This is a genomic window from Mucilaginibacter metallidurans (assembly GCF_003286435.2).
In the GTDB taxonomy this organism is placed as follows: domain Bacteria; phylum Bacteroidota; class Bacteroidia; order Sphingobacteriales; family Sphingobacteriaceae; genus Mucilaginibacter; species Mucilaginibacter gossypii.
In genome coordinates this window covers 7,256,353-7,311,970 of sequence record NZ_CP043449.1, presented here as the reverse complement: position 1 = coordinate 7,311,970, position 55,618 = coordinate 7,256,353, and the positions used below count along the sequence as shown (strand labels likewise).

Below are 55,618 nucleotides of genomic sequence, written 5' to 3'. Positions count from 1 at the left end.
GCTTACTTGTGCCTTCCCTTCAAAAATCAGTCACTCCCCGTAACATAATCCCGTCCCGTGCGTCATAGGTGATTTACGCACAAAACATTTTGGCTGGCGGGGTGTATATTTGAAAATTAACTATCCTTAACAGCTTGTAAAAAGCAAACTTTTTGTACCATATATGACTGATCGCAAATTAATTACAAAACTCATGCTGTCGTGTGTGCTTACCACAGCTATGGCAACTGCTTACGGGCAGCAAACCCCTCCACCGGAAAACCCGGCACTAAAAATTTACCGCGCCGTACCAACTAAAATCAACGATCTCATCCACACCAAACTTGATGTTCGTTTCGATTACAAAAAACGTTACCTGTATGGCAAAGAATGGGTTACTTTGAAACCCCACTTTTATCCAACCGACAGCTTAAGGCTCGACGCTAAAGGCATGGACCTTAAAAACATCTCGGTGGTAAAAAATGGCAAAAACGTCCCGCTTAAATTTACTTACCAGGATAGCCTTTCGGTAGCCATTAAACTGGACAAGGTTTACCGCAACAACGAAAGCTATACCATTTACATTGATTATACTGCCAAGCCCAATGAGCTGAAAGCTAAAGGCAGCGCAGCTATTAACGATGCCAAAGGCTTATATTTCATCAATCCCGACGGCACGGAAAAAGATAAGCCAACCCAGATCTGGACCCAGGGTGAAACCGAAAGTTCATCAGCCTGGTTCCCTACCATTGATAAGCCAAGCCAAAAAACTACCGAAGAGATCACGATGACCGTGCCTGCAAAGTACGTAACCCTGTCAAACGGTAAACTGACTGCTCAAAAAACAAATGCCGACGGTACCCGTACCGATACCTGGAAACAGGAGTTGCCGCACTCGCCATATCTGTTTATGATGGCCGTTGGCGATTTCAAGATCTATAAAGACAAGTGGAAAGATAAAGAGGTAAGCTACTACCTGGAGCCTAAATACGCTCCTTACGCCAAAGAGATCTTTGGCTTTACACCTGAAGCTATCGACTTTTATTCAAAAACTTTAGGGGTCGATTTTCCATGGGCTAAGTACTCGCAGATTGTAGTGCGCGATTATGTGAGCGGCGCTATGGAAAATACCTCGGCTACCCTTCATGGCGATTACGTACAGACTACCCACCGTGAGCTGATAGACGCCAACTATAATAACGGTCGCAGCACTATCGTTCACGAATTGTTTCACCAATGGTTTGGCGATTATGTTACTGCCGAAAGCTGGAGCAACCTTACCGTAAACGAATCGTTTGCCAACTTCAGCGAAACCATTTGGGCCGAGCATAAATACGGCAAGGATGAAGCCGATGCCCATAACTATGCAGATATGCAAAGCTATCTCCGTTCGCAAGGGGCCAGCACCAAAAACCTGGTGCGTTTTTACTATGCTGATAAAGAGGACGTTTTTGATGCTGTAACTTATCAAAAAGGCGGCCGCATCCTTAACATGCTCCGCAATTATTTAGGCGACGCTGCATTTTATAAAGGACTTAACATTTATCTGAAAACAAACGCGTTCAAAAATGGCGAAGCCCAGCAATTACGTTTGGCATTTGAAGAGGCCAGCGGCCAGGACCTTAACTGGTATTTTAACCAATGGTATTATGGCGCAGGTCACCCTGTACTGAATATCAGCTACAAATGGGACGAGGCAACTAAAACCGAAACCGTTTACCTGAAACAAACACAGGATGGCCAAACCTTTAAACTGCCAATGGCTATTGATATTTACCAGGGCGGTAAAAAAGTGCGTCATAAAGAGTGGATGAATGATAAGGTAGATTCTATCAGCTACCAACTGACCGGCAAACCTGATTTGGTGAATGTTGATGCCGATAAAATCCTGTTAACCAAGAAAACTGACAATAAAACAATTGACGAGTTTTCATTCCAGTATTTTAACGCTCCTAATTACCTCGACCGTTACGAAGCTATAGAAGCTGCTGCATCAGATCAAACCCGTCCGCAAGCGCAAAAAATCCTAATCGCGGCTTTAAAGGATAAGTATTATGGCCTCCGCATTAAAACCATCAGGGCATTAAATCTCACTAAAGATGACGTGCGTAATGCAGCCCAGCCAATATTAATCTCATTAGCTCAAACCGATAATAACACGCTTGTAAAAGCTGCTGCTATTACTGCATTAGGCAAATTGAAAGCAAGCGGTAATATGACTTTGTTTACCCAATCCATATCGAGCGAATCATACGCTGTACAGGGCGCTGCCTTAAACGCCATAGCACAACTTGACCCGGCCAAGGCATTAAGCTTAGCCAAAGGCCTTGAAAAAGACAACAAAGGCGCGTTAACTGCCGCTATCATGACTTTATATACAACTAATGGTAATGATGCTGAATGGCCATTTGTTTACCATGCGTTTACCGAGGCTGGGATTCAGGAAAAGTTCAATTCCCTTAAAAACTTTGCTGACATGACGGCCAAAGTGAATAAGCCTGAGTACGCTCAACAAGGTATTGAAGAGCTTAAAAACGCCGGCATTAAATTTAAGGTTTACGGAGCAGCACCATTTATAGTAACCCAACTGGAAGGTATCAAAACCTCGCGTACTACTATGAAAGACGATGCCTCGGCAAAAGCTGCTGACGATGCTATCAAGGCTGTTAATGATGCTAAATAATATATAAGCATCTAAAAATAAAAGGACGCCTTTTATCGGGCGTCCTTTTATTTTTAGTTTAAAGCGATGTGATTGAGCTGACAGCTTAAGGCCTAAAGCTTTTTGACTGTTAGCATTATTTAGCTTTCAGCTTTTGCGTTCGGCCTTAAGCTTTGAGCCTTCGGCTTTTCGCTCTTTATTTTACCAGTGTACCAATATCTTCGCCTTTGGCAATTTTCATAAAGTTACCTTCCTTGTTCATATCAAATACGATGATAGGCAGCTTATTTTCCTGGCAAAGGGTTATGGCGGTCATATCCATTACATTCAGGCCTTTATCATATACTTCCTGGAAAGTGATCTCGTCGTAACGGGTTGCACTTGGGTCTTTTTCCGGGTCGGCAGTGTAGATGCCGTCAACGCGGGTACCTTTCAATACCACATCAGCTTTAATTTCAATAGCGCGTAATGAAGCGGCAGTATCAGTAGTAAAGTAAGGATTACCTGTACCGGCTCCGAAGATCACGATCTTGCCCATTTCCAGGTGGTGCATAGCACGACGACGGATGTACGGCTCACAGATCTGTTCCATTTTAATGGCCGATTGCAGGCGGGTTTCCACACCAATGCTTTCTAAAGCATTTTGCAGCGCCATACAGTTAATCACCGTTGCAAGCATACCCATATAATCGGCCTGCGCACGTTCCATACCCGATTTTTCAGCACTTAATCCCCTGAAAATATTACCGCCTCCAACAACTACCGCAATCTCGATACCGGCATCATAAACGTTTTTAATGTCATGAGCATACTGCAAAACCTGGTTGTTATCAATACCATATTGCCTTGCGCCCATCAGCGATTCGCCCGAAAGTTTCAGTAATATTCTTTTGTATTTCATTTGGTGTGATTTGCTAATAATAGAAAAAGATGAAACCTGCTTTTGTTTATATCAAGAATTGATAAAGCTCTGTTCATACGGGAGTAGTTCGCCAAAAATAGCGAATAAATTTCAGTGTTAAAATTTTATGTTGTCTTTGTTAAAAAATCACCCTTTAGTATAGTCCCAAGCACTTCAAAATCAGCATTAAAAATAACGAGATCAGCATCAAAGCCCTTCTCTATTTTACCCTTTTTTGTTTGCGATGCTAACTCGGCGGGATATAGTGAAGCCATATTTACGGCCTCAGCAAGGTCAATACCGGCCAATTTAACGCAATTTTCAACTGCTTTAAGCATCGTAAGGTTTGAACCTGATAAAGTACCGTCGGGCATGGTATACCTGTCGCCCCTTAGTTCATGTTGATAAGCTCCTTCTTTGGTTGAGGTAACGGCATCGGTGATCAGAAAAAGCTTGTCACCTAACTCACGTTTGGCGAGGCGGATCATAGCAAAATCAACGTGGATACCATCTGCTACAATACTGGTATATGGCCTTTCTTCAAAAATTGCAGGGATATAACCGGGCTCACGATGGTGCATGGATGGCATAGCATTAAACAGGTGGGTTACTGCCTGCACCGGTTTCTTTAAAAATGATTTGCCTTCGGCATAGGTAGCATTACTATGGCCGGATGATATGATAACACCCTGCTCATATAAATAATCTATCACCTCCTGATCCTGCAGTTCGGGCGCTATGGTGATCATCTTGATAACACCATCGGCCTTTTCAAGCCAGCTTTTAACTTCGACAAGGGTAGCTTTCTTAATAAATTTTTCGGGGTGTGCGCCCTTTTTGGCAGGGTTTAAATAAGGCCCTTCCAGGTGCAATCCCCAGAAAGCACCCCTGCTTTTTTGGCGATAGATCTTAGCCGCTTCAATACCGGTTTCCACAATATCATTGGTGTTGGTGCCGATAGTGGCAAACACGCCTATAGTTCCCTGGTTCAGCAGGTCATTCTCCAATTGTACAAGCGCCTCAACGGTAGGTGTACCGGCAAAAAGCTTACCGCCGCTCCCGTAGATCTGCAGATCGATAAATCCCGGGCCAAGGTATGCGCCGTTCAGGTTTTTCTTTACCGCATCCGCTGGGATAGCGCTTTCATCAATTACATCGGTAATGGTACCGTTTGAAATTAAAACGGCTTTGCCCTCGGCAATAGTGCCGGTGGAGATGAGTTTGAGGTTGTGGAGGGCGAGGATAGACATGATTTAATAATTACGTATTCAACCATTATGTCATTGCGAGCGTAGCGTGGCAATCGCGAACTGTGCATGACCGCCCTGTATAGCGTGCGATTGCTTCGTCGTCCCTCCTCGCAATGACATGATTTTGAGGGCGAATCAACAGGGCAAAAAAAATCCCCCGATTTTCATCGGGGGATAATATGATTAAGCTCCTAAAGCTACTCGCTTGAAGGCGGTTACTGTAAGGCCTTTTTCAACTGAGTCAAGGAATTGTGAAATGCTCTTAGACGAATCTTTCACAAACTCCTGGTTTAACAGGGTTGAGTCTTTGTAGAATTTATTCAGTTTACCTGCAGCAATTTTTTCAACCATTGCTTCTGGTTTACCTTCTGCACGGATCTGCTCTTTAGCAATTTCAAGCTCACGCTCAATTACTGAAGCGTCAACACCATCTTTATCCAAAGCGATAGGGTTCATAGCAGCAATTTGCATAGCTACGTCTTTACCTGCATCTTCTGCACCTGCACCGTCAGCGCTTAAAGCTACCAATACACCTAAACGGAAGTTACCGTGGATGTAAGCAACAACTTTTTCGCCGTTAACAACTTCATATTTAGATACGCCGATTTTCTCGCCGATTTTACCTGTTTTTTCGATGATTGCATCACCTATTTTAACGCGGGCAGTTTCAACGTCGATTTCAAGTGCGTAAAGCTCTTCAATTGAAGCTGGTTTTGCTTCAACAGCTTTGTTAGCAATTTCATTTGCAAAAGCGATGAACTCAGCGTTTTTAGCTACGAAGTCAGTTTCGCAGTTAAGCTCGATGATAACACCGGTTTTAAAATCTTCAGAAGTACGTGCAATAACAACACCTTCGTTTGATTCCCTGTCCTGACGGCTTGCTGCAACTTTAGCACCTTTTTTCCTTAAAAAATCGATAGCTGCTTCAAAATCACCGTTAGTTTCGGTTAATGCTTTTTTGCAATCCATCATACCGGCACCGGTTTGCTGGCGCAGTTTGTTTACGTCGGCTGCAGAAATTTGTACTGTAGACATGTTTTTTTGAGTTTTAAGATTTTTTATATCGGGTTACAAGTTACCGTAATGGTATTATGCTATTGTAACCTGCAACTATTTTTAATATTAAAAATCTCCCACCCCTTGCTGAGGTGAGAGAATTAATATATTTTTTGTTGTTCCCTTAAAGGGTTAACAAGGAAGATTATTCTTCTGTTTCAGCAGCCGGAGCTTCAGCTTCGCCTTCAGCAGCTACTTCAGCAACTTTACGGGTTCTTTTACCGCCTTCGTTAACTTCAGGAGCATCAGCTTTAGCTTTTGCAGCTACTGCTTCTTTTTCAGCTTCGTCTTCTTTCTCGCGTTTGCGCTCATCTAAACCTTCTTCGATAGCTTTGATGATGATGCTGGTGATCAAAGAGATTGATTTTGTAGCGTCGTCATTCGCAGGGATCGGGAAGTCGATGTTTGAAGGGTCAGAGTTGGTATCAACCATAGCAAATGTAGGGATGTTCAACTTTAATGCTTCTGAAACCGCGATATGCTCTTTTTTAACGTCGATCAGGAATAAAGCAGCCGGTAAACGGTTCAAGTCAGAAATACCACCTAAAAGGGTTTCTAATTTGATACGCTCACGCTGAATCATCAGACGCTCTTTTTTAGAAAGGTTGCTGTAAGTACCGTCTTTAGTCAATTTATCGATGTTTGACATCTTTTTGATTGACTTACGTACAGTAGCAAAGTTGGTTAACATACCACCTAACCAACGCTCGGTGATGTATGGCATGTTTACGCTTTTTGCATAATCAGCAACGATATCTTTCGCTTGTTTCTTTGTAGCTACGAATAATACCTTACGGCCTGATTTTACAATTTGTTTTATAGCTGCAGCAGCTTCTTCAACCTTAGTTAAGGTTTTATTTAAATCGATAATGTGGATACCGTTACGCTCCATGAAAATGTACTGTGACATTTTCGGATCCCATTTGCGGGTAAGGTGACCAAAGTGTACACCAGCGTCCAGTAAATCCTGATAAGTTGTTCTTGCCATTTTGTTGTCCTCCTTTGATTAACGTTTACTGAATTGGAATCTCTTACGTGCTTTCCTGCGACCTGGTTTTTTACGCTCAACCATACGGTCATCGCGGGTCATTAAGCCTTTAGCACGTAATGCCGGTTTCTTTTCAGCATCAAGTTCAACAATAGCTTTAGCGATAGCTAAACGAACGGCTTCTGCCTGTCCTTTTACACCACCACCTGCAACGTTTGCTTTAACATCATATTTTCCGGTGCTACCAGAAACCTCAGTGCTCTGAGTTACGATATATTGCAATGGCAAAGTAGGGAAATACTCTTTGTAATCTTTACCGTTAACGATGATCGCACCATTTCCTTCTGTAAGGTAGATGCGGGCAACGGCTGTTTTTCTTCTGCCTGAAGTGTTAGTTGTTGGCATTTTTTTTCTCCTTAAAAATTAAAAATTAAATGGCTGTTGGGTTTTGCGCTGCATGAGGATGCTCAGCACCTGCGTATACATGCAAATTGCCGAACAATGCTTTACCCAAACGATTTTTAGGTAACATACCACGTACCGCTTTCTCGATGATGCGGGTTGGATGTTTCGCCAATAACTCCTTAGGAGAAATAAAACGCTGACCACCTGGATATCCAGTGTAACGAACATAAACTTTGTCGCTTAGTTTGTTGCCGGTCAGTTTTACCTTGTCTGCGTTGATAACGATCACATTATCACCACAGTCTACGTTTGGGGTGAAATCAGGCTTGGTTTTACCGCGAATGATCATTGCGATCTTCGTAGACAAGCGCCCCAAAATCTCGCCTTCGGCGTCAACAACAACCCATTGTTTGTTAACGGTTTTTTTGTTGGCTGAGACAGTTTTGTAACTTAACGTATTCACTTGCTTTAAATTAAATTGTTTAAACGTTTATTATACCCCGTATTTTCGGGACTGCAAAGATAGGGTTAATTACTTTATTAGCAAATAGTTTTTAAGGAAATATCTGAACCATGGTTTTTAGGATTTGTGAATTTCCCTGATTCCTGTCTGAACCGGGATTTGAGTTGATTTTCGGGATGAGCAGGGTTACGGCTTTTCTGGACTCGAATGCAGCTTTTGGTCGGTGTTTTCACCGTACCACTTTTACAGTTGCTTCAATTATCGTATCATGCCCCAAATTATCTGGTGCGGTGAAAACACCGACCAGATGCTGAGTTAAAGGCGTTCAATCATCTGTTACAAGCGTAACTTTTGCATATTTATATTTGTACTTTTTAATTGTGCTTAACTCATTAGCAGATACAGCAACCTCGCAATTTCTCCAGTTTTTTGTGTAGTGCAAATTAGTCCAGTAGTTGGTTATACTTGCCGGGATTTCCCCTCGTAGTTGTGTATCAAAAATAACAATGGTATCGCCCAAAGCAGTGTCTCGTTTATGTGATTTGCAAATAAATACATCTACAGCAGGTATAGTATCATTTTGGGAGCGTTTCGTAGTATCGTGCAAATATGCTGCTAATATTCCTGGACCATTAAAAGAAGTATCTATCACACTGCTATCAGCCTCGATCATTTGCGCGGTGTTCAAGCTTATTGCGGCATACTCCTTTTTATCCGACGAACTACATCCAGTTATAAGCATCACATTCGTCAAAATAGCCAACAGCAGTAAACGTGTATTGAAATTTAAAGAGCGTCCCATACCTGTTTTTCTATTTAATACCGGTTATTTAAAAAAGTAACCTGATCATTATGATGGATTGGGCGTTGCCTGCGGCCCGGGCTATACGCAGCAAGTCCTCGCTTTTCCTACGCTCAGAAACCTCCACGCGCTCCGGGCTTTACGCTTCTATCTCTAACGCAAATCCGTGTTCCATTAAACTCGGTTTATTTTGTAATAAGTTTTTTACATTCAGATGATATAAATATATTAGCAGGAACACTAATTAATCCCTGAATAATTGGCTCCCGCTGTTTACCGGCTCACCTTAACCTTGATTGTACTTTTAAGTACCTGCAAGTTGTTTGCCCAAACCATGGCCGATCCGGTTGATTCGTTACAAACACAGGTAGACGCCAATGGTATTTTGGCAGCCTTTTTCAGTGGCAAGAGCAGTAAACCATCAGTAGCGACCACACAAACACAAAATCGTACTTATTGGTCGGTATTACCATCGGCAGCTTACAACCCAAGCGTGGGTTTTGCCGTTGGGGTTATCTCATCAGGAGGAAAATACTTTGGCGATCCTTCAACTACAACCCTTTCGGTAATTAATGCGGGCTTTTACCTGTCAACAAGCGGGCTCTCTACTTTTGAGTTTAAACAAAACGCTTTCTCGGCCGAAAACAAGTGGAACCTGCAGGGCACTGTACAAATTGGGAAAACCGTTGCCATGGACAACGGCCTCGGCACCGGCAGGCGCAGTTTTGGCGAAGGCAGCTTTTTCATGAACAACACCCATTTTGAAAATAATCCTGATGCATTCCCTATCCGTTATGTTTATATCAAAGCCAATGAGCGCATCTACCGTAAACTGGCACATCATATATATGTGGGTGCCGGGCTAAGCTTTAATTATTACAGCCATATAGATGATGACCGCAAAGACATTCCCCTATCAAAAACTCATAATTATCGCTATAGTATCCGTAACGGTTTTCCTGTTAACTCGTACCAAGCTAATGGACTGCTGTTCAATTTCCAGTTTAATAACCGCGACCAGCCCAACCGACCGTTCAGGGGTATTTATGCCGATATTGTTTTGCGGAGCAACCAAACCTGGCTGGGCAGCAACCGCAATGCCATGCAGGTAAAGTTTGAATTCAGGAAATACTGGAGCCTGTCATCAACCCACCCCGAACATGTTTTTGCGTTGTGGCACTGGTCAAACTATTTGTTGAGCGGGACGCTGCCCTACCTTGAATTGCCCGGCACCGGCAGCGATGCTTATGGCCGCATTGGCAGAGCATTTATTATAGGTAGGTTTAAAGGCATGTCATTTGTATATAACGAGGCCGAATACCGTTTTCCGCTAACAAGCAACAAATTACTTAGTGGCGTTGCCTTTATCAATGCAGAAACAGCAAACAATCAGCAACGCATAAAACTATTCAGGTATTGGGAACCCGGCGGCGGCGCAGGGCTGCGACTGTTGTTTAATAAATACACCCGTTCCAATCTATGTATTGATTATGCCAGGGGAACTTATGGTTCAAGTGGGTTCTTTTTGGGACTTAACGAGGTATTTTAGCTGTAAACAGGCTGCGATGATAAGTACACTGTTATAACTGGTGTCATTTTTGTGCTGGAATCGTCTGAACAAGCAATCTACCTTAAAAATGCGCACTCCGTTAACCTCACAACTACTTGGCGACCTGATTGAAAAAGGCTACGAATATGTATTGGTAAAGATCAACCTGAACCCACAACAAGATGAGGCTGTCGACATAACACTTGTACCAATAAAAGAAAAACCGGAATTAAATAAATTACCAGCGGGTTTTGAAACTTTTTACCGCATCACCCGCGAGCCCATGCAACTGGTTTGCGGTGTCGACAATACCAGTATTTTCATCGAATATCAAACCTTTGATGACACTATAACCAGCCAGGACCTTTTCGATGACACTTATTTTAGGATGAGCGAGGACTTTTTCAGGCAGGTGCTGGACAGCCTGGAAGATTACGCGGTGATCACTACAGATAAAAATGGTGACATTAACAGCTGGAATACCGGCGCCCAAAAAGTGCTTGGCTACACCGAACAGGAAGTATTAGGCCTAAGCGCCCGGATTTTTTTTACTCCCGAAGATATTGCTGAAGGTAAACCCGAAGCCGAATTAAAAAAAGCGCTTAGCCGGGGCAGGGCTATTGATGAGCGTTATCATGTACGCAAGGACGGCACACGTTTCTGGGGCAGCGGGTTGGTTTTTCCGCTGTTTGATGAACAGCACAATCATCGTGGTTTCACTAAAATCATGCGTAATCAACGGGAAGAGCAGCGATCAAAAGAGCTTGGCATATAAAACAAAAGAGGTGCTCAAATGAGCACCTCTTTTGTTTTATATCTTTTCGGGAAAAAGGATTAAGCATTATAGCTTACGCCGTGATCTTCTTCTACCTGTGGGTTAATGAATGGTGAACCTTTGGTAAAGCAACCAACAATTAAAAGGTAAGCACCAAAAACTAATTGAGGTAAAACCATTTTATCAGAAAAAGCATAAACCCAAGGCGAGCAAAACAGGAACGAGCCCATAATTACGTCACCTACATTGTGCATAACCATCGGGAATTGTTTGATAAAACCCATTTCGTTTTTAGCGAAGATAGCCATGATCAACTGCAGCCAGCCAATTATCAGAGGCAGGAATAAAGCCGCGCCACCAACATGCAGGGTACCACCAAAAGTCCACAAAGTTGAGATCATTAACAGGGCTACAACGTAGTTTAAAAATCCGTAAGTTTTGGTTGAGATGAAGCCTTTCATTTTTATAGCTTATTTATAAAGTATCAGTATAAATGATTTATATCTAAATTTTGTGCCAAAGGTAAACATTTGCATGGCTTAAGCACAGTAAATTTAAAAAATTTGGATAGCCGGTTAATTAACTGGCTACCAGGTCGCGAAATAACTGAATATGCCAGCTATCTTTAAACGGCACCTCCCATTTAGTTTCCAGCTCGGTTAAATTTTGAACCAGGTTATTGTAAACAACCGTTTCCTTATTGATGCTACCCTCTTTTAGTTTAGCCTCAAAATCATGCCTTGGCAAAGAAAGCACTTCCTCACCCTCGCGATAAGCCAAATTAAACCTATCGAAAAGATTAATCCCTAAGTGCTGCTGCACCTGTTGCATAAAGTGAACCGATTTATCAATAGAACAGCCGCTGGCGCCTGCCTGGCTTTCATCAACTATCAAAATAAAAAAACGGTTGTACCTAACCTCGCCTTTGGCTTTCAGCTGGTTATTGTGAGCTGTCCACCCGGTAGCAAACTTGTCCAGCTCAGGCTGAATCTGTTGTACTTCCTGGTCGGTTAATTTCCTGTCCGACTGATAGATCCAAACTCTTGACTGTGGAGAAAATTTCATTTCCAAAATTATCAATTTATTAACTTCGGGTTACATTTTGTTGTCATGAAAATATCAATTCTGCCATCAATTGGAAAAACTGCGCTCATTACATCAATTTTAGCCCTTATTGCGCTAAATTACGGTTTTAAAGCCGAAATGAGCGAACAGGAATGGTTAAACTGGAGCAATAGATGCCTAAATAGCTCATTTAACCCAACACCTGATATCAACCTCAAAAAGTGGGAGATAACCCTCACCAGCGACTATTTTTTACGTTTGCGAAAAACTTATCAACATGGCAAACAGGAATATTTTTCTTTCAACCTGCACCGTTTAACCAATGTTGATTATGTGGGCAGCGACACCACAGGTGCAGTAAAATTCAATACCCAAACCGATGATATCATTGTACAAACCTACGAAGACCCTAATGGCAATATCGACTCAATGGCCACTACATTTGATTTACCGGTTCATAACATGAGCGCCACCAAATTTGACAGCCTGAAGAATGCGTTGCATTATTTCAGGACAAAAGGTTTATAACCCGTTAGCCCTAACCGTGATCTCGGCAATATCCAAAACTTTTATCTCCTGTTCCTTATCCTGGTTTTTTACGCCATCAGTTAGCATGGTCATACAAAACGGACAGGCAGCGGCTACCAACTGTGCTTTAGCTTCTATAACATCAGCAATACGCTCTATATTGATATCCTTCTTACCTGGTTCAGGTTCCTTAAACATTTGCGCGCCGCCCGCACCACAACACAAGCCGTTTGACTTGCAGCGTTTCATTTCTACCAATTCGGCATCCAATATCTCTAACGCTGCACGCGGAGCCTCGTAAACATCATTTCCCCGGCCCAAATAACAGGGGTCATGATAAGTGATCCTTTTCCCCTTAAAACTTTCACCGCCCTCTGCCTTAAGCTTACCGGCATCAATTAACTGTTGAATAAGTTGTGTATGATGAATCACCTCATAATTACCCCCCAAACCAGGATATTCGTTTTTTATAGTATTGAAACAATGCGGGCAACCGGTAACTATTTTTTTAATGTTATACCCATCCAGCACCTGGATATTCATCATGGCCTGCATCTGAAACAGAAACTCGTTACCGGCCCGTTTGGCGGGGTCGCCGGTGCAGTTTTCTTCCGTACCCAACACAGCATAACTAATGCCTACATGATGCAGGATCTTACAAATATCGCGGGTAATTTTACGGGCACGCTCATCAAAGCTGCCGGCACACCCTACCCAAAACAATATTTCAGGTTCCCTTCCCTGTGCAGCCATTTCGGCCATGGTTGGGATGGCCAATGGTTCATTGTTCATAGCTCATGGTTTTATTTATGGTCGATAGTCCATGGACCATTGTTAATTATTTTTATTTCCCTTCACAGCCATGATCTATAAACCATTAACTATGATCTGTAAAACTATTCCTCCGCCCAGTTAAACCTGTCGGCCTGGCTGTATTTCCATGGAGCGCCATTGTTTTCTACGTTGCCAAACATATTATTGAGGCTTGCCGGGGCTTGCGATTCTTCCATTACAATATAACGGCGCATTTCTGTTATGATCTCCAGCGGATTGATGTTCACCGGGCAAGCTTCCACACAGGCATTGCAACTGGTACAGGCCCAGAGCTCTTCGCGGGTAATGTAATTGTCAAGCAATGATTTATTATCCTGGTGGTCTTTACCGTGCTTATCGATGTTATTGCCGACTTCCGTAATCCGGTCGCGGGTATCCATCATGATCTTACGCGGCGATAGCAATTTGCCGGTAATGTTAGCCGGGCAAACCGAGGTGCACCTGCCGCATTCGGTGCAGGTATATGCCTCCATCAGGTTTTTCCAGGTAAGGTCAGTTACATCCTTTGCACCAAAACGGGCGGGCTCGCCATTATTTTCAGGGACGAATGAAGGATCAAGCATGGCCTTAACCTCATTAGTAACCGATGCCATATTGGTAAATTTCCCTTTAGGGTTCAAGTTTGAATAGTACGTATTGGGGAAAGCCAGCAGGATATGAAAATGCTTTGAATATGGCAGGTAATTTAAGAAACACAAGATTCCTACAATATGAAACCACCAGCAAACCCGTTCGGTAATTACCAATGCCGAAGCGCTACCAGGCAGTAACGGCGCCAGCAATGAACTCACCGGAAAGCTTCCGGCTGTAATATAGTGGCCAAAATGCAGCAGTTGTAATTTATAATCGGCCGCATTCATGGTCAGGAAAGCGGTCATGAGCAATATTTCGGTAATGAGGATGTAATTCGCATCGGATTTTGGCCATTGAGTCATTTCTGTACCCGTAAAGCGTTTCAGATGCACAACATTGCGCCTGCACAGGAAAACGATACATGCCGTAAGTACCAACACTGCAAGCATCTCGAAACCGCCTATTAAAAAACCATACAAGCCACCAAGCGGGTGCGCAAAAATGCGGTGCGAGCCAAAGATCCCATCAATCATGATCTCCAGCACTTCAAGATTGATGATAATAAAACCAATATAAATAAAAAAGTGCATTACCGCCGCTACGGGGCGTTTAACCATTTTGGTTTGGCCAAGGGCAATTTTGGCCATCACTTTCCAGCGCAGGGCCAGCTGGTCGTTACGATCCGTGTCTTTACCCAGCAAAATATTGCGCCTGATTTTAGACACGTTCTTGCCGAAGAAGTAAACGGCAACCGCCAGGATGATAATAAATATAAGCTGAGCAATCATTATGCGTGCATAGTATTTTTCTCAAAGTTAAATGAATTGTTTAAAGCGCAAAATGTTTTGAGATCGAAAAAATATTTGAAAATTAATTAGCTGATTACCTGCACAATTATTTAAAACCAGCAGGCGAACAGAAACTTTTTTCAAAAAAAAGTTTTCAAACATAAAAAAAAGGCTACATTTGCACTCCCCAAACACGGGAACGGTTTGGTACCATAGCTCAGATGGTAGAGCAAAGGACTGAAAATCCTTGTGTCCCTGGTTCGAATCCAGGTGGTACCACTAAATCAAAAAGGTCATTTTCAAGCGGAAAATGGCCTTTTTTCGTTAATTAGGCTATATTTGTCTAATTATTCCATGGTAACCCGGTCGGGTGTCTTTGCAATTCAGCAAAAAAAATTGTCGAATTCGGTCCAAAAAAATTGTCCCAAAATTGTCCAACGAATTGGGATCATTTTTAAAGGCCGGTAAAAGTCAAAATCATGGCTACAGTAAACGCCGTTATCCTTCCTATCAAAAAAAGAAAAGATGGGACCTGGAATGTAAAGATCAGGGTGAACAAAGACGGCAGTTCATCTTACATTGAAACAACCCATTTTGTAAATTCAAAACAGGTCTGGAAAAAGAACCAGATAAAAGACCCAGGCATACTCGCGATGGTCGAACCGGTATTGACCCAATACAGAAAGAAGATCGGAGAACTTGGTGCAAAACTCGATAGTTATTCATCCGCAAAGCTCGTCGATTACCTGGTTGGTAAAAAAGAGATCAAAGCCGAAGAAATCAATGTTATTGATTTCGGCCGCAAACGTATCGAGGAACTAATGCAAGCAAACCGTTTAGGCAGCGCAAAGAATATGCAAACGGTGGTGAATAGTTTAGTCGATTTTTTTCGCACGGAGAATGTATTCATAACTGATATTCGCTCCAAAATGCTTTATAAATATGAAGCATTCCTGCTAAAGCCGCGTATCCAGATACGGCCTGACCAGTTTCAGCGTCCCCAAACGCGGGCAATAGACGGGCTAAGCAATAATGGCTTGCATAATCACATACGCGATCTGCGAATATTATTTAACTGTATCAAGGAATTTTATAATGATGAGGATGATGAAGTGATTGTTGTGAAACACTATCCTTTCAAGAAATATAAATTACCCCAGGTATTACCGAAAGACAAGCCAAAGCTTACGATAGCCCAAGTTGTGGCCATAAGAGATTTTGAGGCTGAGCCTGGCTCCCGTATCGAACTTGCCCGTGATCTTTTTATGTTGAGTTTTTACCTGTGTGGTATGAATGCGGTCGATATGTATAAACTGCCGCCGGCAGATGACTCTAACTTACGAATCAGCTACAACCGGTCAAAAACAGCAAGCAGAAGGCGTGATCAGGCGTATATTAGTATTTTCATTCCTGAAGAAGCAAGATCGCTTTACACGAAATATGCAGGTACTTTGCAGAAACGTTATGCCAGCCATAGTGGGCTGGATCATGCGCTGGCCTTTGGTATTAAAAAGATTGGGGCTGCACTGGGCCATAATGACCCCGAGTTTTATGATGCACGTCATGCTTTTGGCGACTTCGCCAGAAACCGATGCCGTTTTAGTATGGATGACGTGGGTTTGGCTATGAATCATAAAGACCAATCAAATCGCGTCACAGACATTTATGTTTCTAAAAACTGGGACATCATCGATGAAGTTCAATCAAAAGTGATTAGCCTATTACCCAGCCTTGATTCGGAAAAACTACTTACTTTAAACGGTGATGATATGGAGAGTCCTTTTGATTTAAGTAATAAAGATAAGGAGTTTGCAAAGGCATCATAGCCTATCACGGCGATAATGAATTATAAATCTTAATTTTAAGTATTATGACTAACGATCAAATTATTATATATCAAGACCCAAATGGAGAAACAACCATTGATGTTAAACTTGTAAATGAAAGTATTTGGCTTAACCAATATCAATTAGCAGAGCTATTTAATACTGACCGAACCTCATTACTGAAACATATCAAGAATATTTATTCAACGGGTGAACTGGTGGAAGATTCAACTTGTGCAAGATTTGCACAAGTTCAACAGGAAGGAAAAAGGAATATCAAACGTGATATTTTGCATTACAATCTTGACCTGGTTATATCAGTTGGATACAGAGTAAATTCTAAACGTGGCACACAATTCAGGATATGGGCGAATAAGGTGCTGAAGGAATATTTAGTCAAAGGGTTCGCCGTTAACGAACTCAAATTAAAAGAACGGTCCGAGCAATATCAATCTTTAAAACAAACCGTTGCCCTGTTAGGTAACGTGCTACAGAATAAGGAACATCTCAATTCAGATGAGGCAACCGGCCTTTTAAAGGTCATTACGGATTATAGCTACGCTTTGGATATTCTTGATCAATATGATCATCAGCAATTAAAGATTGAGGGGACCGCCGATCAGCAACTATTTATCGTTACTTATGAGGAAGCCATACAGGCTATAAAGGATTTGAAGGATAAATTTGGTGGTAGTTCTTTATTTGGAAATGAAAAAGATCAGTCATTTAAAGGATCTATCGGTACTATTTATCAGTCCTTCGGCGGTGTAGAATTTTATCCGACGATTGAAGAAAAAGCGGCAAACTTGCTTTACTTTATTGTTAAAAATCATTCTTTTTCAGATGGTAACAAGCGTATCGCAGCTTACTTATTTGTATGGTTTCTGGAAAAAAATAATATTTTATATCATACAAATGGAACGAAGCGCATAGCGGATAATGCTTTAGTAGCATTAACCTTGATGATCGCCGAAAGCAGGCCTGATGAAAAAGATATGATGGTAAAAGTTGTTGTAAATCTAATAAACCCTAATAATTAAAGTCAAATTTTAAAATTGCAGGTATGACTGATAAAGCAAACATCTGGGTCGTATGTTAGCTTCTGTCGTAAATTGAAGCTTTTTTAAGTCTGCAATACGTAAATATTCTAGCGCCTATCAGAGGCTTTTGCCAAATAACTTTGAATAGATAAATTATGTTTGAAATGTTGAACTGTTCGGAAATCCCGAACAGTTCAACATAAGGCAGCAATTAGAAAGTCATATGAAGTTAAGTCTAAAAATGCCGCTTAATCCATATTTATGGCTTTGCCTTCCTTTTTCTCCATTTAAAGTAGAATACAAGGCCGATAACTACCATGCAAATCTGCAAAGCCGCCCCAAGCATTGTACTGATGTCCCGTGTAGTTTTTCCGCCAAAATCCATGTAATGGTGTTTATGAAACAAAGCAAAACTATAGCCTTCCACTAAATCAATATCATTCGTATTTTTCGCCAAGACGCCGGTTGAGGTTTCAATATAAAAGCGTTCTTTATGATTGAATGGGAAATTAACTTTCCATACTGGCAGGCGTTTGTCGGTAAAATTATATTCATCTGTAAACTTGGTGATCAGTTCGGTAGATACGATCTCGCTTGGCGAATGCCCGCTTAACTGTGTAGCCAGGCTTTTCGCATAGCTTTCGTCACCTTTGGCTAATACCGAATAATCATCAGCATTAATATATTTTACCGCTATGGCCTCGGCGCTCATATCTTTCATCAGGTCTTTGCTTTTGTGGTTTTTGCTGCCGCTTTGTAAATAGACCTGCCAGTAGGTTTTTTCATCCAGCCAGATCAGGCCGATATTTGCGATAGGCCTTTTAACGATACTTTGCAGTTTACTAAGATTAAGATCGATCGCGGAACCGGCAAAGCCATGCTGAATGGAAAATACTTCCTTATCCGGCTCTTTAAATTCTGTGAATGCCCGGTAACAGCCGCTAAAGGTGAACATCAGCGTAAAGATGGAAGCCACTACCGCAGTATAGCGATGATTACGCCTGGCTTTGACTAATTGATTCCCTGGTACTTTTTTGCTTTTCGTACTGAAAAAGATATATAGGCCCATGACCGCCGTAAAGAAACCTAAAGCAGCAACCACCATTACTACCAGTAAACGCCCTTTGCCTAAAAAGTCGATCCAACCCCAGGTGTGTACGATATCAAAGAACTGGGTAAAACTCGCCCGGTTCTTGTCTACTGCTACCGAAAAACGGTCCTGCCCGGTTTCCACATACAAGCGGATACCATCAGCCCTTTTGAACTGTACTTTATAAACCGGCAAAAGGCAATAGATCGGCTTATATTCCTCATCGAATTGTGTGATCAGAGAAGCGCCCTCGATGGGTGCTCCTGTTTTATTATTTAAGACCGTACTGGCCGCCTCACCGCAACAATCCATGCCCTCGCTCATGGGCATCGCCATCGGCATTTCCATCGCGGGCATTTTACCTTTATGTTTTGGCGTGCCTTCTAAAAAAATACGAGCAAGGTATTGTGCGTAGAGCCAGTCGCCTTTAGTCAGCAAATTGCCGTTTTTGGCGCTGAAGTATTGCAGTTCATATTTCCGGCTGGTTTTTACCTGGTAAAACCAGTTGGTATCGATATGTACCAACCGGACACTGTAAATACTGTCAATCTTGTTTTGTTTGAGTACCTGCTGCAGGGTCAGTCTGATCTTGCTGCTTTCTATAGGTTCCGCGGGTATGCTCTGCGTCTTCATCGCCGGGCGCAGATTTGTCATGATCGGGTGCATAAACCCGCTTAATGCCCAAAGCAAAACCGGTATCGCGATAATGAGCGAACAGATGCGGTGCCATTTATAAATGTTTTTACGAATCATAATCTTATTCTTTAATGTTTGCCGAAATGCCAGGCCAAGCCAAGCGTGAAAGCGCGTGGATCGCCGAGGTTATAGCTGTAGGAGGCTTTGCCACCGGTCACCGTTGCCGTAGCCAGTGTTGCATAATAGGTGTTAAAGACGTTTAGTGCGTTCACCCATATCTCAGCCGGGCCGATCTCATAACCCGCGCGGATATTGCTCACTTTAAAACCGTTATAGGTGCGCAGTTGCTGATTGTCCTCAAAATATTTGCCCATGATCTGTTCCTCGGCCCCGATACGAAAACCTTTGAGATAATGCGGCTTATACATTATTTCGGCATTGCCGATAAAGTGCGGTGCATCCGGCATTTCGTAACCGTTGTAGGTTACGCCGCTGGCCACATAGTTCACAAATTTGTGCAGGGCATTGGTTCCGCTCAGGCGAAGATAGAGTTCGTCGGTCGGTCTGTAGCTGATACCATATTCTACGCCTTGATGGCGGGTAGCCCCGGCATTCTGCGGCGCAGTGGTATTATCAGGTAACCTGACATTAATGATCTCGTTGGTACCATTCATGAGGTAAAAGCTGTAGTCGACATACAGCTTGTTTTGCACCAGTGACAGCCAGCCGCCGAGTTCGTAATTCTTGAAAGTCTGTGGCAGCAGGTAAGCGTTATTGGTTGTCTTACCGAACACATCGGTGATCTGCGGAGGTACATAACCCTCACTATAGGTTCCGTAGAAACCTATGCCGTGATAGTTATAGGTAAAGCCGATCTTAGGCGCTAACTTGCCATAATTGGTGATGGCTGACGGGCCGCCGGTCACCTTCGAGCCGGGCAGGGAATTCACAAAAGCATATTGAAAAGCATCATAACGCAAGGCTGCCGAGATGCGGAGGCCCGGCGCTATGGTGAAATCATAATTGACATAAGAGCCGAAATTGCTGATCACAGTATGGTAATTGGCCATCACCGAATCCGGGTTAAGCTTGGTATAGCTCACATAATTGGTAACACCGTTCTGGGTTTGTTTTTTGATCCATATAAAATCCTGGAAAAACGACTGCGGGTCCAGTTCGGCACTGGTACCGATGATCAGCTTACTGTTCAAAAACTTAAAACGTTGTACGTGTTGCAGGAACAAGCCATAAGATTTAAAGGCATTGGTATTGATATTACCGCTGGCGGTATCAGGTGAAACCGGGTTACTGGCTTTGCCACCGGTGCGGTAAGTGGCTATCGAATACGATGGATTTTGCGCTACTGAGTTATTTCTAAATAAAAATGTGGCGTTGGTGGTACCGTTCTCGCTCCACCTATGGGTGATGGTTGAACGGGCGCGTAAAGCGGTCACTTTACGATAGGTAAAGAAAGACTGCGCCGAATAAATTTTGCCGGCAAAATGTGCGCTGTCCAGACTGCCGTACATATCGCTATAATAGTTGATATACGACACGCTGTTGGTCCAGGTGGTGGCGCTATCGATATGATAATCTAACCTGCTTGTTATAGCCGTTTTATGAAAATCACTGTATTGGATCGGGCCGTTGGTCTGGTTGGCATAATAGCCGCTCACGATAAAACCCAGCTTTCCGGCAGTCGTACCGATCTGACCGTCCACGCGTTTATAACCCCGGTTGCTGGTCTGACCGCTCAGGTAGCCTGAAGTGTACGCCGGTGGTGCCTGGGTGATCAGGTTGATCACCCCGCCGATAGCTTCCGCGCCGTAAAGCGCCGATGAAGGGCCTTTAATGACCTCGATATTCTTAGCCGCGGTCATATTCATCTCCACAAGCGCATTGTGGTTAAATACTGCCGAGGTTCGTAAGGGCAGGCCGTCTTCTAAATATAAAAACAGGTTATTGGTATTCATCGGCTGACGGATGCTCATAGCATGTTGCTCGTTACCAAGGCTCACCATATTGACGCCGCTCACTTTATTGACCAGTTGGTCGAGCCCTTGAGCTTTTGTGTCCTGGATTACCTTACTGGAAACGGTCGCAATGGCTATTGGGGCTTCGGTTCGTTTTTCAGCCGTACGGTTCGCGCTCACCACGACCTGGTTAAGCTGGCTTGTTGGGGGTTGCAATGCAATAGCTAACGAACTGCCGTCAACAGTAACCATCCGGGTTTGATAACCTATTGAAGTAATTTTGAGGACTTTAAAATTGGTTTTTATGTTAAAGCTGCCATTGGATTTAGAAGTTACGGCGTACCCGCTGGTGTCAGCAATAGTAGCGGCTGGTATAGGTTCTTGGGTGACAGCATCAAATACTTTACCGTGAATAATTTGGGCAAAAAGATCGCCACAGATCAATAAAAAAAAGATCAGTAATAAAATTTTTTTCATAATAAATATAAAGACAAACCAGGCGATATCGCCCGTTTTGTTGTAAACAAATAAATAAATTAAGAGAGCCCGGAACGGGCGATAGGAATTAAGCTATTGATTTGGGCGGTCGAAAAATGGTTTCAATATAGCGACTGCTGTATTGGTATGCGTAGCGGGGTACAGCAATTTCATTCGCTGTTGAAATTACCGGGGCTATAAATAATATTTGATCGGGTCTGTGAAAGAAAGAAATTTCTAAATGGCTTAGATTATCTTTGGCTTGCTGTTTTTTTTCATTTTCTTCAGCCTGCTTGATCTTACGCATAAAATAGCATTTACCGTTACAATGAAGCCAGGGTTTGTTGCGATTAATACAAAGATTCTCCGCTATGTATTTATGATTGACCTTAAAACCCGCATATACGAAAAAACGTGAGCAGTTGGAACTGATCATACCAATAAGCAGAAATATGGCGGTCAACCGTTTAAACATCCGGCGCAAAGATAGCCTAAATCGTTATAAACATCTTAAAATGTTATAAGTAATTAACGCAGGAACCTATAAATGTAAATTATAAGTATTGGTTTAATTGGATTTTAAACTCATTTATAACTCAACTCACCAGAAACTTGTTGGGATTTCTGATGGTCTATTGTAGGTTGGAAAAAAACCTCTGTTTATCAGCTTTTTTTTCGCGTTGGTCGTTTTATATTGATAAGACCGCTTAAAAAAAGCAATTTTAGGTATGTCATTGTTTCAATCCAATTTTTTTCTTCACCCGGGCAAGGGCTTGCGCTGGTTGCAGCATGTTCTGTTCTGGCTCGTGCTGCTCGGATTGCGCTTTTATCTTACAAATATCTCGTATAACGTGTACGGCGGTTTTCCTGTAAGCAGTATGCTTTTACTCAACACCTGTAGCACCGGCGTAATTGCCCTGGTCTATTATACCCTCGTTTACTACCTATGGCCAAAATATCTCGCCAAAAATCAGCACGTTAAGGGTGTATTGCTGATCTTGTTACTTTTGGTGGTTTATACTATCGCTGATGCTATCGCCGAGAAATTTCTGATCAGCAGTTGCGCACCTTGTATGGCAAGGTTAGCTAAGACGGAATCCGGCTACTTCCAGCTTATAAAATCCGATTTGAGCAATATCGTTCTCGTTCGCCTGGTCACTTTTGGTACGCCATTTTTTCTGCTGCTCACCTTAACCATTCCGATCAGTATCAAGACCGCCCTGAATGCCTACCGCAGCAATATGAGGAGTGTAACCCTGGGGAAAGAAAAGCTTGAACTGGAACTTAACTTTCTCAGAGCGCAGCTGAACCCGCATTTTTTATTTAATTCCATGAATAATATTTACGGGCTGATCATCGCCGGCGATACGGAACGATCGGCCGGCCTGGTCTCCCGTCTGTCAGAATTGTTGCGCTATATGCTTTATGAGTCCGAAGGCGACACGATGCCACTAAGCAAAGAGGTGAAGCTCTTGGCCGATTATATTGAACTGGAAAAAGTAAGGTTGAATTTTACAAGGGTGACGTTTAACCCGCCAATAATTCCGGCCGACATCGGGATTGCCCCTTTACTGCTTATACCGCTGATTGAAAACGCGTTTAAATTCACGCCGGACGAACGGGGCGCTTTTATCGATATTGTATTAGCCATCGCGCCTGATGCGATTAATTTTAAAATAGAGAATAGCGTTAACACCGCCAAGCCGAATGGTCCGTCCGGCGGTATCGGCCTGGTCAATATGCGGAAGCGGCTCGGATTATATTATCCCGGTCGCTATCGTTACGAAGTCAGCAACAACGGAAATAATTATTTGGTGAATTTATGTCTGAGCCTATGAAAAAGATCAATTGCATGATCGTTGATGATGAGCCGATCGCACGGGATATCCTGCAAACTTATATCCAGCGCGTTCCCGAATTGGAACTCGTCAAAAGCTGCCGCAACGCCACCGAAGCTTATGAAGGGCTTTACGGACAGCAGGTCGATCTTATTTTCCTGGACATCCAGATGCCGGTCATTACCGGTACAGAATTTATGCGCTCGCTGCGTAAGCCACCGCTGGTGACTTTTACTACAGCTTATTCCAGCTATGCGGTGGAAGGATTTGAGCTCAATTCTGTGGATTACCTCTTAAAACCGATCACTTTTGAACGTTTTTATCAAGCCGTGCAAAAAGTAAGCGAACGAATGGCTATCAAACAGATCCCGCCACCAGAAGCAGAACATCAGCCGGATTACCTGTTCATCCGTCAGGATAACAGGCTGGTGCGTGTGGAGCATGACCAAATTTTATATATACAGGCCGAAAGAGATTTCAGTTCGGTTTATTTAAAGGAAACAAGATTGCTCGCAGGCATGCACCTGAAGCTATTCGAAGATCTGCTTCCGCTTAAGCAGTTTCTCCGCGTGCACCGGTCATATATCGTCAATCTTAAAGCGATCCGCGCGATCAAAGGCAATATGATTGAACTGGAAAATACCGAGGTACCCATTGGGGCAAGTAACCGGGAAGAACTGTTTCAAAGATTGCAGCTCTGAATCAGGTAAACCGACTTATAAAGTCCCAAAGCTGACTCATTTGGTCATTTAAAACGTTATCTTAATTGGCGGCAGTGGATGACCAGCCCGCATTTCCTTTTAGCTCGGTTAAGATCTTTCGTACCTTGAGCGGGCCGTTTGGTTGCCAATTCCCATGGGTTCGTCGATTTTATTTTCCGGCCTCGCCTGAATGATGTCTTTTTGTGAATAGACAGGATGAAAAATGGAAAGGAAAAAATTAATTGACCAGTTGCCCGCTTGGCTAAGGGTAAGCGTTTATTTTACTGTTATTATTGTAGCCGCCTATATCGCCGGAGCCGTCCCCGCGCTTGACAGTATCTTCTTTTATTTCGGGATCGCCTTGTTATTGAGTTTTTTGTTCCTCAAAGCTGAAGGTAGACCGTTAACCAGCCTGGGCTTTGTGCCTGCCTGTGCTACCGATTGGAAAAACTTCTTCCTCGGACTGCTCATCGGCCTGTCGGCCTTATTGACAAGCGCCGGGCTTACGATCTGGCTGAACGGCGGCCGGCTGGTATTTACCGGCCATGCTGATCCTGTATTTTTGCTGATACTGATCTTTATTCATCTCTGGTCGTCCTTCGCGCAGGAGTTCACCTACCGGGGCTATCCCTTTCAACGTTTGCTGACCTCATACGGGCCATGGGTGGCCCAACTGGCGGTGACCTTGCCATTTGCAATCATGCACCTGAAACTGAATACCGGCATCACCTGGCAGCAGTTTTTCATGACGTGGCTTACTACAGGCATGGGTTCTTTGCTTTACGGGCTTTGTTACCTCAAGACTGGCAAATTGATATTGTCCATCGGTTTACATTTCGGATGGAATTTGGCCCAAGCGCTTGTTCCCCGCTCGCCGGCGGAATGCAATACGATGCTTTTTACTCTTATACAGGATGGACAGCTTTATCACCCTTTATATGTGCTGCTGCCGTATCTTGGCATTACCGCCATCATGATGTTTTTTATCTGGAGATCGGGCCTATTACAAAGGGCTAAAGAAACCAAAAACTTTACTTCATGAAACGAACAAGCTTTAACAAAGGCCCAGCCGGTTATTCAAATATTTTCAAGTAAAAAAGTGCAAAAATTAACCCGATATATCCCTTAAAAGTCATCTAATGTCTATAGCTTATTTCAGACCCATTGCAAAAAAAATAGTGTACAACTATTGCTTCGCGATACTATTCATTTTTTCAGTCTGTTCCGCAGAGGCACAATCCCTTTATGTAGATCCGCTGAAAGGAAACGATCAGGCAACGGGCACATTAACGGAGCCGCTGGCGAGCCTCGATAAAGCGGTAAGCCTCGCAAAAGATTTTACCGGGAATAACAACATCGATATTAAGCTTGCCCCCGGTTTGTACGTAGTCACGCAGTCATTGAAAATTGAATCCAATACGCAGGCTGTTTCAGGTAAATTCACCATCGGGGCATTGGTGATGCCGGATGATCCGGAATGGACACCTGCTAAAATGCCGGTTATCCAGGTAACAGCAGATGCCAACCGGATAGGTAAACTATCGCATGCAAGTGTCGCCTTTCAGGTGGAACGAAATCATGTGGCACTGAAAGGATTAAAGTTCTTAGGCAACCCTAACCCGGCGTCGGTGTATTTTTACGCTATAGAACGAAGGAATAATGCTTTAAAGGGCCTGGAAATCTCACAATGCTATTTTATCGGAGAAAAGAATTCGGCACCCATCCAGGGAGGCATCTTTGCCCAGGGCGAAGGCATCCATATCGATCACTGTATATTTTACAACTGCAAGAATGCCGTGTTATCATTCCTCAATGTAAAGGACTTTTCTATTACGCACTCCATTATTTACGGCGCTTACGAAGCTGCCATATGGCTGGGTTACGGGCCCGATACAGACTTGCCGTTTACTTTTCACGACAACATCGTTGCCAATGGCAATTATTTCTGGGTCGGGGATAAAGGCATCCATAAAAATTACCTGTTCAGCAATTCGGTTATTTCCGGTAATGCGAACTATTTAGGCATCAACGGCGACACCATAAAACCCGATCAGGTCAATAAACCTACCGAAAAAAATATAGACAAATCGGGGAAGGTCTTCTTAAGTGAGATTACCGCTGAGGGCGTACCACGGGATTATCTAAATCTTTCGGGCAGCTCCGCAGGTAGAGAAATAGATGCGGGAATATTTATTAATAAAAAAGCCAAGTAGCTATGACAATACCAACACTGCGTATAAGTAAACATTTTAGTTTCGTATTCCTGATTCCGGCCTTTTGCCTGAACAGTCTTATCTGTGCCGGGCAGATCCGGCCGGTAGCATCAGATAACCCGCTTCGTTCCCGGCTGGACTCGCTGGTCGACAAGTGCGTTCAGCGATATTTTCAGGATAAAAGAGCGGTGGGACTTTCTATAGCCCTGGTGCAACACGGCAAGCCGCATTTTTACAATTATGGGGAGACGAAGGCCGGCAACGGGCAGCGTCCCGATAACAAGACCATCTATGAGATCGGGTCCATGACCAAATCCTTTACCGGGATCATCCTGGCCCAGGCCATATTGGATAAGAAGATCGGCTTAGAAGATGATATCCGGAAATATCTTCAAGGTTCCTACCCCAATTTAAACTATAAAGGTACGCCCATACGTATTAAGGACCTGGCCAATCATACCTCAAGGATCACGAGGATATTTCCCAATATGTGGGAACGTCCCACCTATGATTCCCTTAATCCCTTGTCCAATTACTCCAGGAAGCTCTTGTATGAAGGACTACATCAAATAAAGTTGGATTCGTATCCCGGCAAGATTTATGCTTACTCTAACATGGCTGTTGCTTTATTGGGTACAATATTGGAAGACACCTACGGGCAGGCTTACTTTTCGCTGGTGTCCAAAAACATCCTGAAACCTTACCAGATGACCGATACCCGAATAGATATCAGATCAGTTCCGCCTGACCGGGTTGCCTGGCCGCACAGCGCACAAAGACAATCGGTGCCGCTTTGGGATTTAGGAGAAGTACCTGCTATGGGGGCTTTACGATCTACTACTGCTGATCTGGTCAATTATATCAATGCCAACAACGCCGAGGCGAACCCGGCTATCAAACTTTCCCATCAACGCACCTTTGGCACCGATCAGGAAGGTATGGGGCTGAACTGGTTTATTCATAGCAGCCCGAATGGCTATCGTATATTGGAGCACGGCGGCGGTACTGGTGGTTCTCGAAGTTCACTTGATTGTTTACCCCAGTTAAACTCAGGTTTGGTCATCCTGACCAATAGTTTAGCCAACCGGAATGATCTTGAACAGGAATTGGTCACGATGCTATTGGAGTAAGTAAATGGTCAGAATGGTAGCTCAGGTGTCCTGAATTTACTGGTTATTCGTGATAATCTGAGTATTAGCAGACAAATTGTTGATCGTTTATTAATTAAGGCAGTAGTATTGTGGAAGCTTGCTTTTTAAATGTGTAATTTGACATGGGTAATTATCAATTCCGGCAGGCGGCTCCATCCTTAGGCCGCCAGCCTCACAAAAAAGCAAACCGCGACTAATGTTAGCGTAAATAAATCCCTTATCCACCGCTTTCGCGAATATATGTTCCGGTCATTGTACAGATCGTTATTCTTATTGTAATCGGCGTTGGGCCACCCTCTGCTCATAGCTAATGCACATTGTAACCCTGGGCCCTGCTGTGATGAGAATGGACTGGTTTAAGTCATCAGCTTTCTGCTGCAAAGGAAATATGCCGCCGCAGGCGCGTCATCAGGTAGTCGTTCATCAGGTCGAAATAGAGGTCCTGTGCCAGCGTATAGGTACTCGGCAGAATGTTAGTCCCTTCTGTCAGCGCATTCATCAAAACATTGCACTCCAGGTTGTTCTTCAGGTTTTGCAGCCCTTCCATCATCATCTCCGGCGAACTGCATAACCGTACAGCTTCAAAGCTCTGGTAAGGGGAAAGATCAACATCCATTTCCTGCATAAAGATGCCAGCGATCATATCTTCCTTTTTGCCGCCCTCTGTTTCGCCGCTGACCATAAAGAGCGCGAGAAATTCGATGAATCCGGCAAAATGCTCTGGTGAGCCTTCCCATTTGAGCTTCCAAAACGCAGGATCTTCAAACTGCGCCCGTATATCTTCGGGCATTTGTAAGCGACTGCAAATGGACTTGATGGCATCGGTAAAATATTCTTTATCTTCCGGCCGTTCGAAATCCAGGCTGACGGCCATGAGCACCGGCATTGATAAGATGCTGCCGTTGACCGCAAGGGTATCACAATAGATTTTCATTAGCCCGATGTCATGCCGCAATTCCTCACGGAGCAGCGGCAATATTTTTTCTTCGGCTTCCGGGTGAAAGGTCTTTCGTAGCGCGAAGATGGCGGTAGTGGAAAAATAGTCGTCGCCAATCAGCGCTAATACCGGGCTGATATCCACTTCAGCGGGAATCCGGTAATTGGACAGCATCTTAAGAATGCTGGTCCCCCGGTGGTGGTTACCGGGCAGCTGTTCAAGCAGTTTAGTCAGGATTGCCGCGTCCGGATCGGGGGGCATGATCTGCATCAGGATCATAGCGGGATCAAATAGCTCAAACTTGCGGGGATCAGCCCTTAACAGGTCGCAGAGTGCCGGGATATACGGTCGATAGGATGTCATGTCCTCTTTTTCGCCAAACCAAATCGGTTCAATTACATTTTTTCCGGCCAGCATACATTTGATGGCATCGTGCATAGTATAATCCATAACAACAAAATTTACATTGAATAGTTGATAGTCTGTGCAATCAATAGCCTGGAGGGGATGTGGGGAGTCGCAAATCTAATAACTAAAAGTTAAAAACAAAAGATGCTACCCGATTAGGATATGGTATGCCCCGGTGCCGCGCATCGTTATCGTCCTTGTTTTTAACGCCGAATACGGATGCAATCAGATTTCGTTCATGTCAGTCATAATTCTGGCGCACGAAATGATCGATCAGGAAATAGTAGGGTCGTTACCGCTTCCGGCTATGGCATGCCTATTTGAGTTTAAAAGTGGCCGAATAGGTACTTAACCTATACGCACTTCCCGGAACAGGCACCAATCCTTTGTCTCTTATTTTGTAGCTAACCGCATATAGCCCATTATTTTCGGCAATTGAGTAGGTTTTTCTGCCGACTTTGCCAATGGTTAGACCTGCTGCCAAAAGTGCTTTGATGGCCGCTTTATCTTTGGCGGTCAGATGGCCATTTATGACCGTAATGGTATTTGCTTGTACGTTCATGATGTTGATGGTCTTACCCGGCTTTGTCGCCTGTTAGTAGTTCATGCGCTATTTGTAGCGCTTTTTCCCTTTCAGCGATGTCCGCTTCCATGTAGGAAATAAAATCCCGTATATCGTCTGAATGATGGGCAATTTCACGGGTTTCTTTCAGCCCCTCCTCCGAAAGGCGCATAATGAGTTCATTGAGTTGATTTTCCATTTTCCAGTATTTGATGGTTTATAAATTCTTTAAGCCTTTCCAGACGCCTGCGCTGTTTTGCTGCCAGATTGGTGTTGTTCAGTTCGTTTGTTATTTCAGACAGGCAGCGGGGTTCCTGTGCGCCGTTTAACACGCCACCGGAAGCGAAAGCATATAAGGCGCTCCATTGCCCGCCATGCCAGTCAGCAGCTATGGCTTTTGCGGTTTTTAGTGTAATTGTTCTCATGTCAGTAATATATCGGTTAAGGATTGACCAAACGGAAATAAGCGCAGTCCAAATCAAACAGCAATTGCCTGAGGCGGGACAGCATGTCTGCGAAATCTTTGGGATAAGGTGCGCCCTCCGGTTCTTCTTCAAAAAGCGTATCGGGGCAGTATAAATGTTCTTCCAATACCTGGTCACGGTAGGCCGGATTCAGGCCGGATAAAAAGCTGATAAAATCTTCGGGCAGTTCACTGGCGGGAATGTCAGCGACTCTCATTATGTTTTCGTATGCAATATTCATGACTGATTGATTTTTGATTTAATAACTGTAATTAGAACTGACCATTTCTTTATGGCGCTCCTGTAACGCCTGATGGGTCATCCCGGCTTTATTGGCTAAGGCAACGAAGTCTTTTACCACCCCCTCGCGTATGCGCCACGGAAAGCTGTAAACCAACGTTTCCTTTTCGAGATTGACCACCAGCGGTACGGGCAGGCGCAGGCTGTGCGCCTGTTGGAGTATGGCGATACGGTTGCAGGTATTATGATACTCCTTTTCATCCAGTGGAACATATTTCAGCCTGTGTGCCAGTTTCTGCAACTGGCAGCCCCGCAGGTCGGTTACGGGTTTATGCTTCTTCCTTTTCTCCTTTTTCTTTTTGATATGCAAGTCTGCCAAAAGCATTTCCTCGGTATAATCAGGATATTTCACCCTGATCTCCTGCAAGGCGAACAGCTTGTTTTTTTGCCAGACACGCCGCGCAAGGTTGCGGCGCTTGCGCTGCTGCTGTAATGCTACCTTCCGTTTTATTCGTTCTTCGGTAAGCGCATTTCTCTTTTCTTCAGGCTTTTCAAAATTTTGGTAAAGCTGCCGTAAGGCAATTAATACCGCAGGCCGCTTTTGCGCTTGCAGTTCATCGCCAAACATTTTAGCGACCTCGGCGGCGTTCAGGGCATCCCCGGTCGCGATCAGTTCCCTCAGATACAAGGTTTCCTCGTCCGCCGGTAATTCGGGCGGGTCGGGCGGGCATCCGCCCAAATCCGCTTTCAGCGGAAATTTTGAACCAAAGGCGCTCAACTGATTTAAGAAATCCGTTCCTGTTCCGTCCTCGTCTGTGTCCAGTTCTTCCGCTTCCTGCGCTGAGGCACGCATGAGCTTGTCCCAATCCTCGTATTGGTGATAGCAAAGCCGCCAGTCAAAATGATGATATTCTATTTCGGCGGTACTCATAGGCCGTGTGAGGAATGGGATTGCAGTATGCAATCCCATCGGCCTGCGGTTGCGGTCGCACCATGTTTCGGCATGGATAAACGCATAAATGCGTGGCGGGTACTTGGTCTGCGGTTTGAAATAATAGGCAACCAATCCCAATTTTTTTCGGGGCAGGGCGTCCTGCCTTTCAAATTCCGCACGTTCGCGTGGGGACATGACGTAGCCCTCTTTAATCTTTACCATAGCTTAGCGATTAATGTTTTAAGATCGTTTCCGTATTTACCTGCGGTATCTGCTCCGTTTTTCTTCGGCCTTCCTCATTCGGCGGTCATAGCACCATAAAAACCATGCCCACAACCCTATGGCTATGGCAATACCATATTCGGGATGCCTGCTGTTCAGTGCGGCGAAATAGATACCTGTGGAGATAAAGCAGGTGACGATGAAATAGATGAATGTTCTCATGGCTGTTCGGTTTTGAGTTTTAATAGCTTTTGGTACACATCTTCCCAATAGGTTTGCAGTTTTTCATCCTGTTGGGCGAATGCGCTATCGGTATGCCTGTAATGGCGGCAGGCATCCGCTTGCTGAAAAGCAAGGTCGAGGTTTTCCACCTCGATGACCTTGCCGTTTAAATCGACTATTTTCATATCAGGCTGCTTTAGGGGTTTGGGCTTTCAGGCGTTTCGGCTTCAGTACTTTCACGTTGTTAACCTCGTTTGGCGTTACCTTGATCGGTTGCGTCCTGAAGTCTTTGAGGTTCAGGAAAAATCCCCTGTTGAATAACATGCCCTCGCTGAATAGCTGCCATAAGAGGGATGCGCCTAAATTTGCCAGTGCGGAGTTGATGAACAAATCCTGTTGGGTGATGGCTTCGGCTAAGGAACAGCTTGGCGTGCGGTCGCCCTTTTCGGAACTTTTCAGCAGTTCCTTAAATTCATCGGTCACCAAAGGCAAACGGCTGACCACCTCAAACTTTCGGGACGCAGGTTGCTCAATTTCGGCAACGGTTGAAATGATACACTGCCCGATGTCCCTGCTGTTGCCAAAGTCCATCCAGTATAGCGGATGGTGATAGCTATGTCGTCTGCTTGCATAGACTTTGGATAGCAGGTCGGCAATCTCAAACCTTGCCTTTACGGTATCTACACAGGTGATGGTAATCTCTGCCATCGCCAGTTCGGGTTCATCCTGCATGGTTTTCAGGTCGTACTTTTCAGGTATGGCTTTCCAGTTCGTGCCGAAAAAGAGGTTGATACGATTAACGAGTGCTACGGCCTTGTGTAAGCCAAGTTCAGCCGTTGAAAATAGCTGCCTGCCCAAGTTGGCTTCCTCTACTTTATCATCATCGAATACCCGTACCGAAAGGCCGGGATGGTTCAGGGCGATAAGCGCATGATTTATCCTGCCCAAAGCCGTTAAGAACTGGCTTCCCGTACCTCCTGCACCAATGAGGTTGACCACGATGGGGTTATAAGGGTTCAGTAGGGTTTTTTCTACGATATGTACGGCGGTCTTTACCGCTTTCAGTTTTGGCGTTTTCATATAAACAGGGTTTTAAGGGTACGCTGATTGGCTTTAAGGCTTTCGCAGGGGAATACACGGTCGGTGGCGACCTGTTTCTGCCATAATTGGACGATGTTTTCGGTAACAGGGTTGAACTCGCCCATCAGGTGGCTGAAATAGCTGTTCCAAAAGTATTTCTCCCATTGTTCCATAAAATCTTCCAGTCGGACGGTCTTACCGATATTAATGCGCACGTTGCCCATGCACACCTTCCCATCGGTTGACACATTAAAGAAAGGGGCATGGTAGAGGGCGGTGTTGCCTACGGGTTTGCGGTGACCTTTCAGGGCGTACACCGAAAGACTGTCCCTGCCTGCTTTCCACACCATTGCAGGTACTTTGCCTTTGCCCGACTGGATGCCTAAAGCATTGGAAAAATAAAGGGGGACTTCCTGTGGCGGGCTGAACCAAATGGCGTAGCCCTCCTGCTCGGCATTGACGTACAATACCTTGTTCGGCATGACGCCTTTACAGCGCAGGAAACCCGTTTTAAATTCCTGTGCCGACTGGAAGATACTGCTCAGGGCAAGCATTTCCTTTACGCTTAGCGGATGGGCGTTTATGGGGTTGCCCAACCTACCGATGTCGTAACTTTCCACGTAAACACTGCTCGTGTCCTTATCTTCTTCGGTCTGCTTGGTATAGATCAGCAGGGATTTTACGGGCTGATAAAGGTTGCTGAAATTATGCGTTAGGTTCTTCATCGTCGAAATAGTTTAGTACGCCTGTCAGTTCATCCAACAGGAAAAATAGTCTCGTTTCAAAATCAAAATCGTGCTGTGGTTTGTCCTGTGGCGTGTCAAACCACTGGATGGCAACGGGTTCTTCCTGATAGCCCATTTCCTGAAATTCGTTGTTCACCATCTCGAACAGCATATGCTGTAAGGTGTCGCTTCCGCTCCAGTAAAAGGAGATGTAGTTCTCCCAATAGATGCTGTAATCGTCCTCACTGGCTTCGTGCAATTCGTAGTGCATGGTGTCTTTAATGGCACGTTCGGGATAGTCCTTGGCCAGTTTCAGCAGTTCGCCTGCGACCTCTCTCAATTCCCTGCCTTGCTTGTCCGTTACGGAAATTTGCTGTAATTGCTGTTCCCACGTTTCCAAATCATAAGGCGATTTGATTTCGGGTAACAGCGTATCACCCGCCATCTTCATCAAGTCCATTTCTGCGAACTGGCGTTTGCGGTATTCCGCTTCTTCCTTATCGTCTGCGTAGTTTTCGTCGTCAATCTCCCGTATCCAGTTCTCCAAGCTGTCATAAGAATTATCTATATAACCCGGCTCACGAAAAAAGGGAATGCCGATAGTTTGGTACAGGTAGGCGAACAATGTTCGGGTCAGTTCATAGTAGGGCTGTTTGCATGGCCTGTTTTTCATCAGCCACAAAGGGCGGACAGGCACGTAATACAGACAGAAGTTCGTATCAAATGTCTTGACGGTGGCCAGTCTTGCGGGGTTTCCCTTGTCCTGCAACAGCATCACCGAAGCACCGTCAAACCGTTGTGACGATAATTTTTCAAGTACCGCCGAAATGTTCTGCGGAAAGGGCAAGCCCGAAGTTTCGGGGGCTTGCCATCCGTATAACTGGCAGAGGTTATCCAATGACCGGAAAAACTCCCTTTCGCCCTGCCCGAAGCCTGAAAAGGGCAGGCTTTGGAATGGCTTAAAGGAATGGGTCAGAAAACCATTACGGTGCGTTCCTTTGGTGCGCTTCTTAGGGGGTTTTGCTGTACTTCTCTTGCATCGGGCAAGCGGTCTAATTTGCTGACGAACTCCCCGAATAATTGATGTAGTTTCCATTGTGTGCTATCTTCTATGACGGTTACTTTCCTGTTAATTCTCTTGGTTTCCATGATGCTGCGGTTTAACCTTTAGTGCCCATCGTGCTTTCAAAACGATACTGTATCATATCGTCTTTTATCTCAGGCCCGACAATACGGGCATTGGTCAGGATGGGATAGGTAGCCGTGTAAAAGTTCAGCACCGTATCGGGGTTCATGGCTTCGTTGGGGTCGGTCAAACGGACTTCCTGCCCGTTTTCCTTATGGATAAAAATCCTTTCTAATTGTGTTGTCTGTAACATGGTGCGTGGTTTTAGGCTTCGTTAAATAATGTGAGAGCTTGGGCGTACTGCGTTTTCTTGCGCTCCAAATCTGCACGCCTTTTTTCCAGTTCTTCCTTTTTTTCGGGATAATCTTCCACCGATGGCAGGATGTTTAGTGCATCCTCATATTTGCACAGGTCGTTCAGTTCTACCACTTTGCGGATGGTATCGGTGTAGGTTTTCCGCTTTTCTTCGGCGGACACTTTTGGCTCACCTACTTCGATTTGGTCTGCACTGCCTTCGGCTTTGGGTTTGGCAGGTTGGGGCTTATTGCCTTGTCCTATTTTCTTTTTGGCTGCATCCACGCTTGCGTTAACGGCTTTGATATTGCTGTACAGTCCTTTCAGGCTGTCCACCTGTGTTAGCGTAGCTTCAAAAAATCCCTCGTCCATATCGGATGCCGTACCCCTGTGAATAAGGGGCGTAATCATCTTGGTGGCAGGTTCATTGGATTTGAAAGGGGCGTATAATGCGGATACGGTAAAATTGCCATTCTCGTCGTTTTGGATGCCGATTGTCCACATGCCGGGGGCGTTCAGCCCTGCTATATTTTCAAAAAAGTTCGTTTTCATGGTTATTGGGTTTTATGCGGTTAATGCTAATTTTTCTAAGTGGGTCGCCATCTTGCCGTCTGCGGTAAACCAATATTCATTGGCTGTCAGCGCATCGGCTATCGCCTCGTCACTGGTCAGGTGGTCGTGTTCATTATCCAGTATGCGCAGGTAGGCATGGGCAAGGGATTTCAAAAACCTGTTCTCGCAGTTATCAAGGGCTTCGTCCAGTTCGTCTGCCTGCTCAAATTCGCCTGTTTCCTCTTTTGGCCATGTGCTTACAATCAGGTCACGGCTCTGCTGAAAGTCAGTAGCGATGCGGTAGGTATCGCATTGCTCACCGTGGTCGATGGTTATCTGCCTTGCAGTATATATGGCATCATTGATAAATTCCGCATTACAGTAGTGCGCCCTGTCAAGGTCGAAGCCTGTAATTTTCAGCCCGATATTTCGGGCATCCTCGTAGGTCATATCCCACCAATTGTAACTCACATTGAAGTCGGCATTGTCGGTAATCGCCTTTTCCCTGCCCTGTTCGGATAATTCTTCGAATTGGTAGAGTTTTAACTGTATCGTTTTCATGGCTCAGGTTTTAAAGGGGGTTTTCATTGATGTCGTTTAGCAATTCGCCTAATGCGTTATGGCTTGCGATGTAGGCATAATAGCGATGGGTAATGTTGTCGCCTAAATAGAACCTGTCCTCGCTGTAGCTGTAATTTTCCTCGAAAAAATGAACGGTTTTGCTTGGCAGGCTGATGATATAGCGGTACACCGCATTTACCCGTTGTTCGTTCAGGGTACACCATTCGGTGATAAGGGCAAGTTCCTTTTCCGCATCATTCATTGCAAGCAAGGGGATTAGGAGTGTTTCTACTATCCATCCCTGTTCCGGTGCGCTACTGCTGTCGGCAACACATTGAACGATATGGCCGTTGGTTAATTTAATGTGCATATTTGAACGTGTCATGGCTTTAGGTTTTTGGTTAAGCTGCTTTGATGTTGATTTGGGTGGGGTCGTCAAATACGGACTGGAAGATGTCCTTAACCTGCTGTCGGCTCAGCTTGCACACGTAATGTTGCTGACGGTACAGGTCGGTAAAGTCAATACTACCGTCCGAACGGTAGGCCATTGCGATGGCGACTGCACCAACGCCCGAATCTACCCACAGGCTCAGCCAAATATCATTGGTGTAGACGGTGCCGATAATCAGCGTGTCATGTCCTGTTAGTCCCCCATCCTCATGGCGCTGATTAATGCGTTCGTCTGCAAACCATAGCCTCGCCAAACGGTTGAATTTAAAGCCGACCTGTTGGGCGACTTCTTTTGCGAACTCCATCGGGGACATTGGCCCTGAAATGCTCCCTTCTTTTTTTTCTAAGAGCGATTGAATGCTGTACGTGAATTGTTGCTTTTCCATTTTGTTGCTTTTTTTTGTTTTGCTTTTTTTCCTTTTATTTTTTTTCAAAGGCGTCTTTGGCAGTCCTTAGCTTTTGGCCTCTGATAGAGGCAAATCACTTGCGCGGGGGGAGAGCGCGTCAAGGCTGCCGCCATACAAAAATTTTTGCGGGCTCAACGCAAAAAAATTTGACGGCATTCACTTGGCCTTGCGCGCTGAAGAGGGGTAAATTTGCCTCAAGCAGAGGTCAAAAGCGGAAAACCCTTGGAGGTTCCTAAACCTCAAAGCATTCAGCAACAGGAAAAAGAAAGGCACCTGGGCAGGAAGCGGCGGCGGGGCATGCCCTGCGGTGGTTGCTCCGGCCGAAGGCTGCCCCGCCGCCGCCTGCCTAAGCGAAGTTATCAGCGGAGTAATCCGTTAGCGATCGGAAGCATTATCCTGCCTGTACCCGGCAGATAGAGCGGAGAGCGCGTCCGCTTTCCGGCGGAACGGCCCTGACGGTGTGTTGAGAAATTGGTGCGAATCGAACCAGTTATGACATATCTCAGACTTTAATAATAATTAATCAACCTAATTATAATATGAGTGCTGGATCATCATTGTTAGGACGTATTAAAATGTTTAATTTAGCTTGTCAGGGCATCTTAACCTTATCGAATATGTTTTATCAAAAAGTTTTAAAAGGCATCAACGGATTAGACCACGCCTCTGCCCAGGAAAATGTTGATAATGGTATTACCTGTAATTGGTGGCGCGCGGTTGGCACGATTTCTCCCGCCGGCAGAAAATTACATCTGACGCTGAGCAATGCCGATCTTCATTTAAATCACTATCACGAACCCGTTCCTGCGGGAAATCCGCTGGCCGGGCTGGCGCCTACCTTTGGAGCAGTGACGCCATTCATCTCGACTACCGCTGGCGCCATTCAAAGGGATCATATTTTAAAAGACAATATATTATTTGACCCTTTTATTACTGCGTTGAAGTTTGCTACCCGAAACTTTCGGTCGAGGGGTTTTATATTTTATGCTTATTTGATGACCATTGGCAAAGTAGCTGTCGAGATGGAACAATTTTCCGAGGAAGTCCGGGAGCTGCACATCTATAAAGATTTCCTGCCCTATCACTCTCAGGGTGAGATCATGGCAAAGATCATCATTCCATCGGTCCAGATTGAAAAAGCCTGGGAATTCGATGGTCCGCAGGCGAAGCGTGACCTCAAAAGAAAGGTGCTGCCAACGCCCGTATACCAGATTTCCAACCCTGCCTACCTTGACCCGCAAAAATTTTCAAACATCAGAGAGCTATTGAGATGAGTAACTTTACTGAAATATTAGGTATTGATGCCGGCGATGCAGATAGCCTTGCTGATGTGTACGAGGGATATGCGGGTGCACTTGAATTGCTGGAAGATAAAAACGAACAGCTTCCCTGGGTTGCCAGTTCATGGCTGATCAGTGCGTTATTTCGTTTAACGACAGAACCGGCGAAAGCCACCGAAGCTTTTGCCTATGCTGCTTCGGCCTATCAGCGGCTTAATTTACCGATATGGCGGCTGTGTGCAATCTGCGCGTTAGGTAATCAACGTCAAAATTTAAACCCTAATGTATTGGAGTCCTCGATTAGCGACGAAGAGCAATTTTACAAGTTATTGCAGGATCATTTTACCGTTGACAAGGAACGGCGCCGTGCTAAAGTATATCCTGACAGCGTACCGTGGATGGAATGGGTTAATGTCAAATTTGCCGGAAAAGTACCGAAGCTCAATGTACCCTACAGCCTTGTTACACAGACATTATATGACAGCCAACATTGGAGCAGTAGTGAGAAATATGATTATCTGGTCAACTTCACAGAGCTTGTAAAGCGGATTTCCGAGTTCACGGAACTTTCTCAGGCAGCGGACTATCACTGGAAGCATTTGCAAGGTTCCATCATTCCTTTTGAACCTGCTGGGGTGGCATTGATCATTGTATTTTTAAATAAATGGTTAGTCACTAATTCTTTTAAGAGCTTGATTACAGAAGTTAAGTTGAACAACAGCCAGCAAGTGCTCCTATTAATTGTGAACGAGATGCTTAGCGGTCAACAGGAAGAGAGATTATCATGAATTATCAAAAATTAACTGGCATCATTCAGCGTTATAAACAACATTTTGCGCAGATCAATGAAGAGGAGATCTATAAATGGCGGGCAGTTAAGATATTCCAGGACAACTGGAATATGGATGCAGAAGATTTTGCCGGGATGCTTGAACAATCCCTGCGGGGAGCAGCAAACCTGTTGGCATCCGGTTATTATTATCCCAAAAGGATGATCGTCAATAATGCATATCGGTCCCCTGAAGCCATAAGGGGTCTATTCAAAAGGCTGTTTGATGAGGATCTTAGGTTTATTGACAGGGTGGCGCAGTTCCAAAGAGAGATAAAAGAGATCAACAGTATCAACTTTCCCGGAAAAAATCATTACCAGGATGACCGGGCTGTTATGGTGTATCTGTGTCTTAGATACCCTGAGCAATATTTCTTTTATAAGTACGAAATGTACCGGGGATTTGTAACACTGGTCGATCATGACGTTGCGGTGATCAGAGGCAATGGCGGAAACCTACAGAGTTATCACGATATGTGCCTGAACATAAAAGGCTTTGTGGAGCATGATCAGGAATTATTGGCGTTACACTCTCAGCGGATAAATGACCGGGAGTTTGCTGAGCAAGCGTTTCACTTATTGACACAAGATATTATCTATGCTGCGGTAAGGCATATTGACCGGTTCGAACAAAGTACTAATGTGCTTAAAGCATCGGACAGGCTTCGGATGGAGACTATTCGAATCACGCCGGTGAAGGCACAACCCAAGCTTTCCGGTACAATAACAGACTATGAAATAACTGCAAAAGAAAGGCATTGGTTGGGTACGGTGGGAGAAGAATTAGTGCTTGAATACGAACGGGAAATTACGAGTAACTATCCGGTACGGGGTGAAGTGATCCATGCCTCCAAAGTATGGGGGGACGGACTTGGCTACGATATCAGATCGTTTGATGAGGAGGGAAATTACAAGTATATCGAAGTCAAGACCACCCGAAGTGACTCGAATGCTTCCTTTTATATCACTGCTAATGAATTACTTTGCAGTAATGAATATAGTGAGTATTACCATTTATACCGGCTTTACCAGTATGATGCAGCAACGCATTCTGCAAAGTTTTATGAGCGTAAAGGTCCACTCAAGGAGTTTTGTACTAACCCGGTGTTATTTAAAGCGGTAATCCATGAAGAAGCAGATGAACTATAAAATTGGTGATCCCCGTGAATTCTCGGCAGCTGAAATCAGTGCTTTCCTGCGTTTACTGATTAAACAGGATAAGGTGCATGATCCATCGGCAGAGAAGTTATCACGTTGCAAGTTGCTGGCAATAGCCATAAATGGAACCGAGGTGGTTGCAATAGGTGCTGTCAAACCCAAAACCCATAGTGATTTTCAAACCCATAAGGCGGATTTAGCCGCATTGAGCAAACAATATCATTGGGAAATCGGATACTTTTTTACGGAGCCGGCTTTTGAAGGCCGAAAAATATCATCAAGTATTATTGATGGTCTGCTCAAAATATGTGGGTCGAGAAATTTGATGGCGAGTACTGAGGTTCGTGAAGGTAACAGAATGATCAATCTTCTTGAAAACAGGGGGTTCAAAAAATCAGGAAAATCCTGGACCAGTACGAAGAGTGGTGAGCAATTGGCGCTATATTTAAGAGAGGGCAGCTTTTAGCAGGGTAAGAAAATGCAAATTGTCACCTAAGCCACGCTTTCGCTGTTTTGAAAGCCCTGTTGCGCAGCGGCCTGGGTTTTGTGTAAATTTCTTTAAAAAAATAAGCGTTACGCAATTCATTAGGGATTGCCCCTTAGCCGCTCAGATAGGTAATACAGGAATTCTCAAAAAAGAGACCTCGACGACTGGGTGGATAAATGTTATTAAGTATAGGTACCCAATGACCATAGTAATGGTCAAGGATAGCAAGATATACGATAGATTGAGCCTGCCTTTTTGTTTTATATAGCATTTAATTATCGAGGTTCATATATTTATGCAATGTTGACTTATTGCGGTCCGGCGTGTATTCGGCGGCGATGGCCTGGAGGTTTTTAGCATCAAGCAACGAACCGCAACCTGCATCGTGAAAAAGCGTACTTAATTCTTCATCTTCGTGGATCTTATATGCGGTAAAGGTGGAAAGTTTGTCGATGCCTAAATACTTTTTATCATGTTTAATCAATCCGGTAAGCTGACGAAGCTTTCGGCCTTCCGGTGTGCCGTCGTTAGTCAGGAAAAGAAAGGAGCGAATAATGAGTTTATCCTCGTGAAGTGTAGTTAGCAGATAACCGACCTTGTACTCATACATATTAAACTCGATCAGGGTACAGCCATTGCCAGGCACATAATTTACAGGCTGTTCATAGAGGCTGAAAAATAAGTGGGAATGGACATTATTGGCTTGCAAACCCAGACGCTCATCCAAGCGGTTAAGGGCATGGCGCTGTATATAAACAGGTAAAGGGTCGTCAACCACGGCTTGCAAACCGATAGCCGAAGGATGGAACTTAACTTGCAAACTAATTCCACGCGGAACGAACCTGTTTACTGCTATAATTTCGCGCTTTCGGTCATTGATGACGATACTGCCGGTAATCGGCTTAAATAGGTGAATAAAGATCGTATTCGCAGTTGCCCGAACTATCCCGATATTGGTCTGTGTACGGTCGGCATGCAGAAAGCCATCACGGAAATTTCCATTGCGCACATCCATCAAAAACAGCAGGAAAGCCACCTGGTCGGCTATATAGCCGTAATATCCATCGGTGGTGATCAAGAAGGGTTTGAATATCGCACGAAGTTCTTCTGATCGTGGGAATCTGTTTTCCGCCATCATCGATACAAAATGGATCAGCGCCAGGCCCTCGCTGAGTATAGTTTTGAGCGGAATGTTGTGCTCGGTAACCTCGAATGCGGGAGCGTCCAGTAAAGCCGAGAGTGTCTGGCGGTAGGTTTGCCAGCGGACTTCATCGATGACCGTACCCGGCGCCATTTTAATGGTTAGCGAGGGGTAACGTTTTTCGTATATGATATCCATATCAACCGCAGGAATCAATTCAAACCAGCCGGGGCCAACCAGCTTGTCACAAACCATTTTCAGGCGCGAAAGATAATCGCGTTTGTGCCTCGCCTGCAACTTGCGCGGGTCTTCCTGAATTTTGTGTTTGTTTTTCTTTTTGGCCATTGATTGAAACCGGATTACTACAAAAATAAGATGTATTTATAGATTTGCCCATCAGCAAAACTTTTGGTTACCTAACTAAACACCTGATACCTGGAAATCCGGCGAAAAAGTTTTCCTTAATTATGAAATTTTCTATTCATCTAAATCCTTCAAAGCAGGTGAAAAGACACCTTTAAGACCTGCATTCGTCCTGTTCTGCTCCGTATCATTTAGTTCAAGGAATGGCTGAAAAAAATAACCCGGCTGGCCCTCAGTTACGAAGCCGTGTATGAGTTCGGTATAAATATCGTTTAGCGTTGGATTTTCGACATTATGAACAACTTTAGAGAATGATAAAGGCGAGGGATTTAGTACCGGCGAGGAAAAGTAATTATTCACATGCAGGTAAGAGTTTTGCATCATAAAGCAAAGCTTGCCGTTGCTGGCAATATCAACATCTAATTCCACCTGCATGGTTTGGGCACCGTAAAGTTCCTTTGCCATGATCAGCAAGGTAAAAATTGCCAGAAACTCTGTTGTAAGATTTGTCAGTATGGTTTGTTCAGTAGTATAACTGGCTTTTTCAAAAATGATACTGTTGGCTTGGATGCGTAAGGCTCCCTCACCAAAATAGTTCACTACCTGACCATGATTTAATTTTTCGTAATAGTCCATCTGCTGCGCAGTTTGGCTACGCAGATAAATGTTGTTAAACAAATAGAGATTGTTCTTTTTTACGCCTTCATAGAACTTATTCATCTTTTGATAAAGCGTCGGTGTAGAAAAAGACTTACTGAGGAAACGCACCCGGATCACGGAATGCTGAAAATAGGTCATACCGGAATTTTGCAGGCTGGCTTCCGCGTCGATGAGCGTGTTTAATTTTTGTTCTGCTGCCGCTTCCTCGCTTTTAAGCTTCTGAATGGTATAGGGCAGTTCCATATCGAGATAGGATTTAATGGCCTGTAGCTTATCAGCCGGTAAGTGCTGTACATATTTCAACCAGTCGTCAAAATCCACAATGTCGTTACTTGGGTCGAATATGAATAAGCTCTTGAGGTTTGTATTTAGAGTATAGCTTCCCTGCTTTGCGCTCAGCATAAAAACCTTTATCGAAGGAAATTTTACGTAATGCTTGAATCGGATAACCTTTTCCAGGGTATCGTCCACCTTCAAACTGATTTTCTCGGAGGTAACCTGGTAGGCGATGCCGTTGCTTTCATCGCCAATATCGATGCCCGGATAATTGGTTACGGGCTCGTTCAGATTAACCAGGGCATAATCATAACTGAGGTTAAGCAGTTTCTTGACGAGGTTTTCACATTGTTTGTGAATGTTCAGGATACCCACCTTGCCGGCCTGATTGATCTCATTTCTAAGAATGGCTATTTTTTCATTGATGCTGTCAAAAAATTGTCCGCTGGTAATCATTGTATAAAGATAAGATTCATTTTTTTTGAGGGCTAACCAACTCGGTGCCAAACTCCATGAACAGCTTTGGCGTCGTAAGTTTTTTAAAGTCGTGCAGGAAGCCATTGTAAGGTTGGTAGGACCTCATCATCAAGTCTTCGATATAGCCAGTTGTCGGTGGAACGCCCTTTTTGGGTTTGATCTTACCCCTGTCGATGGCTGCAAAATAGCCCCCCAAACTCGCTTCAAACATGCCTCGATTCAGTTCAAATGCTTCACTATATAGGATCAGCGTATCCAGATCGATGATAACCAGCGGAAATATCCGGTAGCGATTGTGATGAAGTCGGTCACGCTTGCTGATCTCATTCTGAAACCAATCGTTCAAAACCACATTGATACCTGGAGCGGTCAGCGCAAGTTCAGAAACGATCAGTACCGGATAAATTCGTAATTTATCGGGATGACGGTTTTTGTCATAACCTTCGTTTTCGCTGAACAGATAGTCGATCCTTTCGGCCAGCTGTTGGACAGCCTTATTGCCTTCGTCCTTATCGTCATGGACATATTTTTGCCATAGTTCGTTAGCGATGGTTGGAAAATGAAATGATTGTTTGGCTTCCCCGGTCAGCATGCTCCCTTTGACTTCGAACAGGAACACCTTGTGCCCGTTCCGGACATAATAGTCCGGTTCGGTGTCTAAACCGAATTTGTCTTTAATCTGCTTGCCTGAAAGCCGGTAGTAACTTGTTTTTCCGAATATTTTGTCGAGTAATGTATAGCTGAGATATTTCTCGATAAAGTCGTAGGTATACAAACCGAAAAAATCCTTATAGGATGCATGTAGTTTTTTGTTGCGTTCGGCCAGGCGTAGCAATTCAAAAAATATTGAATTGTATATCCTGTTTACCAGCAATACTGAATCCAGGATAAGGTAGTTATCTTCACCTGTCCGGAACAATGGCTTCGCCCTGGCATTCAGGAAATCCGTCTTGACCTGGTACTCGGTTTCGTCGACAAGTGCCAGATGGTCGAGGAAAGCTTTACTCTGGTCCTTATTTTCTGAATGTTCAATGTTCATGTAGTTCAGTCCGGAGCCGTCGCCCTCGCTTGTCGCATGCGCGGCAATGGGCAAGATCCCTTTAAGGTAATCGCGCCAGTTGTCGATGCCGTAAGGTTTCAGGAATAGTGCCAGCAACTCACCATGCTCAGGTTCGAGAAACGAGAACAGGTAATAGGCCTTTATCGTCCCTGCTACCAATAATTCTAACGGCTTAAAATGATTCAGGTCATGATAAGGCAACAGGTTAGTAAGGGTGACCCTTGCAAGCCGGTCTACAACTTCCGGGTATTCATTTGCCGGTACAGAATCAAAAATACCATCTGTTTTAGAGCCAAATAAACCGTTGACTGCAAGGTAGATGTCAAAAAGCTCTTTTTCCGATTCATTATTGTCCAAATGTTTTTCAGGATCATTCTGTGTACTTAAAATTTCATCGAGGAGGTGGAGGTTTGACCACAGGTTGATGGTCAACAGTTCACGTGGATGGACATTGGTATCTTTATACCCGTTAACGATAAGGTTTAAAAGCTGGTTTGCATGATCACGGTTATCCTTGCTGAACCAATCATTGATTACATCAATTATACCGTCATGCTTATGATGCCGTGCCAAATAATTCAGACGCGCAAGCACTTTCGACCAGGTTACCTTATTCAGAGCCGACAGGCTTTCTGCATTGATGGCTTTGTTTTCGCCGTAGACCCGGCTATAGTTAATAACAAGTTTGCGGTTGAAGTTCATGTGAACTGGCTTGGCTTCACAACGAATGTAAGATTAGTTTTGGCGGGAAAGAAATTTAAAAAAGGGAATAGATATTATAAAGCCTTGAGACAGTTATTTTAATTTTGAAGTTAAAGGGTGCTGCCAGCCCTGTATATTTGATTGGCAAAGAAAATTTACATCGGGGGAATACCAGGTGAAATGGATGAAAGGAGCCTGGCACAAATGGTAGCAATGCATGGAGATATCACTACGATAACGATAGTAAGAGACTAACAGACCAGGAAAGGCAAAGGTTATGCCTTTGTAGAGATGGTTAATGAAGTGGGAGCGGCTGCAGTGATTGAGGCGCTGAACCAAACCGGATTGGGTGAGAAAGTATTGGACGTGAGGCCTGCCGATATGAAGCAGGCCGTTGTGCGTCCGGTAAAATATGAGCGGGTGAAAAGCGCGGATGAAGCGCCCAAAAAATTAAGGCCGAGGCGGCCCCGTTTTTAAATTAAACACCCCGTTGCCGGGATGCTTGCTGATTGAGAATTTCAGAGATTTCCACTATACCGGCAACCTGATGCTTATGGTAAGGATAGACCAATAGAAAATCGGTATCATACATATCTGTCTCCCTGGCCAGCGCTACCGGATCGAGATAGCCCTGATAAGGAAGGTCGAGCATACAGGCTTCTTGTGGTAATGAGTGGATGGCAGGGTTGCCATTGATCAGCTTGTGCGTATTACGGTCATAGAGAAAGAATAACTCATTACCATTTTTTTTCAGAGCGTCCTCACCGATCTCCAAAATATTATCCGGTGAATCAGTTTTAATCAATCTTTTGTTTTGCCAGTCAATGGTAAAATCAATTCCTGCAATATCTAAATGAGGTAATTTACCGGAAAGCCTTTCTTTCACAGGCTCACTTTCAGCGAGGGCCTTTTTATCGGCTAATAATACAGGCATCAAATCGTAGATCGTATCATAAAATTGGCCGTTATAAGTAATGTGATCGCAGGCAGGGTCATAAATACCAAGATTGATATCCTGTCCAATTAACCGGGTTATGCTATAATCGCCGTTGACGCGGTTCGCCTCGCCCATCACACCCATATTAAATTCATTAAAACTGTGCGTGTAATCCAGGCCAAAGTGTTCGGCCGTTTGTGCCACCGCATTTAAGTTCGGATTGTAACGGCTGTGATAGGTAATGGTATCGTTCTTTTGGCTCAGATCAAAGAAAACACCGCATTCTTTGCCAACGAACTCGGGCAGGCCATAGCCTTTTTGGGCCAATTCTGAAAAACAGGTGCGCATCTGCGAAAGGTTTGCTTCCGCACCCCGGAAGGTTACCATGTTCCAGCAAAGATTTGCCATGATCAGTAAATTTTAAAATGTTAAACGGAAAATAAATTTTAGCGGCTTTTACCGTAACTCCTTTGCCATCCGATCAGCTCGTTCAACTCATTTACCTCGGCCGTCCGGTGTTCCTTGTAGGGATAAGCAAGGAGCAGATCCGTGTCGTCAAGCCCGTTTTCACGGGCAAGGGCTACGGGGTCAAGTACAAACTCATTTGGCAGGTCGAGCAGGCAGACCTCCGGTGGTAAAGTGGAAAAGTCGCGGGGGTTCTACCACTTTCCCGGTTTTCCGGTCATACAGGCAGATATATCCGTCCCCTTCATTGTTCAGCATCAGGCTATCTGCCGGGATGTGGTTCCTTTCATCATCGGCCTGCCGAAACTCTTTGTGCGGCCAGTCCATGATAAAATTCGTACCGCCCAGGTCGATGAGAGGTAATTGTCCTTGTATGCGGCGTTCCACAGCGTCGCCTGATGCCAGTATTTTCTTTTCATTTAACAATACCGGCCATAGCTCATATTCATGATCCGCAAAGGTATCCCTGAAATAGAACTGATCACTGAGCGGATCGTACAGGGTCAGGCCGAAATCATCCTCCACCAGTTTAATATGCATCGTTTTGCCATTTTGGTTACTCACTTCTCCGCAAAGCCCCGTGACAGGCTCGATATAATAATGGTGATGATCGGCGCCGAAATGCGCGGCAAAGGCGCTGATGCGATCGGTATTCGCTTTCCCGACACTTCGGTAGCAGTAAACCCGGTTGTTTTCCAGGCTCACATCCCAAACTACCGGGCGGTCAATGCCTTGGAATCCTGGCAGATCGGTCTTCCCGACGACAACTATATCATAAAAAGACTGATAGGCTTTCATTGCGGCGGCATGGTTTCCGCCGAAACTTACTTCATTAAAGCAGGTGTTTGCCATAGGTAATTCTTTTGATTTAATTGATCGGCTAACGGTTTCGGCCCGTTTGGTGCTGCGGTCCCGGCTGCCATTTGTTCAGACAATCCCGGAGAAACAGTAACGCCACGACTTCCCCCCGGTCTGTTTTGGGGTTCACCAGTTCCATTTCCCCGTCCAGGTAAGTTTCCATTGCCCAGACGGTTTCTTCGTCCCAGCTGTCAGACAGGGTTTTCGCTGCCGTAAAGTTCTGGTGTTCGGCGAGTTTCATAAAGAGATCGCCCGTGAGTAAAGGGCCGTAGGTTTCTTCCAAATCAGCGGCGGTAACGGAACTGGTGTCCCGGAACATGGCGGGTGTTTCCGCCAGTACGCGCTTCTTGTCTTCCAGCAACCCTTCCCAGGAACCATAGTCGTGACCGGCGACCTCCGGTGTATCCAGCCATACATGCTCAAATTCGCCATCCTTGTACCAGGCCTCGCCGTAGACCATGTTAGCGGGCTCCTCGTACCAATGTACATAATCGAGCCCCAAATGTTCCGCCAGCCGGAGTACGCCTTCCAGGTTCGGCACCCAGCGTGTCTCATAAAAAAGCTTGTTACCTTCCAGGCTGGCCCCCAAAAAATAGCTGCTGTCAGGCTCTTCCGGCAGGACATCGGGCCGGAAGGCCTTGCCATACTCCGCCGCTGCAAACATGGCGCGCAGGCGCAGCAGTCCGGGAAGCTGGCCTGTGAATTCTACGGTGTTGGCACAATAATTTGCCATGACCCTTAATTTAACGGTGGTTCCGGCGCCCGGTCCCCTGATCTAAACGCTGCCTGTTTTCTTCGACAAATTCTTCAAGACCGATACCGGTAATAGGTTTTAAATTCGCTGAATGCTTTAGCAGCACCGGATTATGAGCTAATAGCCCTGCCTCACCTAAACCGCATTCCCGCGCCAAGGCTACGGGGTCAAGGCCATATTCATTGGGTATTTCGGCTATACAGACATTTTCAGGCATTTCGGTGACGGTTTCATTAAAATCGAAAACGTTATGTTCCCCGGTGTTGTAAAAGAATACATAATTTAAACCGTCATCAGACATGTCGAGATCATTAAAGCTGATGTGTTTCCACGGTTCGGCCGTTTCGCGCATTTCGCGCAGCCGCCAGTCAACGGTAAAATCGGTCCCGGCGATATCAATGTGCGGAAGTTCTCCCGAAAGACGGCGGGCTGTTGCCTCGTCTCCAAAGTAGATCCCCCAGTTTTCATCATGGCTGCGCAGGTTAATACTTGTGCGCGAAAGCGCGGAGATCCCTCCGGGGTTTAAAATTAGTTCAACGGGCATTTTATAGCTGTTGCCATTGATATCTGCCCAGAAGTAATCTTTCGCTAAAGAATAACCTAATGCCTCGAAGTCGATGGTATTATCCGGCTTGTTGTACTGTCTGAGCTCCTGTTTTTCCGGATCGATGATAAAGGGACGATTGTCCATTACTAATATATGCATCTCAATTAAGTTCTACGATCTTACTGTTCCCGCGGGCACGCTGAACGCGTTCACGAATGACCTCAGGGAGATCAGACTGGGGAATGCCACGTAAAATAATGACCGGCCCGGTCAGATCGGTTGTCAGCAATGTGAGGTTCATCAAACCAAACAGTTGCATCAATAAATTGCGGGTAACAACGTAGTCCTTAACCCTGTACAGCTCTAAGCTGTCCGTCCGGCGCAGAAATATGCCGGTGGAGATGTGCAGCACTTCAGCGTCGAGGTTGTAGATGGTCCGGCGAACCTTCCAGTAACGGTAAAAACCGATGGCGCTGCAAAGGACGCTGATCAAGATCAGGGCCGGCACCAATCGGGCTGCGAGGGCGAAAAAAAGTAAGGCCAGCAGGATAAAAGGAATGACCATCAGCAAGGCGTAGATCGCCGATGGCCGGATGCTTATCATATTCATATGTTTTCCGGTTGAAAATAATTTCGCCACATTTCCTTGTTGGCGGCTATCCCTTCCTTCAGCTGCTGGAGGACCTGTAGCATGGAATGGTTATCGACACCTATGATCCGGATACGATCTGCCGGCGGCCCTTCAAGCCCGCAGTGAATATGTGAGACATGAAGCCAGCTTAACGGCGTGTTAAAGCGGATGTCGGTTCCCTTAAGTTGCCAGATTGCACGGCATTCCACTGTTTTACAGATTACACCCTTACTCACAACCAGCATGTCAGGCGTAAAGAAGTATTGTACAGCGGTCAATGCAATCAATCGCCAAATCAATACGGCAGATAGGGTTAAGTAAATCATTAACCAAAGGATACTCATTGAGTAAGCCATACAACCACTTGCAATTGTAAGTACCGTGTAAGGCGCTAATTGCAGATAGATGTACTTGATCGAATGTTGAAAAGAGATCAGTGTCATAAATTCTGATGTTTTAATTGTTCAAAAAATGTGTTAAAGTTCCTGGGTTTCACGGTGCGGATGCCGGAGCGCAAGCCGAGTGTTTTTTCAAAAGAGCTTAAGGTTATTTCAGATTCAGTAAAACGGTGCCTATCAATGTCAAAAGTGGCATCGGCGCAATAGCGTATGGCCAACCTTTTGTTACGAAGCGCCATAGATAACTTAATATCGGTAAGCCTCCCGAGGACATCCTGCCCGAATAACAAGGTGATTTTTCCGGTACAGCTTTGAACGTTTTCCCAATGGTTGCCGATAGCTATAAATTGAAGCAGGTTGAGATCGGCAAAGGAATGGGCATAACAGGTTAAAAAACAAATGGCTTCTATAGCTGAAAAACTGAAAAAAACCAGTGGGCCGCTGCCTGCTGTCCAGGGATTGACGGCAGTCGGTACGCGGTGAAAGCCGGGTGACACGTGCTCAAACTCGTCGCCAAAAGGAAACAGGATACTACCGTCGGCCTGTACCTCGTACCAGGGTTCGAAAAAAAGCTGAACGTTCCGTGGAACGCCCAGCTTTTTTAAAAAGGCTGCCATCTATCGTGAACGGCGGCTATGGGTGCGGTTTTTTTCATCCCCGGTCAAATCGAGGACCGGCGCCGGCGCCGCTTCCTGCTGTTGCTTCATTTTCAGAACTGTATCCTGATAGTCCTGGCTCAGTTCCGCAGAGGCCGCATTGTGTTTCTGTCCCATCAGCGACTTAATGCCGTGGAATAAAAGGTATGAAATACCACCGTCAAATACGATGGAGGCGATCAATGCGATACGGTTTGCACGTATGCCGTTACGATTCGTTGCGGTGTACTGAACTTTCGTACCGTCGGGTACTTCAACTTCCTGGCCGCGTTTAAATTTGGCTTTTTGTTCCGGCGTAAGCGGATGGCCGTTGATCTCTTCGGGGGCTTCCACTTCTTCCTCGTCGGTTTCAAGAAACCGGTTTGTTTCCCGGTCAAATTCTACCAGCACGCGTTTTTTCTGACCCTTTTTATCGACAATCTCCTTTTCGAAGCTTGTTTCTTCACCGGTTTCCAACGCCCAGGATTCTTCCTCCGAAAGGTATTCGGGAGGATTACTGCGCAGATAAGTTGGATAGATCATCAGTTCGGGTTTTCCATCCGCACCGCTGACCAGCGAGATCTTAGCATTCAGCGAAGCGATCCGGATGTCCGCATATTCCAGGTCTTTCAGGGACAGCATTTGCGTCCGGCGTCCGGAAAGCAGGGCTTTAAGATCTTCCTCTTCGAGCAAGACCCTTCCGTCAGCTACAAGGCCGATCTCCGCCAGGTCATCCAGCGGCAGATCAGCCTCATTAAAAATTAGCGGCTTCAACGTTTCCTCCCGCTTTTTTGTTTTTCACCGGCTTCCTCATTGAGGTTCAGCTCAGGCGTTTCCTCATAGGATTCGCTGAAATCAAGGATATTGCCCTCTCCTTCATCCTCGCCGAAATCTTCCTGTTGTCTGAAGCTGACCACGTTGTCTGCCTCTTGTTCAAGTTCGTTTTCGTGCTCATACTGCATGCTGTTATCCTGCTCTTCACTAACATTTTCAGATTTTTCCGGGGCTGCGGTCCTGTTTTGTTCACGCTGTCCTTTCAGACCTTCGATCTTGGCATTCAGCAAGGAAGCATAGATGCCGTCACCAGGACTGGCCTTAAAGCGGTTGCCGGTGGATTTATCCATTACCTGCAGGTCCTTGCCGCGCAATTTACTCATCACTTCGTACTGTTTCTCGTTATAGTCGATCACATCGCCTACAATAAGTACCCTGTCCTGCCTGGCTGCCTGCCGTTGTTCAGGTGAATTGATCAGTCCATGCAGGTAATCGGTGATGTACTGCGCGTTGTTAGCGGCCTTTTCTAACTCGTCCGGCGCATTCAACGCGGTTTCGTAAACATCATCCAGGTTGATCTGTGGCGCCAGTTGGGAATAAACGCCGATATCGTTGCCGATAAAAAGGGCTGCCAAAGCAGGCTTAGCCTGTTCCGCAGGGGAAATATCCATCGGATCGAACAGTTCTTTATCCTGTCCGGCGAATTTCACCACTTCATACAGTAGCGCGGCCTGGTATTCCCTTGGGGTTCCAAAGCTGTCGGGTTCCGGCATGTAAATAATGCGGTCGGAAGGGTCGTAACCAGGCTCGCCGATGGTTGTTTCTACTTTGGCGTTGGTGAGTTCAATAAGCTTACCCAGTTGTTCCATGGGGTCGGGCCTTGAAGCAGCCCTGCGTTCTTCATATTCCTTTAAGGAAGGAATGCCCTCAACCTGTGAGGCGTTAAATACGTAGGCATCAACATCAACGGGATTGGCCAGCTTGATCAGTTCTGTTTTAGGGTTTCGGCGGCTGTTCAGCTGTGGCTTGCCCTGATCGTCTAAAAGCTGCACGCGGTCGGTCGTTTTCAGGAAGCTGATCAAAGTTCCCTTGGAACCGGTCTGTATTTTCCAGCCGTTTTTATTTGAAGCTTGTTTCAGGGTCATCCAGCGCGGGTCGCGCGGGCCCTGCATGGCCAGCCAAAGGGCATTCATGCCGCGATAGGCTTTTCCTGTGGTGGGATTGACCGGCATTTCAAAGCCGGGCAGATCAAAAGGGCTTTGCCTGTCGTTCATTTTTTCGACCAGGCGGGCCGCAGTTTGTTGATTTGATAGTTCACTCATGATTTTGTATGGATTGTTGGTAAATGACTTGTTCCTGCGCAAACCTTGCGCGACAATAGCTGATCAGGTCCAGGGGCTGATCTTTCAGATAAAAGATGTTTTTGTTTTGTTCGATGGCAATAAACTGACGGCCTTCGCGAATGGCGGCAACCGGAAATGTTCCGCTGCCGCAGGCGTTATCCAGCACGACAGCGCCAGGGTTAGAATAGGTACGGATAAGGTATTGACCAAGTGCAACCGGTTTTTGAGAAGGATGCACGGCTTTGCCCTCGCATTCTGCCGTTTTAAAATATATCCAGTCGTCGAGTTCCAAAAAAATTACGTCAATAGGATAACGCGCGCCGTTGTTGGCATTTTCTTTATTACCATAAGGCCCATAACATCCGCTTTTAGTGGTTGATCGCGTACGTGCTCCGTACGGCTTACCGGTTGTCATTTGGGGATGGTAAACCGGGCTACCGGGATAGAATACCAGAATATCCTCATGCTTTTTTAGTGGCTGTCGTTTCGCCTGTAAAAAATTCGGCGCTTTTGATTTGATCCAGACGAGTTTATACTTGTACCATCCCGGATTGCTCATGATCAGTTCCCCCGTGAACCTGCCGTGAGCCGTCAGAATAACGATTCCATTTGGCTTTAATAAACGACGGTACTGCTTCCAAAGCTTCTGTAGGTCTATGGATATATCCCAGGGATTTTGGGTCGTGCCATAAGGAAGATCGGTCAATACCATGTCGATACAGTTGTCCGGCATTTCGGCCATAATTTCCAGGCAGTCCCCCTCGGACACTTTGCCTAAAAAATCGTCAAGGCTTTTCATGGGCCAGGGTTCGGGTAGATGGTCTGGTAAAGAAACTTCAGCGGGTCGAGCCACCGGCTTCTATAAGTGACGCCGAAATGTAAATGCTCACCGGTTACCGTACCTGTCGCACCAGTAACAGCGATCGGTTCACCGGCTTCTACCGTATCGCCCTGCATAACGAACCATTGTGATAAATGGCCATAGATGCTGCGCAATGAACTGCCGTGGTCTATGGTGACGTACAGGCCAAGCTTGCTGTTATAGCGGCAGCTTTGCACAACACCATCCAAAATGGAAAAAACGGTATCGCTACGGGCAGCAAGATCGATCCCTGCGTGCAATTTTACCCGGTGATAAATGGGATGCAGCCGGTAGCCAAAGCCGGAGGTGAGGCGCACCTGCCGTAAAGGGAGGCTGCAAAGCAATAAAACTCCAAAAAGTTTAACGGCCATAGCTGTGTGTATTCGTTTGTTCCTGTTCAACGGAGTTTCCGATATCAAGTCCGAGCTTGCTTTGCAAGGTTTCCATCGCCCTGTTGAGTATACCTGGGTTGTCAACAGCAAGCTGCATGGCTTCCCTTGCACCCTTGCTCGTGCCATTGTCCAGCAACATTCCAATGCGATAAAGTGCCTTTAGATCTGCAACAGGAATGTCCTTAACGTTCGTCATCAATTGCTGATAGATCTCGTTAGGTTTTTTAAAAATGAGGAGTGCATCAGTACTATAAAGCGCCCGTTCATTCTTACCGAACGTGACATAGATATCATCCTTTTCAGGTTCGGCGAACATGATCATGCCCATTTGCCCCTGTTTATTAACCGGGTCATCTGTCAGATCGGGATGGACCAGCACCAGGGTGCCGGTCAGGTCATCTGTTTGGTTCATTTTCTGTTATTTTTTAATTGTTCCTTCATAGCTGCCTTAGGCGTATTTACTTTCGGCGGCTGATGTTTCTGAATGATATGGGCGATCTCGCGGTTGATCCGTTTAAAGTTTTCCGTTAGTACAGTTTCTCTGTGGTCGCCGAAATCATAGTAAACGGGCAGGGGCCTGTAGCCCGCCTCTTCCTTTTTCAGTTCATCGAGGTCGAGGTTTACCCGGCAATTGATCGATGAGGATTCATAATCACCGTTGTACTGTTCCTTGACATCAGCGGCGATCACACCGACGAGCTCACCGGCTTTCAGTGTCGCGATTTTTCCGGCGGGTACCAGTATTTCCAGCTTTTCATTGAGTGAGGTGGAAGTCTTGTTGCGGTCAATAGAAAGGCTCTCACTGATCTGTTTGTTACGGCCTAACAATTTTTCGAGCCAGTCCAGTGTATCCTTACTGCGCACAGAGCCGGAGAGTACATTGCCGGTTACCGAGGTAATGGTTGCGGCGGTTTCTTTACCATATTGCTGCTGGAATTGTGGCAACTCCTGTAACCCCATGAGTACGGCGACCTTATTGGATCGGGCGGTTGCGATCAGGTTTTCCACCTTATGGACAAAAAGCGTCGGCAACTCGTCAATGATCAAAGCTGAGGGCTGATTGCCCTTGCTATTAATAAGCTTGGTCAGCCGGTTGATGATGACCGAATAGCAGGCGGAATTGATATTTTGTGTGGCAGGGTCATTAGCCAGAACCAGCATTGCAGGATGCTTTTTGTCCGATATCTTCAGATCAAAATCATCCCCGGAGAATACCCAATACGTTTCTTTTGTTGCCAGACGTGATAAAAAGATCTTCAAGGTACCGACCTGGCCTTCCAGTTGGTCAAAGGCCTTGTTCTTAAAAGCAGAAACAAAGGGAGATAACAACGATGTCAGTTCTGCCTGTTTAAACAGCGTTTGAAATATTTCCTCATAACTGCGGTTTAGCAGGGCCAGCACGTGCGGGAACGATGAATATTTGCCGTCCTCATAACGGCTCATAAAATAAATACAGGCAGATAAAAAGTTGATGGCGGACTGGGTGAAGAATTGGTCGGAACCACCCGATTTATCGCCTTTTTTCATTGCTTCCACTAAGGCTTCGGCTGTTTCACCGGCATCCGCCAGCGTCCGGATATATTCCCTTTTCCAGGGATTGATACGCCGGCTTTTTTCTACCTCGTTAAGGTTCACGACATGAAAATCGTATCCCTTCAGCTTGCCTTGCTGTTTGGCCAGCAGGTAATGGTAATAGGCGATCTGGCCGAGATCTGGGAATTTGAAATCATAGAGTGCGATACAAAAACCCTTTGCGGTCAGTTGGCGTATGAACGGATTCACGACTGAAAAGGATTTACCGGAGCCTGGCGTCCCGATCAGGAGCGTCCCGCGAAAGGGGTT

The 55,618-nt window shown here is 45.1% G+C and carries 62 protein-coding genes, 1 tRNA gene and 1 pseudogene (1 of these 64 cut by a window edge); 17 read left to right on the top strand and 47 right to left on the bottom strand.

What is annotated here, in order from left to right:
• Nucleotides 1-163 precede the first annotated feature (163 nt).
• Nucleotides 164-2,662, top strand: coding sequence for a M1 family aminopeptidase (locus DIU38_RS31700; protein ID WP_243770607.1), 2,499 nt, complete (start codon nucleotides 164-166; stop codon nucleotides 2,660-2,662).
• A gap of 175 nt (nucleotides 2,663-2,837) precedes the next feature.
• Here DIU38_RS31700 and pyrH read toward each other — a convergent pair whose 3' ends face one another.
• From pyrH to DIU38_RS31665, 7 genes are all read right to left on the bottom strand, one after another.
• On the bottom strand, nucleotides 2,838-3,542 hold the full coding sequence (pyrH, locus tag DIU38_RS31695) for a UMP kinase (protein ID WP_090529473.1): 705 nt from the start codon (nucleotides 3,540-3,542) through the stop codon (nucleotides 2,838-2,840).
• 125 nt (nucleotides 3,543-3,667) lie between these two features.
• Nucleotides 3,668-4,792, bottom strand: a complete 1,125-nt coding sequence (gene nagA, locus DIU38_RS31690) for an N-acetylglucosamine-6-phosphate deacetylase (protein WP_112653478.1) — start codon at nucleotides 4,790-4,792, stop codon at nucleotides 3,668-3,670.
• A gap of 183 nt (nucleotides 4,793-4,975) precedes the next feature.
• On the bottom strand, nucleotides 4,976-5,827 hold the full coding sequence (gene tsf, locus DIU38_RS31685; protein WP_090529479.1) for a translation elongation factor Ts: 852 nt from the start codon (nucleotides 5,825-5,827) through the stop codon (nucleotides 4,976-4,978).
• A gap of 166 nt (nucleotides 5,828-5,993) precedes the next feature.
• Nucleotides 5,994-6,836: a 30S ribosomal protein S2 gene (rpsB, locus tag DIU38_RS31680; RefSeq protein ID WP_090529482.1), complete on the bottom strand. Its 843-nt coding sequence runs from the start codon at nucleotides 6,834-6,836 to the stop codon at nucleotides 5,994-5,996.
• Nucleotides 6,837-6,854: 18 nt separating this feature from the next.
• Nucleotides 6,855-7,241 carry a 30S ribosomal protein S9 gene (gene rpsI, locus DIU38_RS31675; RefSeq protein WP_090529485.1) on the bottom strand — a complete coding sequence of 129 codons (387 nt, stop codon included), beginning with the start codon at nucleotides 7,239-7,241 and terminating at the stop codon, nucleotides 6,855-6,857.
• Nucleotides 7,242-7,266: 25 nt separating this feature from the next.
• Entirely contained in the window at nucleotides 7,267-7,704 is a 438-nt protein-coding gene (gene rplM / locus DIU38_RS31670; RefSeq protein ID WP_090529488.1) for a 50S ribosomal protein L13, read from the bottom strand.
• A gap of 325 nt (nucleotides 7,705-8,029) precedes the next feature.
• Nucleotides 8,030-8,506 (bottom strand): hypothetical protein, encoded by a 477-nt coding sequence (locus DIU38_RS31665; protein WP_112653477.1) that lies wholly within the window; start codon nucleotides 8,504-8,506, stop codon nucleotides 8,030-8,032.
• Nucleotides 8,507-8,765: 259 nt separating this feature from the next.
• On the opposite strand from DIU38_RS31665, the gene DIU38_RS31660 reads away from it, so the two are divergent.
• Nucleotides 8,766-10,055, top strand: a complete 1,290-nt coding sequence (locus DIU38_RS31660) for a BamA/TamA family outer membrane protein (RefSeq protein ID WP_112653476.1) — start codon at nucleotides 8,766-8,768, stop codon at nucleotides 10,053-10,055.
• 88 nt (nucleotides 10,056-10,143) lie between these two features.
• Nucleotides 10,144-10,830, top strand: coding sequence for a PAS domain-containing protein (locus DIU38_RS31655; protein WP_091165192.1), 687 nt, complete (start codon nucleotides 10,144-10,146; stop codon nucleotides 10,828-10,830).
• Nucleotides 10,831-10,889: 59 nt separating this feature from the next.
• On the opposite strand, the gene DIU38_RS31650 is transcribed toward DIU38_RS31655, so the two are convergent.
• Nucleotides 10,890-11,291, bottom strand: coding sequence for an SPW repeat domain-containing protein (locus DIU38_RS31650; RefSeq protein WP_091165187.1), 402 nt, complete (start codon nucleotides 11,289-11,291; stop codon nucleotides 10,890-10,892).
• Between the two features lie 118 nt (nucleotides 11,292-11,409).
• Nucleotides 11,410-11,895 (bottom strand): ABC transporter ATPase, encoded by a 486-nt coding sequence (locus DIU38_RS31645; RefSeq protein WP_112653839.1) that lies wholly within the window; start codon nucleotides 11,893-11,895, stop codon nucleotides 11,410-11,412.
• A gap of 45 nt (nucleotides 11,896-11,940) precedes the next feature.
• Between DIU38_RS31645 and DIU38_RS31640 the strand changes: the two genes are divergently transcribed.
• Complete coding sequence (locus DIU38_RS31640) at nucleotides 11,941-12,423, top strand: hypothetical protein (protein WP_112653840.1); 483 nt, start codon at nucleotides 11,941-11,943, stop codon at nucleotides 12,421-12,423.
• Here DIU38_RS31640 and DIU38_RS31635 read toward each other — a convergent pair.
• Together DIU38_RS31635 and DIU38_RS31630 are read right to left on the bottom strand one after the other, a co-directional pair.
• Nucleotides 12,418-13,215 carry a (Fe-S)-binding protein gene (locus DIU38_RS31635; RefSeq protein ID WP_112653841.1) on the bottom strand — a complete coding sequence of 266 codons (798 nt, stop codon included), beginning with the start codon at nucleotides 13,213-13,215 and terminating at the stop codon, nucleotides 12,418-12,420. The genes DIU38_RS31640 and DIU38_RS31635 overlap by 6 nt on opposite strands.
• Before the next feature lie 104 nt (nucleotides 13,216-13,319).
• Nucleotides 13,320-14,618 (bottom strand): (Fe-S)-binding protein, encoded by a 1,299-nt coding sequence (locus tag DIU38_RS31630; protein ID WP_112653842.1) that lies wholly within the window; start codon nucleotides 14,616-14,618, stop codon nucleotides 13,320-13,322.
• Between the two features lie 206 nt (nucleotides 14,619-14,824).
• Here DIU38_RS31630 and DIU38_RS31625 point away from each other — a divergent pair.
• The 3 genes from DIU38_RS31625 (at nucleotide 14,825) to rhuM (ending at nucleotide 17,484) form a co-directional block, all read left to right on the top strand.
• Nucleotides 14,825-14,897: transfer RNA gene (locus DIU38_RS31625), tRNA-Phe, on the top strand.
• Between the two features lie 200 nt (nucleotides 14,898-15,097).
• Complete coding sequence (locus DIU38_RS31620) at nucleotides 15,098-16,444, top strand: site-specific integrase (protein WP_112653843.1); 1,347 nt, start codon at nucleotides 15,098-15,100, stop codon at nucleotides 16,442-16,444.
• A 44-nt stretch (nucleotides 16,445-16,488) separates the two neighbouring features.
• Nucleotides 16,489-17,484, top strand: coding sequence for a virulence protein RhuM/Fic/DOC family protein (gene rhuM / locus DIU38_RS31615; protein ID WP_112653844.1), 996 nt, complete (start codon nucleotides 16,489-16,491; stop codon nucleotides 17,482-17,484).
• A gap of 259 nt (nucleotides 17,485-17,743) precedes the next feature.
• Here the strand turns inward: rhuM and DIU38_RS31610 are convergent, their stop codons facing one another.
• From DIU38_RS31610 to DIU38_RS34310, 3 genes are all read right to left on the bottom strand, one after another.
• A complete protein-coding gene (locus tag DIU38_RS31610; protein ID WP_112653845.1) occupies nucleotides 17,744-19,327 on the bottom strand; it encodes a PepSY domain-containing protein in 1,584 nt (527 codons plus the stop codon).
• An 11-nt stretch (nucleotides 19,328-19,338) separates the two neighbouring features.
• Nucleotides 19,339-21,660, bottom strand: a complete 2,322-nt coding sequence (locus DIU38_RS31605; RefSeq protein WP_112653846.1) for a TonB-dependent receptor — start codon at nucleotides 21,658-21,660, stop codon at nucleotides 19,339-19,341.
• A gap of 88 nt (nucleotides 21,661-21,748) precedes the next feature.
• Nucleotides 21,749-21,967, bottom strand: coding sequence for a hypothetical protein (locus tag DIU38_RS34310; RefSeq protein ID WP_243770608.1), 219 nt, complete (start codon nucleotides 21,965-21,967; stop codon nucleotides 21,749-21,751).
• Between the two features lie 421 nt (nucleotides 21,968-22,388).
• On the opposite strand from DIU38_RS34310, the gene DIU38_RS31595 reads away from it, so the two are divergent.
• From DIU38_RS31595 to DIU38_RS31575, 5 genes are all read left to right on the top strand, one after another.
• Nucleotides 22,389-23,498 (top strand): sensor histidine kinase, encoded by a 1,110-nt coding sequence (locus tag DIU38_RS31595; protein WP_112653848.1) that lies wholly within the window; start codon nucleotides 22,389-22,391, stop codon nucleotides 23,496-23,498.
• Nucleotides 23,495-24,199 (top strand): LytR/AlgR family response regulator transcription factor, encoded by a 705-nt coding sequence (locus tag DIU38_RS31590; RefSeq protein ID WP_112653849.1) that lies wholly within the window; start codon nucleotides 23,495-23,497, stop codon nucleotides 24,197-24,199. The genes DIU38_RS31595 and DIU38_RS31590 overlap by 4 nt, the downstream gene beginning before the upstream one ends.
• A gap of 223 nt (nucleotides 24,200-24,422) precedes the next feature.
• The gene (locus tag DIU38_RS31585) at nucleotides 24,423-25,241 is read left to right on the top strand and encodes a CPBP family intramembrane glutamic endopeptidase (protein WP_112653850.1); all 819 of its coding nucleotides are present in this window, start codon (nucleotides 24,423-24,425) and stop codon (nucleotides 25,239-25,241) included.
• Nucleotides 25,242-25,338: 97 nt separating this feature from the next.
• Nucleotides 25,339-26,412, top strand: a complete 1,074-nt coding sequence (locus tag DIU38_RS31580) for a hypothetical protein (RefSeq protein WP_112653851.1) — start codon at nucleotides 25,339-25,341, stop codon at nucleotides 26,410-26,412.
• 2 nt (nucleotides 26,413-26,414) lie between these two features.
• Nucleotides 26,415-27,542, top strand: coding sequence for a serine hydrolase domain-containing protein (locus DIU38_RS31575; RefSeq protein ID WP_112653852.1), 1,128 nt, complete (start codon nucleotides 26,415-26,417; stop codon nucleotides 27,540-27,542).
• Nucleotides 27,543-27,927: 385 nt separating this feature from the next.
• On the opposite strand, the gene DIU38_RS31570 is transcribed toward DIU38_RS31575, so the two are convergent.
• From DIU38_RS31570 to DIU38_RS31495, 17 genes are all read right to left on the bottom strand, one after another.
• Complete coding sequence (locus DIU38_RS31570) at nucleotides 27,928-28,938, bottom strand: hypothetical protein (RefSeq protein ID WP_146750370.1); 1,011 nt, start codon at nucleotides 28,936-28,938, stop codon at nucleotides 27,928-27,930.
• Between the two features lie 286 nt (nucleotides 28,939-29,224).
• Nucleotides 29,225-29,470: a hypothetical protein gene (locus tag DIU38_RS31565; RefSeq protein WP_112653854.1), complete on the bottom strand. Its 246-nt coding sequence runs from the start codon at nucleotides 29,468-29,470 to the stop codon at nucleotides 29,225-29,227.
• A gap of 13 nt (nucleotides 29,471-29,483) precedes the next feature.
• Complete coding sequence (locus DIU38_RS31560; RefSeq protein ID WP_112653855.1) at nucleotides 29,484-29,669, bottom strand: hypothetical protein; 186 nt, start codon at nucleotides 29,667-29,669, stop codon at nucleotides 29,484-29,486.
• Nucleotides 29,650-29,895 (bottom strand): hypothetical protein, encoded by a 246-nt coding sequence (locus DIU38_RS31555; RefSeq protein ID WP_112653856.1) that lies wholly within the window; start codon nucleotides 29,893-29,895, stop codon nucleotides 29,650-29,652. Before DIU38_RS31555 ends, DIU38_RS31560 begins: the two co-directional genes overlap by 20 nt.
• A gap of 16 nt (nucleotides 29,896-29,911) precedes the next feature.
• Complete coding sequence (locus DIU38_RS31550; RefSeq protein WP_112653857.1) at nucleotides 29,912-30,175, bottom strand: hypothetical protein; 264 nt, start codon at nucleotides 30,173-30,175, stop codon at nucleotides 29,912-29,914.
• An 18-nt stretch (nucleotides 30,176-30,193) separates the two neighbouring features.
• On the bottom strand, nucleotides 30,194-31,303 hold the full coding sequence (locus DIU38_RS31545) for a hypothetical protein (protein WP_146750369.1): 1,110 nt from the start codon (nucleotides 31,301-31,303) through the stop codon (nucleotides 30,194-30,196).
• Nucleotides 31,304-31,366: 63 nt separating this feature from the next.
• On the bottom strand, nucleotides 31,367-31,552 hold the full coding sequence (locus DIU38_RS31540) for a hypothetical protein (protein ID WP_146750368.1): 186 nt from the start codon (nucleotides 31,550-31,552) through the stop codon (nucleotides 31,367-31,369).
• Nucleotides 31,549-31,737 carry a hypothetical protein gene (locus tag DIU38_RS31535; protein WP_112653859.1) on the bottom strand — a complete coding sequence of 63 codons (189 nt, stop codon included), beginning with the start codon at nucleotides 31,735-31,737 and terminating at the stop codon, nucleotides 31,549-31,551. Before DIU38_RS31535 ends, DIU38_RS31540 begins: the two co-directional genes overlap by 4 nt.
• A gap of 1 nt (nucleotide 31,738) precedes the next feature.
• The gene (locus tag DIU38_RS31530) at nucleotides 31,739-32,632 is read right to left on the bottom strand and encodes a PRTRC system ThiF family protein (RefSeq protein WP_112653860.1); all 894 of its coding nucleotides are present in this window, start codon (nucleotides 32,630-32,632) and stop codon (nucleotides 31,739-31,741) included.
• Nucleotides 32,629-33,357 carry a PRTRC system protein B gene (locus tag DIU38_RS31525; RefSeq protein ID WP_112653861.1) on the bottom strand — a complete coding sequence of 243 codons (729 nt, stop codon included), beginning with the start codon at nucleotides 33,355-33,357 and terminating at the stop codon, nucleotides 32,629-32,631. The genes DIU38_RS31530 and DIU38_RS31525 overlap by 4 nt, the downstream gene beginning before the upstream one ends.
• Complete coding sequence (locus tag DIU38_RS31520) at nucleotides 33,338-34,255, bottom strand: hypothetical protein (RefSeq protein ID WP_146750367.1); 918 nt, start codon at nucleotides 34,253-34,255, stop codon at nucleotides 33,338-33,340. Before DIU38_RS31520 ends, DIU38_RS31525 begins: the two co-directional genes overlap by 20 nt.
• Before the next feature lie 74 nt (nucleotides 34,256-34,329).
• Nucleotides 34,330-34,506 carry a hypothetical protein gene (locus tag DIU38_RS33315; protein ID WP_167516328.1) on the bottom strand — a complete coding sequence of 59 codons (177 nt, stop codon included), beginning with the start codon at nucleotides 34,504-34,506 and terminating at the stop codon, nucleotides 34,330-34,332.
• Nucleotides 34,507-34,517: 11 nt separating this feature from the next.
• Nucleotides 34,518-34,736, bottom strand: a complete 219-nt coding sequence (locus DIU38_RS31515) for a PRTRC system protein C (protein ID WP_112653863.1) — start codon at nucleotides 34,734-34,736, stop codon at nucleotides 34,518-34,520.
• Between the two features lie 11 nt (nucleotides 34,737-34,747).
• Nucleotides 34,748-35,329 carry a hypothetical protein gene (locus DIU38_RS31510; RefSeq protein ID WP_112653864.1) on the bottom strand — a complete coding sequence of 194 codons (582 nt, stop codon included), beginning with the start codon at nucleotides 35,327-35,329 and terminating at the stop codon, nucleotides 34,748-34,750.
• 12 nt (nucleotides 35,330-35,341) lie between these two features.
• On the bottom strand, nucleotides 35,342-35,890 hold the full coding sequence (locus tag DIU38_RS31505; protein WP_112653865.1) for a hypothetical protein: 549 nt from the start codon (nucleotides 35,888-35,890) through the stop codon (nucleotides 35,342-35,344).
• Nucleotides 35,891-35,900: 10 nt separating this feature from the next.
• Complete coding sequence (locus DIU38_RS31500) at nucleotides 35,901-36,275, bottom strand: penicillin-binding protein (RefSeq protein ID WP_112653866.1); 375 nt, start codon at nucleotides 36,273-36,275, stop codon at nucleotides 35,901-35,903.
• Between the two features lie 16 nt (nucleotides 36,276-36,291).
• Complete coding sequence (locus DIU38_RS31495) at nucleotides 36,292-36,726, bottom strand: hypothetical protein (protein ID WP_146750366.1); 435 nt, start codon at nucleotides 36,724-36,726, stop codon at nucleotides 36,292-36,294.
• Nucleotides 36,727-37,286: 560 nt separating this feature from the next.
• Here DIU38_RS31495 and DIU38_RS31490 point away from each other — a divergent pair.
• From DIU38_RS31490 to DIU38_RS31475, 4 genes are read left to right on the top strand one after another with little or no spacing between them, the layout of a single operon-like run.
• Nucleotides 37,287-38,021, top strand: a complete 735-nt coding sequence (locus tag DIU38_RS31490; RefSeq protein ID WP_112653868.1) for a hypothetical protein — start codon at nucleotides 37,287-37,289, stop codon at nucleotides 38,019-38,021.
• Nucleotides 38,018-38,815 (top strand): hypothetical protein, encoded by a 798-nt coding sequence (locus DIU38_RS31485; protein WP_112653869.1) that lies wholly within the window; start codon nucleotides 38,018-38,020, stop codon nucleotides 38,813-38,815. Before DIU38_RS31490 ends, DIU38_RS31485 begins: the two co-directional genes overlap by 4 nt.
• Entirely contained in the window at nucleotides 38,812-40,005 is a 1,194-nt protein-coding gene (locus DIU38_RS31480) for a DUF3883 domain-containing protein (protein WP_112653870.1), read from the top strand. The genes DIU38_RS31485 and DIU38_RS31480 overlap by 4 nt, the downstream gene beginning before the upstream one ends.
• Entirely contained in the window at nucleotides 39,983-40,480 is a 498-nt protein-coding gene (locus tag DIU38_RS31475) for a GNAT family N-acetyltransferase (protein ID WP_146750365.1), read from the top strand. The genes DIU38_RS31480 and DIU38_RS31475 overlap by 23 nt, the downstream gene beginning before the upstream one ends.
• Nucleotides 40,481-40,772: 292 nt before the next feature.
• Here DIU38_RS31475 and DIU38_RS31470 read toward each other — a convergent pair whose 3' ends face one another.
• The 3 genes from DIU38_RS31470 to DIU38_RS31460 all read right to left on the bottom strand — a co-directional run bounded on the left by DIU38_RS31470 (nucleotide 40,773) and on the right by DIU38_RS31460 (nucleotide 45,180).
• Nucleotides 40,773-41,987 carry a hypothetical protein gene (locus DIU38_RS31470; protein WP_112653872.1) on the bottom strand — a complete coding sequence of 405 codons (1,215 nt, stop codon included), beginning with the start codon at nucleotides 41,985-41,987 and terminating at the stop codon, nucleotides 40,773-40,775.
• A gap of 132 nt (nucleotides 41,988-42,119) precedes the next feature.
• The gene (locus tag DIU38_RS31465; RefSeq protein WP_112653873.1) at nucleotides 42,120-43,397 is read right to left on the bottom strand and encodes an SMEK domain-containing protein; all 1,278 of its coding nucleotides are present in this window, start codon (nucleotides 43,395-43,397) and stop codon (nucleotides 42,120-42,122) included.
• Nucleotides 43,398-43,413: 16 nt separating this feature from the next.
• Entirely contained in the window at nucleotides 43,414-45,180 is a 1,767-nt protein-coding gene (locus DIU38_RS31460) for a hypothetical protein (protein WP_112653874.1), read from the bottom strand.
• Between the two features lie 180 nt (nucleotides 45,181-45,360).
• Between DIU38_RS31460 and DIU38_RS35020 the strand changes: the two are divergent.
• Nucleotides 45,361-45,657: pseudogene (locus DIU38_RS35020) on the top strand (RNA-binding protein).
• A 1-nt stretch (nucleotide 45,658) separates the two neighbouring features.
• On the opposite strand, the gene DIU38_RS31450 reads toward DIU38_RS35020, so the two are convergent.
• From DIU38_RS31450 to DIU38_RS31395, 13 genes are all read right to left on the bottom strand, one after another.
• Nucleotides 45,659-46,525 (bottom strand): hypothetical protein, encoded by an 867-nt coding sequence (locus DIU38_RS31450; protein WP_146750363.1) that lies wholly within the window; start codon nucleotides 46,523-46,525, stop codon nucleotides 45,659-45,661.
• A gap of 192 nt (nucleotides 46,526-46,717) precedes the next feature.
• A complete protein-coding gene (locus DIU38_RS31445; RefSeq protein WP_112653877.1) occupies nucleotides 46,718-47,434 on the bottom strand; it encodes a hypothetical protein in 717 nt (238 codons plus the stop codon).
• Between the two features lie 28 nt (nucleotides 47,435-47,462).
• On the bottom strand, nucleotides 47,463-48,173 hold the full coding sequence (locus DIU38_RS31440; protein WP_112653878.1) for a DUF1281 family ferredoxin-like fold protein: 711 nt from the start codon (nucleotides 48,171-48,173) through the stop codon (nucleotides 47,463-47,465).
• Between the two features lie 10 nt (nucleotides 48,174-48,183).
• The gene (locus tag DIU38_RS31435; protein ID WP_112653879.1) at nucleotides 48,184-48,900 is read right to left on the bottom strand and encodes a hypothetical protein; all 717 of its coding nucleotides are present in this window, start codon (nucleotides 48,898-48,900) and stop codon (nucleotides 48,184-48,186) included.
• Between the two features lies 1 nt (nucleotide 48,901).
• Nucleotides 48,902-49,345: a PH domain-containing protein gene (locus DIU38_RS31430; protein WP_167516327.1), complete on the bottom strand. Its 444-nt coding sequence runs from the start codon at nucleotides 49,343-49,345 to the stop codon at nucleotides 48,902-48,904.
• Between the two features lie 2 nt (nucleotides 49,346-49,347).
• The gene (locus DIU38_RS31425; protein ID WP_112653881.1) at nucleotides 49,348-49,815 is read right to left on the bottom strand and encodes a hypothetical protein; all 468 of its coding nucleotides are present in this window, start codon (nucleotides 49,813-49,815) and stop codon (nucleotides 49,348-49,350) included.
• Complete coding sequence (locus DIU38_RS31420; RefSeq protein ID WP_112653882.1) at nucleotides 49,812-50,387, bottom strand: hypothetical protein; 576 nt, start codon at nucleotides 50,385-50,387, stop codon at nucleotides 49,812-49,814. The genes DIU38_RS31425 and DIU38_RS31420 overlap by 4 nt, the downstream gene beginning before the upstream one ends.
• Complete coding sequence (locus tag DIU38_RS31415) at nucleotides 50,388-51,179, bottom strand: DUF4099 domain-containing protein (protein WP_112653883.1); 792 nt, start codon at nucleotides 51,177-51,179, stop codon at nucleotides 50,388-50,390. It abuts the gene before it with no gap.
• On the bottom strand, nucleotides 51,176-52,501 hold the full coding sequence (locus DIU38_RS31410; protein ID WP_112653884.1) for an ArdC-like ssDNA-binding domain-containing protein: 1,326 nt from the start codon (nucleotides 52,499-52,501) through the stop codon (nucleotides 51,176-51,178). The genes DIU38_RS31415 and DIU38_RS31410 overlap by 4 nt, the downstream gene beginning before the upstream one ends.
• The gene (locus DIU38_RS31405) at nucleotides 52,494-53,321 is read right to left on the bottom strand and encodes a DNA-methyltransferase (protein ID WP_112653885.1); all 828 of its coding nucleotides are present in this window, start codon (nucleotides 53,319-53,321) and stop codon (nucleotides 52,494-52,496) included. Before DIU38_RS31405 ends, DIU38_RS31410 begins: the two co-directional genes overlap by 8 nt.
• Entirely contained in the window at nucleotides 53,318-53,755 is a 438-nt protein-coding gene (locus DIU38_RS31400) for a M23 family metallopeptidase (RefSeq protein WP_167516326.1), read from the bottom strand. The genes DIU38_RS31405 and DIU38_RS31400 overlap by 4 nt, the downstream gene beginning before the upstream one ends.
• Nucleotides 53,745-54,188 carry a hypothetical protein gene (locus tag DIU38_RS33310; protein ID WP_167516325.1) on the bottom strand — a complete coding sequence of 148 codons (444 nt, stop codon included), beginning with the start codon at nucleotides 54,186-54,188 and terminating at the stop codon, nucleotides 53,745-53,747. Before DIU38_RS33310 ends, DIU38_RS31400 begins: the two co-directional genes overlap by 11 nt.
• On the bottom strand, nucleotides 54,185-55,618 hold the 3' portion of the coding sequence (locus tag DIU38_RS31395) for a type IV secretion system DNA-binding domain-containing protein (protein ID WP_112653887.1). It continues 585 nt past the right edge of the window; only the last 1,434 of its 2,019 coding nucleotides appear in the window; its start codon lies off the right edge, out of view; its stop codon occupies nucleotides 54,185-54,187. The genes DIU38_RS33310 and DIU38_RS31395 overlap by 4 nt, the downstream gene beginning before the upstream one ends.

Coding starts and splice junctions, on each gene's coding strand:
- DIU38_RS31590 (WP_112653849.1), top strand. CDS start 23,495: ATGAAAAAGATCAATTGCATGATCGTTGATGATGAGCCGATCGCACGG.
- DIU38_RS31530 (WP_112653860.1), bottom strand. CDS start 32,632: ATGAAAACGCCAAAACTGAAAGCGGTAAAGACCGCCGTACATATCGTA.
- DIU38_RS31470 (WP_112653872.1), bottom strand. CDS start 41,987: ATGGCCAAAAAGAAAAACAAACACAAAATTCAGGAAGACCCGCGCAAG.
- DIU38_RS31510 (WP_112653864.1), bottom strand. CDS start 35,329: ATGAAAACGAACTTTTTTGAAAATATAGCAGGGCTGAACGCCCCCGGC.
- DIU38_RS31465 (WP_112653873.1), bottom strand. CDS start 43,397: ATGATTACCAGCGGACAATTTTTTGACAGCATCAATGAAAAAATAGCC.
- rhuM (WP_112653844.1), top strand. CDS start 16,489: ATGACTAACGATCAAATTATTATATATCAAGACCCAAATGGAGAAACA.
- DIU38_RS31490 (WP_112653868.1), top strand. CDS start 37,287: ATGAGTGCTGGATCATCATTGTTAGGACGTATTAAAATGTTTAATTTA.
- DIU38_RS31460 (WP_112653874.1), bottom strand. CDS start 45,180: ATGAACTTCAACCGCAAACTTGTTATTAACTATAGCCGGGTCTACGGC.
- DIU38_RS31650 (WP_091165187.1), bottom strand. CDS start 11,291: ATGAAAGGCTTCATCTCAACCAAAACTTACGGATTTTTAAACTACGTT.
- DIU38_RS31585 (WP_112653850.1), top strand. CDS start 24,423: ATGGAAAGGAAAAAATTAATTGACCAGTTGCCCGCTTGGCTAAGGGTA.
- DIU38_RS31635 (WP_112653841.1), bottom strand. CDS start 13,215: ATGAACAATGAACCATTGGCCATCCCAACCATGGCCGAAATGGCTGCA.
- DIU38_RS31450 (WP_146750363.1), bottom strand. CDS start 46,525: ATGGCAAATCTTTGCTGGAACATGGTAACCTTCCGGGGTGCGGAAGCA.
- DIU38_RS31440 (WP_112653878.1), bottom strand. CDS start 48,173: ATGGCAAATTATTGTGCCAACACCGTAGAATTCACAGGCCAGCTTCCC.
- DIU38_RS31500 (WP_112653866.1), bottom strand. CDS start 36,275: ATGACACGTTCAAATATGCACATTAAATTAACCAACGGCCATATCGTT.
- DIU38_RS31475 (WP_146750365.1), top strand. CDS start 39,983: ATGAAGAAGCAGATGAACTATAAAATTGGTGATCCCCGTGAATTCTCG.
- DIU38_RS31545 (WP_146750369.1), bottom strand. CDS start 31,303: ATGTCCCCACGCGAACGTGCGGAATTTGAAAGGCAGGACGCCCTGCCC.
- DIU38_RS31485 (WP_112653869.1), top strand. CDS start 38,018: ATGAGTAACTTTACTGAAATATTAGGTATTGATGCCGGCGATGCAGAT.
- DIU38_RS31425 (WP_112653881.1), bottom strand. CDS start 49,815: ATGACACTGATCTCTTTTCAACATTCGATCAAGTACATCTATCTGCAA.
- DIU38_RS31420 (WP_112653882.1), bottom strand. CDS start 50,387: ATGGCAGCCTTTTTAAAAAAGCTGGGCGTTCCACGGAACGTTCAGCTT.
- DIU38_RS31565 (WP_112653854.1), bottom strand. CDS start 29,470: ATGAACGTACAAGCAAATACCATTACGGTCATAAATGGCCATCTGACC.
- tsf (WP_090529479.1), bottom strand. CDS start 5,827: ATGTCTACAGTACAAATTTCTGCAGCCGACGTAAACAAACTGCGCCAG.
- DIU38_RS33315 (WP_167516328.1), bottom strand. CDS start 34,506: ATGGAAACCAAGAGAATTAACAGGAAAGTAACCGTCATAGAAGATAGC.
- DIU38_RS31555 (WP_112653856.1), bottom strand. CDS start 29,895: ATGAGAACAATTACACTAAAAACCGCAAAAGCCATAGCTGCTGACTGG.
- DIU38_RS31430 (WP_167516327.1), bottom strand. CDS start 49,345: ATGATAAGCATCCGGCCATCGGCGATCTACGCCTTGCTGATGGTCATT.
- DIU38_RS31515 (WP_112653863.1), bottom strand. CDS start 34,736: ATGTTACAGACAACACAATTAGAAAGGATTTTTATCCATAAGGAAAAC.
- DIU38_RS31700 (WP_243770607.1), top strand. CDS start 164: ATGACTGATCGCAAATTAATTACAAAACTCATGCTGTCGTGTGTGCTT.
- DIU38_RS31560 (WP_112653855.1), bottom strand. CDS start 29,669: ATGGAAAATCAACTCAATGAACTCATTATGCGCCTTTCGGAGGAGGGG.
- pyrH (WP_090529473.1), bottom strand. CDS start 3,542: ATGAAATACAAAAGAATATTACTGAAACTTTCGGGCGAATCGCTGATG.
- DIU38_RS31445 (WP_112653877.1), bottom strand. CDS start 47,434: ATGGCAAACACCTGCTTTAATGAAGTAAGTTTCGGCGGAAACCATGCC.
- rpsI (WP_090529485.1), bottom strand. CDS start 7,241: ATGCCAACAACTAACACTTCAGGCAGAAGAAAAACAGCCGTTGCCCGC.
- DIU38_RS34310 (WP_243770608.1), bottom strand. CDS start 21,967: ATGCGTAAGATCAAGCAGGCTGAAGAAAATGAAAAAAAACAGCAAGCC.
- DIU38_RS31620 (WP_112653843.1), top strand. CDS start 15,098: ATGGCTACAGTAAACGCCGTTATCCTTCCTATCAAAAAAAGAAAAGAT.
- DIU38_RS31400 (WP_167516326.1), bottom strand. CDS start 53,755: ATGGCCGTTAAACTTTTTGGAGTTTTATTGCTTTGCAGCCTCCCTTTA.
- nagA (WP_112653478.1), bottom strand. CDS start 4,792: ATGTCTATCCTCGCCCTCCACAACCTCAAACTCATCTCCACCGGCACT.
- DIU38_RS31630 (WP_112653842.1), bottom strand. CDS start 14,618: ATGATTGCTCAGCTTATATTTATTATCATCCTGGCGGTTGCCGTTTAC.
- DIU38_RS31535 (WP_112653859.1), bottom strand. CDS start 31,737: ATGAAAATAGTCGATTTAAACGGCAAGGTCATCGAGGTGGAAAACCTC.
- DIU38_RS31665 (WP_112653477.1), bottom strand. CDS start 8,506: ATGGGACGCTCTTTAAATTTCAATACACGTTTACTGCTGTTGGCTATT.
- DIU38_RS31495 (WP_146750366.1), bottom strand. CDS start 36,726: ATGGAAAAGCAACAATTCACGTACAGCATTCAATCGCTCTTAGAAAAA.
- DIU38_RS31580 (WP_112653851.1), top strand. CDS start 25,339: ATGTCTATAGCTTATTTCAGACCCATTGCAAAAAAAATAGTGTACAAC.
- DIU38_RS31540 (WP_146750368.1), bottom strand. CDS start 31,552: ATGAGAACATTCATCTATTTCATCGTCACCTGCTTTATCTCCACAGGT.
- DIU38_RS31595 (WP_112653848.1), top strand. CDS start 22,389: ATGTCATTGTTTCAATCCAATTTTTTTCTTCACCCGGGCAAGGGCTTG.
- rpsB (WP_090529482.1), bottom strand. CDS start 6,836: ATGGCAAGAACAACTTATCAGGATTTACTGGACGCTGGTGTACACTTT.
- DIU38_RS31575 (WP_112653852.1), top strand. CDS start 26,415: ATGACAATACCAACACTGCGTATAAGTAAACATTTTAGTTTCGTATTC.
- DIU38_RS31525 (WP_112653861.1), bottom strand. CDS start 33,357: ATGAAGAACCTAACGCATAATTTCAGCAACCTTTATCAGCCCGTAAAA.
- DIU38_RS31550 (WP_112653857.1), bottom strand. CDS start 30,175: ATGAATATTGCATACGAAAACATAATGAGAGTCGCTGACATTCCCGCC.
- DIU38_RS31610 (WP_112653845.1), bottom strand. CDS start 19,327: ATGATTCGTAAAAACATTTATAAATGGCACCGCATCTGTTCGCTCATT.
- DIU38_RS31435 (WP_112653879.1), bottom strand. CDS start 48,900: ATGCATATATTAGTAATGGACAATCGTCCCTTTATCATCGATCCGGAA.
- DIU38_RS31505 (WP_112653865.1), bottom strand. CDS start 35,890: ATGAAAACGATACAGTTAAAACTCTACCAATTCGAAGAATTATCCGAA.
- DIU38_RS31410 (WP_112653884.1), bottom strand. CDS start 52,501: ATGAGTGAACTATCAAATCAACAAACTGCGGCCCGCCTGGTCGAAAAA.
- DIU38_RS31605 (WP_112653846.1), bottom strand. CDS start 21,660: ATGAAAAAAATTTTATTACTGATCTTTTTTTTATTGATCTGTGGCGAT.
- DIU38_RS31480 (WP_112653870.1), top strand. CDS start 38,812: ATGAATTATCAAAAATTAACTGGCATCATTCAGCGTTATAAACAACAT.
- DIU38_RS31655 (WP_091165192.1), top strand. CDS start 10,144: ATGCGCACTCCGTTAACCTCACAACTACTTGGCGACCTGATTGAAAAA.
- DIU38_RS31640 (WP_112653840.1), top strand. CDS start 11,941: ATGAAAATATCAATTCTGCCATCAATTGGAAAAACTGCGCTCATTACA.
- DIU38_RS31645 (WP_112653839.1), bottom strand. CDS start 11,895: ATGAAATTTTCTCCACAGTCAAGAGTTTGGATCTATCAGTCGGACAGG.
- DIU38_RS31570 (WP_146750370.1), bottom strand. CDS start 28,938: ATGCACGATGCCATCAAATGTATGCTGGCCGGAAAAAATGTAATTGAA.
- DIU38_RS31405 (WP_112653885.1), bottom strand. CDS start 53,321: ATGAAAAGCCTTGACGATTTTTTAGGCAAAGTGTCCGAGGGGGACTGC.
- DIU38_RS33310 (WP_167516325.1), bottom strand. CDS start 54,188: ATGAACCAAACAGATGACCTGACCGGCACCCTGGTGCTGGTCCATCCC.